We start from the raw sequence: 56,369 nt of genomic DNA, 5'->3' as shown, positions 1-56,369 counted from the left end.
CCTCGCGGAGGTCGCCGAGCTCGTGGAGGTGGTGCGCCCCCTCTACGTGCGGTTCAGCGGCGGTCCTGAGCAGGACGCCGAGAGCGTGAGCCGCGACCACGAGAGCGGGTGCCTGCTGCCCGGTCTCAGCGTCAACCCGCTGACGCCCGAGCCGTGGTGGGAGCGCCCGGTGGAGCACTGGGTGGCGCGCCAGCTCTGCCAGTACGCGCACCTCATGACGCCGGAGCGCTTCCCGTGGCTCCTCACGGGAGAGGTCGCGGGGCGCGGCCCGGACAGCGAGCCGCTCCTGGTGGACGTCGTCCCGGCCGCGTCGCTCGACCCGCGGGTCGTCGAGGAGGCGGGTCGGCTGTACCGGGAGGCGTTCGACCCGGGCGACGACGGGACGTGAGGAGCCGCCCGCCCACGGCCGGGCCCGCGCGCCCGCGTCGTCGAGCAGGCGTCGTCGAGCAGGCGCCGTCACGCGAGGCCGGGCCGCGGGCGGCCGCGCGCGACCGGGACCTCCCGGGGCCGCGTCGCCGCGTACCACCCGGCCACGAGGAGCACCATGAGCGCGACGTCGACGACGTCGCCCGCGTAGTACATGAGCTGCCCGCCGGTGCGCGCGTCGGCGGGGGAGACGCCCGCCGGCGGGTGGGCGTAGAGCCACTTCGCGAGCACGGAGTGGGCGGCGACGAAGGCGACGAGCACGCCCGCGCGCACCCGGAAGGACGCGCGGGACGGGTGCGGGTCCGGTCCGACGAGGGACGCGGTGAACAACCAGCCCGCGAGCAGGACGTGCGCGTGCACGACGACGCCCACGACCGGGGAGGTGTGGGCGAGGTGGAAGAGTCCCGTCGTGTACAGGAGCCAGAGCCCGCCCGCGTCGAGGAGGCCGGCGATCACCGGGTGCCCGACGACGCGCGGCACGGGGGAGCGCAGCACCGCGGCGACGCGCCGCGCCCGGGCGGGCGGCAGGGCACGCAGGAGCAGCGACACCGGCGCGGCGAGCACGAGGAGCAGCGGTGCGAGCATGCCCAGCAGGACGTGCCCGGCCATGTGGGCCGTGAAGCTCGACCGCGACGCGTCCGCGAGCGGCCCGACGACCGCCACGCCCGCGCTCACGAGCCCCGCGTACCAGGACAGCGTGCGCCGCACGGGCCAGGGGCTGCGCGACCGGGCCGCCCGCAGCCCGGCGGCGTACGCCGCAGCGCCCACGGCGAGGGCGACGACGGCGACGACCGTCAGCAGGGCGGGCCCGCCGCTCGCGACGTGGTCGTGCGGAGGCATCACGCGGTCCCGGCGGCGCCTGCACGAGCGGGCCGCGCGCGGCGCAGGACCACGAGCCCGACGGCGAGCGCGACGACCGCCGTCCCGATCCACACGACGTCGTACACCAGGAGGTCGACGCCGTACCGGATCTGGTGGATCCCGAGGATCTTGTGGTTGAGGACGCCGTCGAGGAGCTGGAAGCCCCCGACGCCGACGACCACGGACCCGACCCACCGTGACCACGACACCTCCGTGCGGCGGCGTACGTCGGCGAGCAGGAACAGACCCCAGACGGTGACGAACCAGCCCACCGCGTGGAAGACGCCGTCGGCGGCGAGCGCCACCTGGGTCGTCGACAGGTCGTAGAAGTGGTGCCACTGCAGGCCCAGGTGGAACACGAACAGGTCGATGATCGACGCCGCGATCCCGGCACCGAACAGGACGCCCGACAGCACGGTGCGGCGGTCGTGCGCGTGCGCCCCGTCGGCGTCGTGGGGGACGCTCACGGGAGGCCCGGGTCGTCGTCGGCGGGGTCCGGCGCGTCCTCCACGACGAGCGCGCGCAGGAGGGACTCCGCGACCTCGCGCGGGCTCACGTTCCGGTGCCGGGACGCCGAGTCGATGATGCGGCGGGCCTCGTCGGCGGAGCACCGGTTCGTCTGCATGATCGCCCCGACGGCGCGCTCGGTCGCCACGGCGTCGGACATGTCCCGGTAGAAGCCCGCGGTCGAGTCCTCGAGCACCGCGAGCTCGAGGCGGAGGCCGACCGCCGACGCGACGAGCTGCGCGAACGCGTCGGCCGCCGTCAGGAGCTCCGGCGTCCAGGGGTCGGGCGCGCGCGAGTACAGGTTGAGCGCGACGGCGACGTCGGCCGTGACGGCGGCGGGGACGGCGGCCGCCGTGACGAAGCCCTCCTCGACGCACTGGCGCGACCAGCGCTCCCACCCGGGGGCGTCCGCCACGGACGCGATGACGCGACGTCCTCCGTGGTCCATCGCGTCGATGCACGGGCCGCGGCCGTCGAGCGCCTCGGCCTGGTCGCAGCGCGCGGCGGCCTCGGTGCTGCTGCCCGCGCGCACGCTCACCCCGGCCTGGCGCATCGTCACGCTGACCTCGAGGCCGTGGCCGAGGATCGTCGCGGCCCGGTCCGCGAACTCCTGGGGAAAGCCGGCGATGCCCATCGCGCCCTCCCTTCCTGGACGTGGCCGCCCACGGTGTCGTGGGCAGGTCCCCCACGCTACGGGGGGTGCCTCGCGCTCGCGCGGAGTCGCGGTGGGCGCGAGCGGTTGCCAGTGCGGGGCGCGCGACTAGCGTCGCCTCATGGTGACCGTCACTCGGGCCGTGCGATGCCCCTCCGACGCGGTGCTCGGCGTCCTCGCGGACGGCTGGTCGTACTCGACGTGGGTCGTCGGGACGGCGCGGATCCGCGCCGTCGACGACTCCTGGCCCGCGCCGGGTTCGAGGATCCTCCACTCGGTCGGGCTGTGGCCCGCGCTGCTCGACGACGAGACGGTCGTGCGCGCCTGGGACCCGAACCGGGGGATCGACCTCCAGGCGCGCGGCTGGCCCGCGGGCGAGGCGCGCGTGCGGATCGAGGTGCGCCCGACGGAGCAGGGCTGCACTGTGCGCATCACCGAGGACGCCGAGAAGGGTCCGGGCACGCTCGTGCCCCGGCCGCTCCGGAGCGCGGTGATCGGCCCCCGGAACGTCGAGGCCCTGCGGCGGCTCGCGTACCTCGCGGAGCGCCGGAACCCGTAGCGCTCGCGGATCGTGCCGGCGGCGCGCCGGGTCAGGGGTCGCGCAGCAGCCGTGCCCACGCGGTGCGCACGAGCGCGCGGCGCAGCGACCCGCGCGGTCCGGCGGCGGCGAGCGCGGCGCGCGCCGCGTTCCACCCGCACGCCCCGTGGACGCCGCCGCCGGGGTGGGCGGACGCGCTCGCGAGGTAGAGCGACGCGACGGGCGTCTCCGGGCGGCCGAGTCCGGGCGTCGGGCGCAGGAACAGCTCCTGGTGCACGGCGGAGGTGCCGCCGTTGATCGCCCCGCCCGCGAGGTTCGCGTCGGCCGCCTCCAGGTCGGCCGGGGTCTGCACGAACCGGCCCACGACCGCGTCGGAGAAGCCGGGAGCGACGCGCTCGACCGCGTCCTCCACGCGACGCACCTCGTCCGCGACGCGCTCGCGCGTCCACGGCACGCCGTGCGGCACGTGCGTGTACGCCCACGCCGACTCGGTGCCCGCGGGCGACCGCGTGGGGTCCGAGGTCGTCATCTGCCCGAGGACGAGGAAGGGCCGCTCGGGGACGTGGCCGCGCGAGAGCGAGGCCGCGACGTCGACGAACCCCGCCCGGTCGACGCCGAGGTGCACCGTGCCCGCACCGCGCGCCCCGGGCGCGGTCCACGGGACCGGCCGGTCGAGCGCCCAGCTCACCTTCACGGTCGGGTGGTCCCACTGGAACCGGCCGAGGTCGCGCACGAGCCGTGCCGGGAGCCGGTCGGCGCCGACGAGGTCGAGGTAGAGCGCGGGCGCGCTGACGTCGGCGAGCACGGCGTGGCGGGCGCGCACGTGCCTCCCGTCGGCCGTGCTCACGCCGACCGCGCGGCCGCGCACCACGTGCACCCGCTCGACCCGCGCGCCCGTGACGACCTCACCGCCGCGGGCGCGGAGCCGCGAGACGAGCGCGTCGGGGAGCCGGCCGGCCCCGCCGGCGGGGACCGGGAAGCCGACGTCCTGGCCGAGCATGGCGAGCAGCCAGCCGAACACGCCGCTGCCCGCGGCGTCGGGCGGGACGTCGGCGTGCATCGCGTTGCCCGTGAGCAGCAGGCCGCCGCCCTCGCCGCGGAACGTCTCGTCGGCGAGGCGGCGCACGGGCAGGACGGCGAGCCGGGCGAGGTCGAGCGTGCCCGCCGCGCCGAGCCGGCGCAGCACGCGCAGCACCGGCCCGGCCGCCGGGAGCGGGCTGAAGAGCGCGTCGAGGAGCGGGTCGCGCACGCGGTCCCACCCGGCCACGAGCTCGAGCCACGCGTCGCCGTCACCGGGCGCGACCTCCTCGAGCCCGGCGGCGGTGTCCTCGGCACGGGCGCGCAGGACGGCGGCACCGCCGTCGTCCAGCGCGTGCGCGAGGACGTCCGGGGCGCGGGACCACGTGAGCCCGTGCTCCTCCAGGTGCAGGCCCCGGATCACCGGCGACCCCGCCGCGAGCGGGTAGAACGCGCTGAAGAGGTCCGTCTCGTACCCCGGTGCCGCGACCTCGGCGGAGCGGACCGCGCCGCCGTACGTGTCCTGCGCCTCGAGCACGAGCACGTCCCACCCCGCGTCGACGAGCGCGTTCGCGGCGACGAGGCCGTTGGGCCCCGCGCCGACCACGACCGCGTCGACGGTGGTCAGGCCCACGGGTCGAGCACGACCTTGATGCAGCCGTCCTCCTTGCGCTGGAACGTGCGGTACGCGTCCGGGGCCGACTCGAGCGGCAGCCGGTGCGTCCGGAGGTCCAGCACGCCGAGCGGGTCGGAGACGTCGGCGGCGAGGGGGAGGACGTCGTCGGTCCAGCGCCGCACGTTCGCCTGCCCCATGCGCAGCGTCACCTGCTTGTCGAAGAGCTGCATCATGGGCAGGGGGTCCTTCGCCCCGCCGTAGACGCCCGAGATCGAGATCGTGCCGCCGCGGCGGACGAGGTCGATCGCGGTGTAGAGGGCCGCGAGGCGGTCGGTCGCGGCGCGCTCCGTGAGGGGCGCGGCGAGGACGTCGGGCAGGACGCCGACGACCTTCTGGGTGGCCTCGGCGACGGGGGAGCCGTGCGCCTCCATCCCGACGGCGTCGATGACCGAGTCCGCGCCGCGGCCGGACGTGAGGTCGCGCACCGCGCCGACGAGGTCGTCGACCGCCGACGGGTCGAGGGTCTCGACGCCGTGGCGCTCGGCCATCGCCCGCCGCTCCGGGACTCGCTCGATCCCGACGACGCGGGACGCGCCGCGGTGCAGCGCGATCCGCGCGGACATCTGGCCGATCGGGCCGAGCCCCAGCACCACGACCGTGCCGCCGGGCGGCACGTCGGCGTACTCGACGGCCTGCCACGCGGTGGGCAGCACGTCGGACAGGTAGAGGTACCGCTCGTCCGGGGAGCCGTCGTCGGGCACGACGACCGGCCCGTACTGGGCCTGCGGCACGCGCAGGTACTGGGCCTGGCCGCCGGGCACCTGGCCGTAGAGCTTCGTGTACCCGAAGAGCGCGGCGCCCTTGTCCTGCGACCGGACCTGCGTCGTCTCGCACTGGGTCTGCAGGCCGCGCTCGCACATCCAGCAGTGCCCGCACGCGATGTTGAACGGGACGACGACGCGGTCGCCGACCCGGAGGTTCCCCGCCTCGGGCCCGACCTCCTCGACGACGCCCATGGTCTCGTGGCCCAGGACGTCGCCGGCGTCGAGGAACATCCCGAGCACCCCGTACAGGTGCAGGTCTGAGCCGCAGATCGCGGTCGACGTGACGCGCACGATCGCGTCCGTGGGCTGCTCGATCCGGGGGTCGGGCACGTCCTCGACGCTCACCTTCTCGCGTCCCTGCCAGGTCAGTGCTCGCATGGTGCTGCCGTCCTTCCGTGGGTGGTGCGTGAGGGGTGTGCCGCCGGCCGGGGCGACGGCCTTCCGTTGCGTCTCGCTCGCGGGGGCGGCGCGGGTCGACGGGTGTCGGAGCGTCGCGCTGGATCGCGTCCCCCGAGCTGTCCCGGAGGCGACCGAGCGAGAGGCCGTGGCGGTGACCACCGCTCGCGCGCGTCGGCGTCTGGCTGCACCGACGCCGCCAGTGAAGCACCGGCTCTGCCCGCTCACACGTCGAACCGTCGCTCGTGCCCGGTCGTCGAGCACCCGGGTGGGAGGGCGCGCGTGCGGGTGCCCGCCGGGCGGGGCACCCTCGTGCCGTGGCACGAGACGAGAGCAGCACGGGTCGGACCCCGCTCGCGGCCCGGGCGCCCCGGGTCGTGGAGGCCGGCACGCGGGCGCGCCGGGCGGTCGCGGCGGCGCAGCGGCAGTGGGTGCGCCACCCCCGGTGGTCGTTGGCCGTCAAGGGCGCGCTCGCGGCGGCGGTCGCGTGGTACGTCGGGGTGCTCGCCCCGGCCCCGTTCTCCGAGTACCCCTACTACGCCCCGCTCGGCGCGGTCGTCGCGACGACGAGCACGCTCGCGCGCTCCGTCCGCGAGTCGGCCCAGGCGATCCTCGCGATCCTCGTCGGCGCGGCGATCGCCCGCGGCGTCGACCTCGTCCTCGCCCCGAGCGCGCTGTCCGTGGCGCTCGTCGTGGGCCTCGCGCTCCTGTGCGCGGGCTGGCGGCGGTTCGGCGAGATGGGCACGTGGGCGGTCACGTCGGCCCTGTTCGTGCTCATCATCGGCAACGACGCGAAGGTCGAGTTCGTCGGCGCGTACGCCGGTCTCGTCGTCGTGGGTGCGGGCATCGGCGTCGTCATCAACCTGCTCGTGCCCCCGCTGCCCCTCACCCCGACCGAGGAGGCCCTCGACGGGCTGCGCGACATGCTCGTCGACCAGGTCGAGGCGCTCGGCGACGGTCTCGCGGGCGAGCGCCCGCCGTCGGCGGAGGAGTGGGAGGAGCGACGGCGCGAGGTGGAGCCGACGCTCACCCGCGCGCGCGACGCCGTCGCGCGGACGCGCGAGGCCGCGCGCGCCAACATCCGGCTGCGCCGGCACCGCGACTGGGCCGCGTCGCAGGTGCGGCGCGCGCAGGAGCTCGAGGGGTCGGCCGACGTCGTCGAGTCGCTCGTGCGCCTGCTCGTCGAGTGGGAGCGCGAGGACCGCGACGACCTCGCGCTCGGCGCCCGCCTGCGGCCGCTCGCGGCGCGCGCCCTGGACGCCTACGCCGGTGCGCTGCGGTCCGTCGGCACGGAGCCCGCCTCCGAGGAGGCGCTGCGCGAGCTCACCGAGCGGACGCAGGAGCTGCACGAGGGGGTGCGGGCGGCGCGCCGCGAGGACGACCAGGACTACTTCGTCGCGGGCGCGGTCGTGCTCGCGCTGCGGCGCGGCGTGGCGGCGCTCGCGGCCGCCTGACGACGGGCGCGCGGAACCGCCCCGGTCCCGCGGGCTGGTCGGACGCAGCCGTGCGGGGCCGGGGCGGTTCAGGCGGCCGGGGACGGCGTCAGCCGCAGGTGTGCGCCGCGTGCTCGACGACCTCCTCGCTCGACACCTCCTCGCCGTCGACCGTCGCCGTGGCCGCCACGGTGACGGAGCCCGCCTCGAGCACCGTCGCGCGCGCGGCGAACGACTGGTAGGCCGCCGCCCCGGGTGCGACGCCCGCGACCGCGCGCGACCCGAACGCCGTGGCGATCGTCACGTCCGCCGCGACGTCGGACGCGTTCGTCGCCGCGACCGCGAGGTACGCCTTGCCCGCGAGGCACCGCGGCGTCACGACGACGTCGAGCGCCACGCCGGCCGGCTCCTCGGCCGGCGTGACCACGAGGCCGCGCAGGCTGCCGGTGTTGTCGAACGAGCCGAACCCGACGCGTCCCGTGCCGAACGTCGTGTCGTTCGCGGTGAGGAGCGGCGTGTCGAGCCCGTCGACGTAGACGGCGACGTCGCCGCTGTCGGCGCAGCGCACGACGCGCACGTCGTGCCACTCCTCGTCGGTGACCGCCGGGGGAGCGCCGACGGCGCCGTCCCACTGGTCGTCGATCCGCTCCCGGTCCTTGCCGTCGACCTTGAAGATGCCGTTGTGGGCGTAGATCGTGTTGTCCTGCGACAGGTGCGCGTAGTAGTACTGCGTGTCCGACTGCCATCCGAACACCACGATCACGTCGCGGTTGTTCACGGACGCGGGGGCGTCGAGCCGCACCTCGGCGTCGAGCGCGAACGAGCCGAGCTCGGGACCCTCGGTGAGGACCGCGTACTCGAACGGACGGCGGATGCCGTCGTCCGGGTTGTCGCCCGCCTGCGCGAGCACGACGGCGTCGCCCGGGAACTGCCACTTGGCCGGCGTCCGAGGCGCCCAGTGCTCGGCACCGAGGACGTCGGTGATCGGCTCGCCCGCCGGTGCGCACGACGGCGGCGCCGGGGGCTCGACCGGCTCGGCGCCGAACAGCGCGTACTGCGCGGCGACCTGCTCGGGCGTCGGGACGACGTCGAGGAACATGAGGTCGTCCATGCGGCCGTGGAACGGGTTCGCCTCGCGCGTGTCCTGCGGGAAGCTGCCGCCGATCTTGATCCCCGCGGGGTCGGTGGGCGACGTCGCGCCCGCGCCCCACGGGTTCGAGGCCGTGTACCGGCCCTCGAGCTCCTCGCCGTTGCGGTAGAGCTTCATCTCGCCGCCCGCGAAGTCGAACGTCGCGGCGAGGTGCACCCACTGGTTGCGCTGGAGGATCTGGTCCCACGGCAGGTCGGCCGCGAACGTCCACGAGCCGCCGCCGTCGAGGCGGCGCCCGAGCGCGACGAGCCGCAGCTCGCCGTCGACCGTGATGACCTCGAGCAGTGCGCGCACCGCGTGCCCGTCCGACGTCCCCGTGAGGACGCCCGCGAGCCCGATCGCGTTGTAGCGGTCGTCGGGGTTCGTCGTGCCCGAGTTGAGGGCGGGGTGCTCGCCGGTCGGCTTGAACCAGCCCATTACGGAGATCTCGTCCGCCCCGGCGAACGCACCGAGCGAGTCGACGCCGTCGGGGTCGTAGAGGCCGGCTTTCCAGTCGTCGTTCGACGCCGTGCGGGGGCTCATCTGCTGCGTCTGGAGCGCCTCGCCCGCGCCGGGGTAGGCCCGGTCGGCCACGCGCATCTCGACGCCGCCGTTGACGAGCTCGATGTCGGTCCCCGACCAGCCCTGGTCCGCCTCCCACGTCGGCGCACCCTGGACGGGGTGGTCGAAGTCGTAGTGCGCGACGAGGTTCGGGGCGAGCTCGGGCAGCGCGACCGGGGAGGCGGCCGTCGCGCGCCGCGCGCCCGTCACCTGCCAGATCTTCCCGTTCGCCTTCGAGATGAGGTACAGCTCCCCGTCGGCGTCCGCGCCGAACCGCAGGTCGACCCGCTGGTCGCCGACGAGCTCCTGGAACGTCGTCTCCGCGCCGTCGGCGAACACGCGCAGGTGCTCGATCTCGGCGAGGTCCCCCGGGTCGCCGTCGTTCCGGACCATCTCGTCCGCCTCGGTGCCCAGGACCCACCCGCGCACGAGGTCGGTGAACAGGTAGCGGCCGCGCAGCTCGGGGATGTCGCCGCGGTACACGAAGCCGCCGTTGAGCGCGACGCCCGCGTCGCCGGTCTGGCCCGGGTCGCGGTTGTGGTCGTACGCGGCGACGGGGTAGGTGAAGCCGTGCTGCGCGTCGTCGGCGGGCAGGGGGAAGATCTGCCGGTTGTCCGCGAGGAACGGTCCCTCGCGCACGGACCAGCCGAAGTTGTCGCCCGGCTCGACGGCGTACACCGACTCGACCTGCCACTCGCCGATGTGCCCGAGGTACATCGTGTGGTCGCCCTCGGGGTCCCAGCTGATGCGGTGCGGGTCGCGCAGGCCGAGGGCATAGATCTCGGGCAGCGCGCCGGGGGTCCCGACGAACGGGTTGTCCGCCGGGATCCCGTACCTCCCGTTGGCGCTGTCGTCGCCGAGCGGGTCGATGCGGAAGACCTTGCCCTGCGGCGTCGCGAGGTCCTGCGGGTTGCCGTTGCCGACACCGTTGCCGCCGTCGCCCACGAGGACGTAGAGGTTGCCGTAGTCGGGGTCCCCCTCGGTCACCGTCGGGTTGAACGCGATCTGCTGCACGGTGTGCACGCGGCCCGCGAACGGCACGCGCAGCACCTCGCGGCTCGTGCCGGCGAAGACCGGTGCGGACGGGTCGGTCGCCCTCCACTCCGTGACGACGCTGTGGAACTGGGTGTTGCCGTACGCCGGGTAGTCCGGCGTGTCCTGCGTCAGCGCCGTGCCGCCCTCGGTGTGCACCGTGTAGAACAGGCCGTTCTCGGCGAAGTCGGGGTGGAACTCGGCCGAGCCGAGGCCCGTGCCGAGGCCCGCGCTGTTGTGGAAGTTGTCGAGGAACTGCTGGCGCACGTCGAGGTACGCCACGTGCGCGCCGGTGTCCTTGTCGACCGTGTAGAGCACCGCGTTGTTGTCCGGCACCATGAGGCGGCCGGAGCCGTCCGGGATCTCGTCGAGGTGCGTGATCCGGTTGTGCCGCACGAGGCGCTGGTCCTGCGTCGCCGGGGTCGTCGACGACTCGGGGAGCTGGGCGAGCTCGGTCACCTCGATGCCGAGGGTCGACGGCGTCGGGTCCGGCAGCGGGTTGAGCAGCGGCTCGCTGGGTGCGGTGCCGCCCCCGGCGCAGTCGGCCGGGTTGCCGGTCGGGACCGCGAGGTTCTGCCCGGTCGTGTCGACCGCGACGTCGTCGAGCAGGAGCCTGCCCGCGCTGCTCGCGCCGTTGATCCAGAAGAAGCGGTCGAGCGCGCCGCTCACGGCCTGCCGGAAGCCGAACTGCTGCTCGGTGCCCGCGGGCAGCCGCGTGACCTCCTCGTAGGGGCCGCCCTGGCTGTACACGCTGACCTTGTCCGTCGCGTTGTCCGCGACGATCCAGACGCACTGCCACGTGTCGCGCGACCACACGCCCGCGGGCTTGAAGGCGCCGCCGTCGCGTACGAGCATGACGTCGTTGTTCTGGTTGTTCACGTACGCGCGGCTGTGCGCGTAGTCGGACGGCGCGTCGAGGTCGGTGATCCCGAACGACGTGTCGACGCTCCCGGAGCGCAGGAAGCGGAAGAACACGGTGCCGGTCGTCCCGTCGGCGATGCCGGGGACGGCGCGGTGGGCCCGCTGGGTCCCCCCGACCATCTCGAGCACCTGGTTGTTGCCGTTGAGCGGGTCGGCGACGACCCGGGCGGCGGAGGAGGCGGACCAGCCGTCCTGGCCGTTCAGGGCGGTGCGCTGGTAGGACTCGAAGCTGAGGACCTCGCTGAACTCGTCCGCGGCCTCCTCCGCGGCCGCCGGGGGTCCGAGGAGGGTCCCTCCCAGGACGGCCGCGAGGGACAGGGCGAGCGCCGCCCTGCCTCGTCGGCTCGCATGCGTAGACGTCATCGTCTGCTCCACTTCGTCGGATGGTGCTGGCACGACGCTGGTTAGCGCTGTCATGCGACCGACCCGCCGGGCGTCCGCCGCCGGGCCGGCCCTCCTGCACGCCGTCGGTCCTCGTCCCCGCGTCGTTGCGGCGAGGGCCGTCCGGGCCGGGCGCACGGTCGGTGACCTCAGCGGTCGCCGCGTCCTGCTCTCCCGTCCTGCTCTCGAGCGGCACGTCCGTGTGCGCGACTCTCGCAGCGTAGGGAAGCGCTTTCCGAGTGTCAAGGGATCGGTCCGCGCGGCGCCCGGGAGGCCGCCCGGACGCCGACGGCGGGCGACCGGACGTGCCGGTCGCCCGCCGTCGGGGCGTCGCGCGGACGGGTCAGGACGCCTGCGCGAAGGTCTGGATGCGGTCGATCTGGAGCGGCGGCTTCTTCTCGCCCGCGGTCACCGCGACCGGGAGCCGGTTCTGCGCCGGGGCGAGCGGGCAGGTGACGAAGTTCGTGAACGCGCACGGGAAGGAGAAGGCGCGGTTGAAGTCGACCACGGTGTCACCGTCCCGCGCGGTGTCGGGGACGCGCACGAGCCGACCGTTGCCGTACGTCTCCTTGCCGCTCGTGGTGTCGGTGAAGTGCGCGTTGCCGCGCTCGATGCCCGTGTCGTCGTCCGGGCGCCCCGCGACGAGGAGCGTGTGCTCCGTCCCGTCCAGGGTGAACGTCACGGTGCCGATCACGCGCTGCTCCTCGAACACCCCGCGCTCGACCGTCGGGTAGTCCGACGCCTGCTCCGCCGTCCGCGTGAACCGCGCCGGGAGGACCCAGCGCTCGTCGAGCGGGAACGTCTCGATGTCGTCGAGGCGCTTGCGGGCCGCCTCGCGCGGGTCGCGGACGCGCACGCCGAAGATCTGGCGTCCGGTCGCGTCGGTGCGACGGATGGTCTCGACGCGCAGGTCGCCGTAGAACGCGGGCACGAGGGAGTACTTGTGACCGGTCGACACGGGCGTCGGTGCCGTCACGGGCGCGCCGTCGAGGGTCACGGTCTCGCCGCTGCCGTCGGGCGTGTACACGACCTCGTCGTCCTGGACCGACCACGTGCCGGGCACGCCCTCGACCTGGAGCGGCTCGGCACCCGTCAGCCAGTCCTGGCTGACCATGGACATCCACCCGTACGGGCTCGTCAGCTCGTCGATCCGGGCGCGGTGCCACCGCTCCCACTCCTGGCGGTACTCGGCGCTCACTGCGGACATGTCGGTCCTCTCGTCGATGGGTCGGGTCAGGATCGGGGTCGGAGGGTGCAGGTCAGGGCACGCGCGTCGCGCGCTCCACGAAGGCGCACACCTGCGCGAACGAGTCGGCGTCGGCGTACGCGTTGCCCGCGGGGGTCCCGCCGGCCGAGAGCTCGATGCCGGAGACGGGGTGGCGGGTCGGGCCCTGCGCGACGGGGAGGTGCGGCAGGGCGATCGAGTGGCCCGCGTCGGGGTAGTCGAGCAGCAGCGTCTCGTGCGCGTGGCCCGCGGCGCGCAGCGTCTCGACGACCTGGCGCGCGTACATGCTCGACGGCCACAGCCCGTCGGCCATGCCGGAGACGCACGCGACGGGGCCCGCGATGCGCTCGACGGGGATGCGCGACCGGGCGGCGAACCCGCGGTCGCGCAGCCCGTCGACGTAGACGTCGCGGTACCGGTCCGGGGGCGGCCCGCCGGTCCACGGCTGCCACGTCACGCCCGGGTTGTCCTGCCACAGGTGCGGGAGCGCCTCGCCGCCGAGCGTCCACGTGGGGGAGTCCCACCCCTGGGCGGGGTCCGCGGCGCCCTGGGCGCCGTGCACGTGGGCCCCGGGCACGTAGGCGACGACGGCGCCCACCAGGCCCGGGTAGGTGGCGCCCAGCAGGAGCGCGAGCTCGCCGCCCCGCGACTGGCCGCTCACCACGACGACGCCGGCGCGCGGCGCGAGCTCGCGGTGCACGTGGCGCAGCGCGGTCTCGAAGTACTCCAGCGGCGTGCGGGTGACGTGGTCGGGCAGCCCGGGCGCGCCGAAGTACCCGAGCGCGAGCGCCTGCACCCCGCGCGACGCGTAGAGCGCGCCGCGCTGCTCGTTGATGCCGCCGCCCGAGCCGTTGAGCACGACGATCGTCGGGTGCGGACCGTCGCCCGGCGGCACGAAGAGCGTGCCGACGAGGCCGTCCTCGCGAACCTCGCGCCGTCGCACCCCCGGCCCGGTCCAGCGCTGCACGAGGTCGGCCGTCGCGCGCTGTGCGGCGTCGGACTCGTCCCACGCCTCGAGGCGCGTGCGCAGCGGGCGCGCGACGTCGGTCGCGGCGGGCCGGCCGGGGGCCGTGCCGGGCGTCGGGCCGGGCCGCTGGGACGTGAGGAGCGCCATCCCGTCGACGCGGCCGTAGTCGCCGGTCATCGGCGGGTCGCGGTCGAGCCGGACCGTGCCGGCCCGGTCCGCGCGGTAGGTCGCGCGGGCGGACCAGGTGGTCCCGGCGCGGTCCGTCGTCGCGCGGACCGTGACGAGCGCGCCGGGTGCGGCGCCGCTCACCTCGATGCGGCGGGCGACGTCGAGCAGGTCGTCGGCGGGGCTGACGGTGAGCCGGAGCGTCACGACGTGCCTCCCGTCGCCGGGTCCAGCGCGTCCCAGACGTCGCGGTCGACGTCGAACGCCTCCGCGTCCGGCCGGGCGCCCGGGACGCGGCCGCCGGCGCGGGTCCAGTCGTCGCCGAGGCGGTCGGCCCGGTCGGCGAGGTCGTCGGCGCCGAACGCGCGGGGGTCGAGCGCGAGCACCCAGAGCCCGCGCCCCACGGCGTCGCCGCGTCCGCCCGTCACCAGCCCGGCGAGCGCCTCCACGGTGAGCCCGAGCAGGGACCCGAGCAGACCGGCCGGGAGCAGCGCACCGACGGCACTCGCGTCCCGGGTGGGCTCGCCGTCGGGGCCGAGGGCCGCGCCGTCGGGCAGGGGCGTGCCCTCCCGGGCGCGGCGCCGCGCGTCGGCGAGCGTGACGGCGCTCGTCGCGGCGTCGACGACGAGCGCGCGACCCCGCCCGGCCCGCGGCACCGCCACGGCGAGCGGGTTCGTGCCGACCACGGGAGCGGTCCCGCCGTACGGGGCGACGGTGGCCGGGGACTGCGCGAGCGCGACCCCGACCAGCCCGTCCTCGGCGAGCGCGCGGACGTACGCGCCGACGCGCCCCGTGCCGCCCGCGTGGCGCACGGCGACGACGCCGACGCCGAGCCCGCGCGCGAGCTCCGCGGCCTGGCGGACCGCGGCGGCGAGCGCGACCGGCCCGGGGAGGTCGTGCGCGTCCAGCGTCGCGGTCGCCCCGGTCACGACGACGGCCGGCCCCGCGGGCCGGGCCCGCCCCGTCGTCCGCGCGCTCGCGTCCCGCAGCTCGCGGACGAGGAGCGCCAGACCGAACTCGGGCCACCCCGACGCGTCCCCCGCCACGACGGCGCGGGCCGCGAGGTCGGCGTCGGCGGGGTCGTGGGCGGCGAGCGCCGCGCGGGCCCGGGCACGGGCGTCCGCGGCGTCGACGCGCACGGTGGGGGTGGCGGGCACGGCGGTCCTCTCGGGTGGTCGGGGTAGGTCGGGTCGTGCGGGTGGGGCGGGCGGGTCGTGCGGGTCGTCGCGCGTGGGCAGCCGGTCAGTCGTCGCCGAAGAACGCCCCGGAGTCGATCGCGAGGCCCATGACGACGCTGCGGCCGCGGCGGATGTGCTCGAGCTCGAGCCGGGCGGCGCGCTCTCCGTCGCCCGCACGGAGCGCCTCGATGAGGAGCCGGTGGTCGTCGAGCGGCGGCCCGGGCTCCAAGGGCTGGCGCCCGCAGAGCCGGAACGCCCGCTCCAGGTCCTCGAGCGCGAGCTCGGTGATCGCGTGCAGGCGCGGGTTGCGCGAGTACTTCGCGACCCGGCAGTGGAACAGGTGCGACGCCGACAGGATCGACTGCACGTCCTGCGCCTGCGGGTACGTGCCCTCGGCGATGGCCGCGAGCTCGTCGACCTCGGCCGGGCTCGCGTGGGCGGCCGCGAGACGCGTCGCCATCGGTCCCGTCGCCTCGCGGACGTCGAGCACGTCGACGAGCGTCTTGAGGGTGACCGGGGCGACGCGGCACAGGGCGCGCGGCCGCACGTCCACGAGGCCGTCGTGGTCGAGGCGGTGCAGCGCGTCGCGCACCGGCGTGCGCGACGTCCCGAACTCGGACGCCGTCTCGGTGACGTCGATCTCCTCGCCGGGGCGCAGCTCGGTGAAGATGATCCGGCGGCGCAGCTCGTGGTAGATCCGGTCCGCTGCCGGGACGACGCTCATGCGCCGACCCCGGGCACGCGGGACGGGTCGTGGTGGGGGTTCATGCTGCCTCCTACTGACGGGACCAGGGCACGAGTCGTCGTTCGAGCACCGTGACCAAAGTCGTGGAGAGGTAGCCCAGCACGGAGATGGTGACGATGCCCACGTACATCTTCGCGACGGCGAACGTCGTCCAGGAGCTCCAGATGAGATAGCCCAGGCCGTTGCGCGACCCGACGAACTCCGAGGCCGCGATGATGACGAACGCGCCGCCCACGGCGAGCTTGAGGCCGGTGAAGATGCTCGGCAGCGCGGCGGGCAGCGCGACCGTCCGCCAGCGCTGGAGCCGGCCCGCCCCGTTGGCGGTCGCCACGTCGAAGTAGATCTGCGGCGTCTGGAGCACGCCGCCCATCGCGTTGTAGAAGACGTAGAAGAACACGCCGATCGCGACGATCACGTACTTGCTCGCCTCGCCGAGGCCGAACACGAGGAGCAGCAGCGGGAAGATCGCGACCTTGGGCACGGGCAGCAGGCTCGCGAAGATCGGCCCGAGGAGCGTGCGCAGGGTCGTGACGGACCCGAGCGCGATGCCCAGGACCAGCCCGGGCACGGCGCCGAGCACGAACCCGATCGCGATGCGTGTGAGCGTGATGCCCGCGTGCTCGAAGAGCTCGCCGCTCCCGACGAGCTGCGCGAACGTCTCGGCGATCGACGACGGCGGCGGGAAGAACCGCGCGTCGAGCACGTTCGTCCGGCTCGCGAGCTCCCACACCGCGAGGAGCAGGAGCGGCGTGAACGGCCCGACGACGCGCACGAAGCGACCCGTGCGCCTGCGGCGCAGCTCCTCGGTCAGCTCGCGCGTGATCTCGGCGGTGCGGTCGGCGCCGACCAGGGTCTCGTCCGAGGTCCCGCCGCTCGCGGCCGGGCCGGTCGGGCGGGCGGGCGTGCGCTCGTCGGTCGGGGTCGTCATGCGACCGCCTCCCGGGCACCGGCGGCGGAGCGCTCGTCCGCCCCGGACGCGTCGTGAGACTCGGCGTCCTGCGCCTCGGCGTCCCGCAGCAGACGCCACAGCTCGTACGTGATCTCGCCGTGGCGCGGGTCGCGGCGCAGCTCGAGGATGTCGCGCGGGCGGTCGAAGGGGACCCGCACGTCGGCGAGGATGCGACCGGGCCGGGCCGACATGACGACGACGCGGTCCGCGAGCACGAGCGCCTCGTCGACGCTGTGCGTGATGAAGAGCACCGACCGCGAGGTCTGCGACCAGATCTTGAGCAGCTCCTGCTGCAGCACGACGCGCGTCTGCTCGTCGAGCGCGCCGAACGGCTCGTCCATGAGGAGGGTCGCGCCGTCGTCGGCCAGCGCCCGGGCGACCGACGTGCGCTGCCGCATGCCGCCCGAGAGCTGGTGCGGGTAGAAGCCCCGGAACTCCGTGAGGCCCACCATGTCCAGCAGCGGGGCGACGCGCTCGCGCCGGGCCGAGCGCCGCACGCCGCGCAGGCGCAGGGGGTACTCGACGTTCTGCTCGACCGTGAGCCACGGCAGCACGCCGTGGTCCTGGAAGACGACGGACGGTCGCGCCGCCATCGTCACCGTCCCGCGGTCGGCCTCCTCCAGGCCCGCGAGGATGCGCAGGAGCGTGCTCTTGCCGCACCCGGAGGGTCCGAGCACGCAGACGAACTCGTTGTCCTCGATGGTGAGGGACACGTCCTGGAGCGCGACGAGCACGTCGTCGCGGCGGCGGTCGTGGAACCCCTTCCAGAGGCCCTCGACGGAGACGGCCGTCATGAGCCGAGCTCCGCGGCCCGCTCGCGCGCCTGCTCGAGGAGGTCGGCGCGGAAGATGCTCTCGACGTCCGCCTCGCCCTCGTACTCGAGCGTCCCGCGCTCGCGGAAGAACTGCTCCTGGGCGTGCACGTCCTCCCAGTCGATCTCGCCCGTCGGGTCCTGCTCCGTGAGCGCGAGCGACGTGAGCGTCTCGACCGGGAGCTCGGTGTACCGCGCGATGATCTCCTGGTTCGCCGGGTCGTCCCAGCCGCCCGCCTCGAGCTCCGCGGCGGCACGCAGGTAGGCGGCCGTGAACGCGACGACCGCGTCGGGGTGCTCGTCGACGTACTCGGTGCTGAACACCAGGGCGCCGAGCTCGGTGCCCGCGTGGTAGTCGATCGGGAGGATCTCGGACGCGATGCCCTCGCTCTCCAGCGACGACGAGATGGGCTCGATCGACCAGGCGGCGTCGACGGAGCCGCCGACGAGCGCGGGGCCCGTCTCCGGCGGGCCGACGTTGACGAGCTCGACGTCGTCGAGCGTGAGGCCCCCGGCCTCCAGCGCCTTGGCCACCGAGTAGATGCCGAAGCCCCCGTCGCCCGGGATCCCGACGCGGCTCCCGGCGACCTGCTCGATCGACGTGATGCCGGAGTCGGCCGCGACGACGAACGGGGCCGGGTTCGGTCCGCTCTCCGGCACGCGCGAGACGCTCGCGATCACCGAGAGCGACGCGCCGGCCTCGGTGGCGTTGAACAGGCCCGCGCCCCACGTCGCGCCACCGGCCGTGACGTTGTTCGTGCTGACGAGCTGGTAGGTCTCGCCGGACGTCCCACCCTTGGCGAGGAGCTCGACGTCGACGCCCGCCTCCTCGAAGTACCCCTTGTCCTCCGCAAGGAAGAACGGCGCGTAGTCCGCGTAGGGGGAGTAGAGGAACGAGATCTGCGGCGCGGCGTCGTCCCCGCCGCCGGACGGGTCGCTCCCGCCCGCACAGCCCGCGAGGATCCCCGCCGCCGCGACGAGCGAGATGGTGACCGACGAGCGGCGTGAGATGGCCATGAGTCCTCCTGGGGTCTGACACACGAGCAAGCGCGCCGTGATGTGCTTGCCACTATGCGCTAGTGCATCAGTTGGCCCCAGCGTGGTCCTCATCGTCTCGCTTGGTGGGACGACGTAACGTGAAAGGAGGGTGAGCGGGGCATCGGCCTGCGGTGCGTGGCCCGCCTGCCCGGCCCGCCGTCGTCACGGCTCGAGGACGCGTGCCTTCTGCTCCGCGAGCTCGGCGTCGGTGAGGACGCCCCGGTCCCGCAGCGCGGCGAGGTCGCGCAGCTGCGCGATGCGCACGTCCATCGCGGACGCGCCCCCGGCGGCCGTCCCGCCCGGCCCGGGGTCGTGCGCCCCGCCCTGCGCCCCGCCCTGCGGCCCGACGTGCGCGCCGGACCGGTCGTCGGGGAGCCCGGTCACGGCGCCGAGCACGCCGACGAGGTCCGTGTCCCGCACGCGGTACGTCGTGCTGGTCGCCGGCTGCGCACGACCGACGTCGTCGAGCATCTGCTGCACGAGCGCGCCCACCGGGCCGCGGACGACGAGCTCGACGTCGGGCCGGCCGCCGGGCGCCGCCGTCCGCAGCTCGACGAGGTCGAGCCCCAGCGCCGCGAGCCGCTGGAGCAGCCCGTACAGCGCGGCCTGGTCGCGGACCCGGGCCTCGAGGCGCGTGCACTCCACGGACCGGCGCACACCGAGCTCGGCGAGGTCGGGCTCGGGCAGCGCCACCGGCCCCAGCACCGTCACCTCGACCAGCGTCGTGCGGTCCATGCGTCCTTCTCCCGGGTCGCCCACGTCGGTCCAGGATGCGGGGGTGCGGACCCGGGCCGGATCACCCGGTAGGGGTGGCCCGTGACCTCCGGCGGCCGACTACCCCCGACGGGTGAGCACGCGGGCACCCGCGCCGCTCCACAGTGGGAGCGTCACGGGACCGCCGTGACCCGACACGAGGGGTGCCCGATGGACGGATTCTGGGACTGGTTCTGGCTCATGGTGTGGTGGTTCTTCTTCATCGCCTACCTCGTCGTGCTGTTCCAGATCGTCGCGGACCTGTTCCGCGACAAGACGCTCAGCGGCTGGTGGAAGGCGCTGTGGATCGTCGCGCTGATCGTCGTCCCGTACCTGTCCGCGCTCGTCTACGTCATCGCGCGCGGGCGGGGCATGGCGGAGCGGCACGCGGAGGAGCAGCTGGCGCGCCGCCAGGTCATGGACGACTACGTGCGGGCCACGGCCGGCTCCGGCAGGTCGCCCGCGAGCGAGATCGCCGACGCCAAGGCCCTCTACGACGCCGGCACGATCGACGCCGACGAGTTCGCCCGGCTCAAGGCCCGAGCGCTCGCCTGAGGACGAGCGATGGCCGACGAGACCGCGCCAGGGCGCGACGCGTCCGACGCCCTGCGCCTCGCCGCGCTCGAGCGCGAGAACGCGGAGCTGCGCCGCCGGCTCGAGGAGCGCCCGCCCGCCGCACCGCCTGGGAGCTCGGACGGCGACGCCACCAGGCAGCAGGCGGGCCGGCGACCCCGGCGGGGGCTGCGGGCCGCGGCGTGCGCGGTCCTCATCACGCTCGGGGCGCTCCTCGCGCCGCTCGGCGCGGTCTCGGCGTGGGCGCAGCGCGAGCTGACGGACACCGACCGCTACGTCGCGACGGTCGGTCCGCTCGCGGGCGACCCCGTCGTCCAGTCCGCGGTGGCCGGGCGGCTCACCGAGGTCGTCATGTCGCGCGTCGACGTGGGGGCGCTCGTCGACGACCTCGTGGGCGGGCTCGAGGAGCGCGACGTCCCGCCGCGCGCGACCCAGGCCCTGGCCGCGCTCGAGGCACCGCTCACGAGCGGCGTGGAGTCGCTCGTGCACGAGACGGCGACGCGGCTCGTGGAGAGCGACGCGTTCGAGGGCGCCTGGCTCCAGGCGAACCGCGTGGCCCACGAGCAGCTCGTCGCCGTGATGCGCGGCGAGGACGGCGACGTCCTGCAGGTGAGCGACGACGGCCGCCTGTCCATCCAGCTCTCCGGCCTGATCGACCTGCTCAAGGAACGCCTCGTGGACCGCGGCCTGGACGTCGCGGCCCGCATCCCGTCGGTCGACGCGACGTTCACTGTCGCGCAGTCCGCCGAGCTCGTCATGCTCCAGAACCGGTACGCCCAGGTCGTCACGCTCACGACCTGGCTGCCGTGGGTCGTGCTCGGTCTCCTCGCCGCGGGGGTCCTCGTCGCGAACCACCGCTCGCGCGCGCTCGTCGTGGCCGGGCTCGCGCTCACGGGAGCGATGGTCGCGCTGGGCGTCGGGCTCGCCGTCGCGCGGGGCCTGTACCTCGGCGCGCTCTCGGGGCAGGTGGTGCGCCTCGACGCCGCGGAGGTCGTCTTCGACCAGGCCGTCGGCTACCTGCGCCTCACGCTGCGTACCGTCGGCGTGCTGGGCCTCGTGGTCGCGCTCGCCGCGTACGTGGGCGGGCCGAGCGCGTCGGCCCGCAGCCTGCGTGCAGGGCTGGGCCGTGCGGGTGCCGCCGTCCGCGGCTGGGGCGAGGGCCGGGGCGTCTCGACGGGGCCCGTCGGCGACTGGCTCGGGCGGCACAAGGCGTTCGTGCGCGTCGTCGTCGTGGCGGTCGCCGCGCTCGTCCTGCTCCTGGCGGGCACGCCGACGCCCGGCCTCGTCGTGGGGGTCGCGCTCGTCGCGGGCCTCGTGCTCGTCGTCGTCGAGTTCCTCGCCCGACCGACCGCCGTCGGCGCGCCGCCGCCCGGGCCCGGTCCGGCCTGAGGCGCGTCGGCGAGCTCGCGCTCGGCTCGCCCTGCGGTCCAGGGGGGCCGGGAATACGCTGCCCCCATGGCCTCGGTCGAGCCCCGTGCCGAGCCGGAGGACGTCGCGCACGTCACGGACGCCTCCGGGACCTCGCGCGCCCGCACCACCGTCCCGGAGCTGCCGCCGTCCACGGTGGGCCGCCCGGTGGTCGAGGCCCTGGTCGCGGCGGCGGCCACGCGCCGCCTCACCCTGGTGTCGGCCGGCCCGGGCTGGGGGAAGACGACCGTCGCGGCCCGGTGGGCGCACGGCGGCACCGGCCCGCGGGTCGCGTGGCTGACGCTCGAGCCGTTCGACGACAAGCCGGCGGCCTTCTGGGCCGACGTGCTCGCGGCGCTGCGGGCGGCCGGGGCGGTGCCTCCGGGGCACGCGCTCGAGACCCTCGTCGTGCCACCGCGCCTCACGCCCGCGCTCCTGCGCCGCGTCCTCGCGGCGATCGAGGCGCTGCCCGAGCCCGTGGTCCTCGTGCTCGACGACTTCCACCACGCCGCGTGCCCCGAGGTCGCGTCCACGGTGGACGACCTGCTGCGCTACCGGCTGCCCCTGCACCTCGTGGTCCTCACCCGTGTCGACCCGCTCCTGCGCCTGCAGCGTCTGCGCGCGCAGGGCGAGATGACGGAGGTCGGTGCCGCCGAGCTCGCGTTCGACGCCCCCGCGGTCGCGGCGCTGGCGACGGCGCAGGGCCGCGACCTGGCGGCGGACGACGCCGGGCGCGTCGTCGGCGAGACCGGCGGCTGGGCCGTCGGGGTGCGGCTGCGCGTCGAGGAGCACGACGCGACGAGCCGGGCGCGCGCCGCCCGCTCGGCGGCGGAGTTCCTCCTCGCCGAGGTCCTCGACAGCCAGGGGCCCCAGGCCCGGCGGTTCCTCCTGCGCACGAGCGTGGCGTCGGCGGTGTGCCCCGACCTCGCGGCCGTCCTCGACCCGGGGGCGCCGACGGACCGGCTGCTCCCCGGCCTCGCCGCGGCGGACGGTTTCGTCATGACGTCGGGCGGCCGGCGCACCTGGTACCGCTACCACCCCCTGCTGCGCGAGATGCTCCTGCACCAGCTGCGCACCGAGGACCCGGCGGGCCTGCGCGAGGCGCACCAGGCCGCGGCGCGCTGGTTCGCGCAGGACGGGCAGGCGCTGCGCGCCCTGGAGCACGCGGCGGCCGCGGAGGACTGGCCGCTGCTCGGCGAGGTGTTCGTCGAGGGCGCGGCGGCGGAGCTCGCGGGGCCGCACCGCGAGACCGTCGCCCAGGTCCTGCGGCGCGTGCCGTACGCGACCCTGCGGCCCGATGCCCGCCTGCACCTGTGCGCGGGCGCGCTCGCGACCGTCGACGAGCGGTTCGACGCCGTCCGGCTCCACGTCGCGCGGGCGCGCGACCTCCTCGCCCCGGCCGCGGACCCGGTGGCCGACCCCGCCGCCGCGGTGCTCCTCGAGCTGCTCGCCGCGTCCGCCGCGCGCTCGACCGGCGACGTGCAGGCCCTCGCGACGGCCGCGGGCGCCGCGCTCGCCGCGGCGGACGCGGTGCCGTACCCGTTCCCCGCCCTCGAGACGTACCGGGGCCTCGCGCGGGCGCACCGCGCGGCGGGCCTCGCGTGGTGCGCGGTCGGCCCCGAGCCGGCGGGGGAGACGACGTCGGGCACGCTCGCCGCCCCCGGTGGCCGGTCGTGGCGCGCCCCGCAGCTCTACGTCCTCGGGGCGCGCGCCGCCGCGGCGCTCCTCGCCGTCGCGGCCGGTCGGCTCGACGCGGGGGACGGCGCCGCGCGCGAGGTGCTCGTCGAGGCGGAGCGCCGCGGCTGGGACGGGTACGCGCACGTGCGTCCCGCGCACGCGGCGCGCGCGTGGGTGCGCTACCTCCGGGGGTCGGACGACGGGCTCGACCGCCACCTCGCGCACGCGCTCGCGGCGGACGCCGGTGGTCGCGAGCCCGCGTCCGAGGCCGCCGTCCGGCTGCTCCAGGCGCTCGTCGCCGCGGACCGTGGGCACGCGCGGGCCGCGCGGCAGGCGCTCGTCGCCGCGGACCGCGCCCTGGGGCGGTCCGCGACGCCCCCCGTGCTCGCGGACCTGTGGGTGCGCGCCACGGCGGCAGCCCGCCGGGTCGACGACGGCACGGGCCCGGCGCTCGGCGCGCGCGTCGGGCGGGAACGGCTGGGGAGCGCCGCGGTGGTCGCGGTGTGCGGCGCGCGCGAGCTCCTGGCCGCGGGGCGCACCGGGGCGGCCGAGCGCGCCGTGGCGGGTCTGCGGGACACGCCGGGGGAGGAGGCCGACGTCGTCGTGCGGGTGGAGGGGGCGCTCGTCCTGGCGTCCGCGCTCGCGCGGGCGGGCACGCGCCGCGTCGACGCCCCGCTCGGGCGCGCACTCGAGCTGGCCGCAGCGGAACGGGTCGTCCGGCCGTTCCTCGCGGTCCTGGGCACCGAGCTCGACGAGCCGCTCGCGCGCGCGGTCGGGCGCCGCGACGACGCGCTCGGCGAGCTGCTGCGCGCCCACCTCGACCCTCCGGGCCGGGCGCCGGAGCCGGTCCCGCTCGTCGAGCCGCTCACCGAGCGGGAGCTCGCGGTCCTCGCCGTCCTGCCGTCCATGGCGAGCAACGCCGAGGTGGCCGCCGACCTCTTCGTGTCGGTCAACACGGTCAAGGCGCACCTGAAGTCGGTCTACCGCAAGCTCGGCGTCGGCTCGCGGCGCGAGGCGGTGCGGCGCGGCCGCGAGCTCGGCGTCGTGCCCTGAGGGCCCTCTTCGGGAGACGTCCTCAGGAGCGGTGCCGGTCCACCGTGCGCAGCACGAGCTTCCCGAGCTCGACGAGGACGAGGAAGGCGAGCGCGACGAGCGCGCACACGCCCCACTGGCCGCCGTCGAGGTCGACGGTGCCGAAGATCCGCTGCAGCCCGTCGAGCGTCGTGACGAGGAACGTCAGCCCGAGCGACGCGAGCAGGAGCACGACGAACCGGCCGTTCGCGAGCGTCTCGGAGGACAGGATGCTCGCCCGCGGGTCGCGCCACTCGAGCGCGGCGACGACGTGCAGGAGCGACATCGCGGTGAGGCCCATCGTCGTCGCGACCGCGAGGTCGGCGTCGGCCTCGCCCCACGCGACGGCGACGAGCGTGCCGACGGCGATGAGCACGCCCCCGACGGCGAGCCGCACGCCGAGCGCGCGCCCGATGACCGGCTCCGTGGGCGGGCGGGGCCGGCGCCGCATGAGGCCGGGCGTCGCGGCGTCGAAGCCGAGGCCGATCGCGAGCAGCACGTCGATCGCGAAGTTGACCCACAGGATCTGCAGCGGCGTGAGCGGGGTGCCCCCGGCCACGGTGAAGATGCCCGCGCCGACGAACGTGAGGATGAACCCGACGAGGACGACCATCTGGAAGCGGATGTACTTCATGAGGTTGTCGTAGAGCCCGCGGCCGCCCTCGACCGCCGCCACGATCGTGGCGAAGTTGTCGTCGGTGAGGATCATCTCGGCGGCGTCCTTGGTCACCTCGGTGCCCGTGATCCCCATCGCGACGCCGATGTCCGCGCGCGTCAGGGCGGGGGCGTCGTTCACGCCGTCGCCCGTCATCGCGACCACGTCGCCCTTCCGCTTGAGCACGTCGACGAGCCGCACCTTGTCCTCCGGCGCCACGCGCGCGACCACACCGATCTCGCCGACCTCCGCCTCGAGCTGCGCGTCGGACATCGCGGCGAACTCGGCGCCCGTGAGCGCGCGCCCCTCGATGCCGAGCTGCCCGGCGATCGCCGCGGCCGTGGTGACGTGGTCGCCCGTGATCATTCGCACGCGGATGCCGGCGTCGCGGCACTCGGCGATGGCGTCGCGCGCCTCGCGGCGCGGGGGGTCCACGATCCCGACGAGCGCGAGGAGCTCGAGGTCGCGCACCGTGGCGAGCAGGTCGCCCCCGAGCTCGTCGCGCGCGACGGTGCGGCGCGCGACGGCCAGCACGCGCATGCCCTCGCCCGCGAGCGCGTCGTTCTCCGCGAGGACGCGCGCGCGGCCCTCGTCGTCGAGGGGCGCCGACCCGCCGTCGGCCGTGAGGTACCGGGCCGAGCGGGCGAGCAGCACGTCCGGGGCGCCCTTGACGAAGCACACGAGCTCGTCGTCGATCTCGTGGAACGTCGCCATGAGCTTGTACGCGGCGTCGAACGGGACCTCCGCGACGCGCGGGTGCTCGGCGCGCGTCTCCTCGACGTCGAGCCCGGCCTTGGCCGCGAGGACGACGACCGCGCCCTCCGTGGGGTCGCCGAGGCACTCGCCGTCGCGCACGACGGCGTCGCTCGCGAGCGCCAGCGGGAGCGCGACCGGTTCGAGCGGGACGTCGGTGGACCCGGCCGCCGCGAGGATGCGGCCGGTCGTGGAGTAGCCCTCGCCGTCGACGGAGAACCGGCGCCCGGCGAGCACGAGCCGGCGCGCCGTCATCTGGTTGAGCGTGAGCGTCCCGGTCTTGTCGGAGCAGATCGCCGACGTCGACCCGAGCGTCTCGACGGACTTGAGGCGCTTGACGATCGCGCCCTCCTCGGCGAGCCGGCGCGTGCCGAGCGACAGGAGCATCGTCACGACGGCGGGCAGCCCGGTCGGGATCGCGGCGATCGCCAGGCTGATCCCGACCACGAAGAGGCTGTCGAAGTCCTCGCCGCGCACGAGCCCCAGCACGACGACCACGACGAGGGCGACCGCCGCCATGACCGTGATGATCACCGTGATGCGGTCGAGCTGGCGCGTGAGCGGCGACCTGTCCTGCTCGACCCCGCTGAGCATCCCGGAGATGCGGCCCACCTCGGTCGTCATGCCCGTGGCGGTCACGACCATCTCGCCGCGCCCGCGCGTGACCTGGGAGTTCATGTACGCCATGTCGGTGCGGTCGCCGAGGGGGGCGTCGTCGGCCGTGACCGCCGCGACGCCCTTCGCGACGGGCGTGCTCTCGCCGGTGAGCCCGGCCTCCTCGATCTCGAGCGAGGCGGCGACGAGCAGCCGCCCGTCCGCGGGGATCTTGCCACCCGCCTCGAACCCGACGACGTCGCCCGGCACGAGCTCCTCGGCGGGCACCTGCTCCTGGCGCCCGTCGCGGCGCACGGTGGCCGTCATGACGAGCATCTGCTGGAGCGCGGCGACGCTCTGGGCCGCCTTGCCCTCCTGGTGCAGGCCCATGAGCGCGTTGAGGACGGTGAGGGCGAGCACGACGACGCCGGTCGTCACGTCCCCGAGCGCGATGATGCTCACGACGGCCGCGCCGACGAGGACGAGCTGCATGAGGTCGCGGTACTGGCGCAGGAAGGCCTGCCACGGCCGTTCCTTGCGCTCCTGCGCGAGCGCGTTCGGCCCGTAGCGCGCGCGCCGCTCGGCGACCTGCGCGGACGTCAGCCCGACGGCCGGATCGACGTCGAGCGCCGCGCACACCGCCTCGGGCGGTGCCGTGTGCCAGGGGCCCGTGGGGGCCGGTGCCTGCTGTCGGGGGATCGGTGCAGCCGTCATCCTCGGCTCCTCTCGGGCGCTCGTCCCACCGTCGCAGCGGGCCCGCGCGGGGTCCTCACCCGGCGGGGGTGAACGCCCCGCGGCGGCGCGGCACCGGTGCTCGACGTGCCGCCGACGCCGACGCCCGACGCGCGTGCCGCCCGGCCCTCAGCCCCGCGACCCCACGAGCCCGCTCTCGTACGCGACGATCACGGCCTGCACCCGGTCGCGCACGCCCAGCTTGGCCAGCAGGTTGCCGACGTGCGTCTTCACGGTCGTCGCGGACAGCACGAGGCGGTCGGCGATCTCGGCGTTCGACATCCCCTCGGCCACGCACCGCAGGACGTCGAGCTCGCGCGGCGTGAGGGAGCGCAGCCGGGGGTCGAGGCCGTCGTCGACGGCCGGTTGCTCGCCCGCGGGCAGGTGCGGCGCGAAGAGGTCGAGCATGCGGCGCAGCACGCGGGGCGCGACGACCGAGCTCCCTGCCGCGACGGTGCGGATCGCCTCGACGAGCTCGTGCGGGCGCGCGTTCTTCAGCAGGAACCCGCTCGCCCCGGCGCGCAGCGCCGCGAACGCGTACTCGTCCACGTCGAACGTCGTGAGCACGAGCACGCGCGTCCTGGGGTGCTCGGCGACGACGCGCCGGGTCGCCTCGATGCCGTCCGTGCCGGGCATCCGGACGTCCATGACGACGACGTCGGGGGCGAGGGCCGCGACCTGGTCGAGCGCGACGCGTCCGTCGGAGGCCTCGCCCACCACCTCGAGGTCGGGCTCGGACTCGATGACGAGCCGGAAGCCCATCCGCAGCAGCGCCTGGTCGTCGACGAGCAGCACGGTCGTCACGGTCGTCCTCCCTCGTCGTCGTGCACGTCACTGTGCGGGTGCTCCTGCTCGGGCGCGCTCCGGGCCCCGTCCTCGCCCGGGTCGCAGGGCAGGACCACCTGCACCGCCCAGCCGCCGCCCGGTCGCGGCCCCGCCTCGACGACGCCGCCGAGCAGCGCGGCGCGCTCGCGCATGCCCACGATCCCGCGCCCGGTCCCGCCGCCGGTCGCCGGACGCGTCCCGCCCTCGTCGCGGACGTCGATCTCGACCGCGCGCGCGGTGCGCCGCACCACGACCTCGGCCGAGGGCGTCCCGGGCGCGTGCCGCAGCACGTTGGTCAGGGCCTCCTGCACGATGCGCACGGCCCCGAGGCGCAGCGACGTGTCCGCGGGCAGCGCGACGTCGAGGCCGGTCGCCGCGACGGGCACGCCCGCAGCTTGGAACCGTGCGACGACGGCCGCGAGGTCCGTCCCGGTCGGCTCGACCGGGGTGCCGGGCCCGTCGCCGCCCTCCTCGGGGTCGAGCGCGCCGAGGACGTGCTGCATGTCGGCCAGCGCGTCCCGTCCCGTGCGGGACAGCTCGTGCAGGGCCTCGCGCGAGCGGTCCGGCGCCCGGTCGAGCGCCGCGCCCGCGCCGTCGGACAGCGCGACCATCACGGACACGCTGTGCGCGACGACGTCGTGCATCTCGCGCGCAATCCGCGCGCGCTCGGCGGCCCGGGCGAGCGCCGCGCTCTGGTCACGGTCGCGGGCCATGGCGCGGTAGCGCGCGACGAGGTCCTCGTCGTGCAGCCGTCGTGCCCGTGCCCCCGACCCCGTGGCCATCCCCAGCAGCAGGAGCGCGAGCAGGAGCAGGACCGACGCCGAGCGCCGGCCGGGGGAGAAGGGCGGCTGCGCGAGGTCGCGCACCGGGTCGCCGTCCGGCAGGACGATCGGGTCGCTCCACAGCAGCATCTCGGCGAGGCCGATGTCCTGCCACCACCACAGCGCGGCCACGACGACGGCGAGCACCGCCCCGCACGCGACCCACGCCGTGCGGGGCGCGCGCTCGGCGGCCACGGTGTGCACCGCGCACGCGAGGCACACGCCGAGCACGCCGAGCACGCCCGCCGTCGCGAGCGACGCGACGGCCAGCACGGTGAGGGCCGCCGTGACGGTCAGCGGGCGCGACCGCCGGAGCAGGAGCAGGCCCGCCCCGAGGACGGCGCCGACGAGCCAGGCCGCGACGACCACCTGGGCCACGGGCTCGTCGGGGCGGAACAGCCCCAGCCCGGTGGACCCCTCGACCGTCGTGAGCGCGACCGCTGCGGTGACGAGCCCGAGCAGCGCGACCGCGCTCGCGAGCGCGAGGTCCGTCGCCCACGGGTGCCGCGCGAGCACGCGGCCGACGGCGCCGCGCCGCCGCACGTCGGGCTCGGCGCGCGGGCCGCCGTCGTGCGCCCCGGACGCGGACGGGAGGGCGAGGGGCGACGAGGGCACGGGCCTACTCTCCCATCGGCCGTCGCGCGGCGCGTCAGACGACGTCATGGCGCCGCAGCCGGTACGCCGCCGCCGCGAGCAGCGCGGCGGCCCACGCCGCGAGGACGAGACCCCCGCCCCACGTGCCGAGGTGCGGTCCCAGGGCCGTCGCGTCGAGGGCGGCGAGCCGGGCGTCGTCCTGCAGCAGGCGCGCGCCCGCACCCGGCAGGAGGGCGCGCGCCGTGTCCGCGACGCGTCCCGGGTTCGTCGCGAGCACGTGGTCGAGCACGACGAGCAGCACGACCCCGCCGACGAGCGCCCCGTCCGGCCGCCGCACGAGCGCCCCCAGGCCCAGGCCCACGAGGGCGACCCCGGTCAGGTAGAGCACGAATCCCGCCAGCACGCGCAGCGTCTCGCCGTCCGCGAGGTCGAGCACGAGCGCGGCGTCCGCGCGCTGCCCGGCGGTCGCGGCGAGCGCCGCGCCCAGCGCGAGCACGGCGACGGCGAGCGCGGCCGCCGTCGTCACGAGCGCCTGCGCCGCGAGCACGGGCAGGCGGCGGGGGACCGCAGCGAACGTCACGCGCGCGGTGCCGGTCCGGAACTCGCCGGCGCCGACGCCCGCGCCGAGCACGAGGAAGCCGAGCTGGGCGAGCACGGACCCTGCGACGGCGAGCGGCGCCCCGGAGGACCCGGCGTCGGGCCGGGCGAACGCGCCCAGCGCCCACGCCGTCCCCGCCGCCGCGGCGACGGTCGCGAGCGCGAGCCAGGCCGTCGAGCGCAGGCTCGTCAGCTTGTCCCACTCCGCCGCGAGCACCCGGGGCAGGCTCACCTGCGGCCGGTCGGGCGCGGGCGCGGTGCGGGTCGGCGCCGGGGTCGTCGGGGGGATCGTCGCGGCCACGTCAGACCACGTCCCGCGTGCGCAGGCGGACGGCGGCCAGGGCGAGCGGGACGAGGACCCACGTCGCGAGGACGAGCCCGCCGCCGACGGCACCCAGGTCGGGCGCGCCCTCGACCGCGCCCTCGCCCGTGAGCAGGGACGCCGCCCCGGTGGGCAGGAACGTGACGACCGTGTTCACCGCCGCCTGCGCCGACGAGACGCCCGCGGGTGCCGCGAGCGGGTCGCCCGACAGGTCGGCCGCGAGCACGAGCGCGACCGGCAGCACGAGCACGACGAGCACCGCCGCGGTGAGCGCGGGGACGGGCCGCCGCACGAGCGCGCCGAGCGCGAGGCCGAGCAGCGCCATGCCGGCGAGCAGGAGCGCCATCCCGACGAGGACCTGCGGCGTGCCGTCCCGGCCGAGGTCGAGCGCGAGGCCGCGCGAGCGCGCCGACGGCAGCAGCGCGAGCACCGCCGCCCCGACCGCGGCCACCGCGGTGAGCAGCGCGAACCCGGCGGTCGCCGCCGTCTGGCCCACGAGCACGGGCCAGCGCCGCGGCTCGGCGACGAACGTCGTGCGGAACGTGCCCGTGCTGTACTCGCCCGTCCCGACGAGGACGCCCAGGACGAGCGGCGGCACCTGCGCCAGCAGGAGGCCCGACGTGAGGGAGCCGAGCGGGTCGAACCCCGGGTCCACGGACGACGCCTGGGCCGAGAGGTGCGTCAGAACGGCCGAGACGACGACGGTGAGCGCGGCCGCCCACCACGACGAGCGCAGGCTCTTCAGCCTCGTCCACTCCGCGGCGACGGCGCGGGGGAGCGTGGGGCCACCGGCGTTCGCGGGCCGGGGCGCCGGGTGCGCACGCCGCGACGACGCGGTCCGTGCGGTGGGGGCGGTCATCGGGCACCTCCGGCGGACGCGAGGCCGGTCTCGCCCCCGGCGCGGCCGCGGTACTGGACGGCGTCGGCGGTGAGCCGCAGGTACGCCTCCTCGAGCGAGCCCGCCGCGCCCGCGAGCTCCTGCACCGGCGCGTCGGCGAGCAGCCGGCCCTGGCCGATGACGACGACGCGGTCGGCGCACAGCGCGAGCTCGTGCATGAGGTGGGACGACAGCAGCACCGTGCGGCCCTCCGCCGCGAGGGCGCGCACGAGCCCGCGCACCCACAGCACGCCGTCGGGGTCGAGGCCGTTGACGGGCTCGTCGAGGATGAGCGTGCCGGGGTCGCCGAGGAGCGCGCCCGCGATGCCGAGGCGCTGGCCCATCCCGAGCGAGAACGTGCCCGCGCGTCGCCCCGCGACGCTCTCGAGGCCGGTCATCCCGATCACCTCGTCCACGCGTGCCCGCCCGATCCCGTGGGTGCGGGCGAGCGCCGTCAGGTGGCGGAACGCCGTGCGGCCCGGGTGCACGGAGCGCGCGTCGAGCATGACCCCGACGGCCCGCAGCGGCGCCGGCAGGTCCGCGTACCGGCGGCCGTCCACGGTCGCCGTGCCGGAGGTCGGGCGCTCCAGCCCGACGACGACGCGCATCGTCGTCGACTTCCCGGCGCCGTTCGGGCCGAGGAAGCCCGTCACGGTCCCGGGCCGCGCCGTGAACGTCAGCCCGTCCACCGCCGTCGTGGGTCCGTAGCGCTTCGTCAGCGCCTCCACCTGGATCATCGGTCCTCCCGTCGTCCGCGGGCCCGGTCGTCGGGCACCGCCGTCGTCGACGCTACGGACGCCTGCGGGGCCCCGGCTCGGGCGGTCGGCCGAGATCCGCGACCCTCCCGCCTCCTCCTCGGGGAGGAGGAGGTCGTGCCGGGGTGGGACGAGCGTGCCCGGGCGGACGGGGCGCGGCGCGGGCGGGCACGACGACGGTCAGGCGGTGGCCGTCCTCGCGGCCACCCGGACGCCCGCGTCCCATCCCGGTGCGCGCCCGCCGCCCGGGGGGACGTGGTCGGTCGCGAGCCCTGCCCGGGCCAGGGACCACGCGACGAGCGAGTTCGAGTTCCACATCTCGCCCCCGCCGGGCGGCCGCCGACCCCACGTGAGCGGCGGGACGCCGCGCACCGCCCGCAGGATCCGCACGACCGCGGCGGCGTCGCGCGTGACGACGACGGGTCGCCCGACGGCGTGCTTCCGGTCGGGGATGGCGCCGTGCGCCCAGCAGCGCACCTCGTACCGGAACCAGCGGGTGCGGCCCAGCGGTCGCAGACCCACGGGGCCGGTCACGACGACGCCCCGGTCGCACGCCGGGCCGCCCCACGCAGGGGTCATCTCGACGACGTACGGCACCCCGTCGCACCGCAGTCCCAGCGCCGCGTGGAACAGCGGGCGGGGACGCCGCCGCGCGAGCAGCGCGGCGGCGCGCTCCCACGCGGCGCTCGTGCGGCGGACGACGTGGCCCCCCGCCCCGACGGGCAGCCAGAGGAGCTCCGCCCGGTCGTCGCCGGGCGTGGTCGCGGTCACGCCCCGACGCTACGGCACCCGGGTCCGCGCGGGAGCGGTAGGCTCGGGGGCATGCTTCCGGCGCGAGAGCGCCGGCGGGATCCGAATGAGACAGCGGATCGAGAGGCCCCGTCGCTCCACACGACGGGGCCTCTCGCTGTCCCGGCGCGTCCTGCCGCCCGGCCGGGTGCCGTGCCTCACCGGACAGGGGAGGGCGCGGCGTCCGCTCCCGGCAGGAACGGGCCGAAGATGGCGGCGACCGCTGCGGCGGCCCCGGCGGCGTCCTGCCGCGCGACGGCCTCGACCAGCTCGTGGTGGTGGCGGTGCGCCGCCTCGTCGTCCTCGTTCTCCTCGTCGCGCATGTGCACGGTGAAGACGTCGAGCATGCTCGAGTAGAGGGTGACGTAGAGCGGGTTGTGCGTCGCGGCGACGATCGCGCGGTGCAGGTCGAGGTCGGCGCGCGCGCGGGCGTCGCGGTCGTCGGCGTCCCAGGCCGCCTCCCGCCGGTCGCGCAGCTCGTGCAGGTGCTCGACGTCGTCGTCCGAGCGGCTCGCCGCGGCGAGCGAGGCGGCGGTGCTGTCGAGGGCGAGCCGCAGCTCGAGGTAGTGCCGGCGGCTGCCGCCCGCGAGCTGGCGCTCCAGGGTGCCGGTCAGCTCGGAGCGGGAGATGACGAACGTGCCGCGGCCCTGCTCGCGGCGCAGCAGCCCGGCGTGCACGAGCGACTGCAGCGCCTCGCGCACGGTGTTGCGCCCGACGCCGAACTCCGCCACGAGGGCGGCCTCGGTGGGGATCCGCTCGCCGACGGCCCACCGGCCGGAGACGATCTGGTCCCGGAAGCGCGCGGCGGCCTGGTCGATGAGGCCTACTCGACGCATCGGTCCGCCTGTGCCAGACTGCTCCAGATTCATCCCATGATCCCATCATCCGCCGACCTCAGTGTGGAGTCTAGCGTGGCGACCCTCTCTCCCTCCCGGCCGCGGCTGCGCCCCGGACGCCTGACCCTCTGGGCGGGCGTCGCCGTCGCGCTGACGGCGGTGAACCTCCGGACGGCCGTCACCGGGTTCACCCCGCTCCTCGAGATCGTCGGCGCCGACCTCGGCTTCGGTGTGACCGTCGCGGGCCTGCTCGGCACGGTGCCCGCGGCGTCGTTCGCCGTGTTCGGCTTCCTCGCGCCCGCGGTCACGCGGCGGTTCGGGCTCGAGCGCACGGCCACCGTGGCGCTGGGCCTCACCGCGCTGTCCCTCGTGCTGCGCGCGGCCTCCCCGACGACGACCGTGCTCGTCCTGTCGACGGTGCTCGCGCTCGCGGGCATCGGGGCGGCCAACGTCGTCATCGTGCCGCTGGTGAAGGCGTGGTTCTCCGACCGGCTCGCGCTGTGGACCTCGCTCTACCTCCTCCTCCTGCAGACGGGGCAGTTCGTCGCCCCGCTGCTCGCGGTCCCGGTCGCCGAGGCGAGCAGCTGGCGCCTGTCCGTGGGGCTCTGGGCCGGGCCCGCCGCCGTGGCCGCCGTCGTCTGGCTCCTGCTCGCGCTCCGGCTGCCCGCCGCCCACCACGCGCCCGCACCCGTCGCGGCGGCCGGCGCGCGCCTCCGGGTGGGCCGGTCGTCCACCGCGTGGGGCCTCGTCGGCCTCTTCGCCATGATGTCGCTGTCGAACTACGCGATCATCACGTGGGTGCCGGCGGTCCTCACCGACGCCGGGGGCAGCGCGGCGCTCGGCGGTTCCATGGTCGCGCTGTACTCGGCGTGGGGCGTGCTCGCGGCGCTGGTGGTGCCCCAGGTCGCCACCCGGCTGACCAACCCGTTCGTCGTCGTGGTCGCGTGCTCGGTGGTCCTCGTCGCCGGGTACCTGGGCCTCCTGCTCTCCCCGCTCGACGGCACGGTGGTGTGGGTGTGCGCGCTCGGGATCGGGGTGAGCACCTTCCCCCTGTGCATGACGCTCATCAACCGGCGCACGCGGACGGCCCAGGCGGCGTCGGCCGTGTCCGGCTTCGTCCAGGGCATCGGGTACGGGATCGCCTGCTTCGGGCCCCTCGGGCTCGGCCTGCTGCGCGAGGCGACCGGCTCGTGGTCCGTCCCGCTCGTCGTGCTCGCCGCGACCGCCGTCCCCGGGGTCGTGGCCGGCTGGTTCGCCTGCCGACCCCGCTTCGTCGACGACGCCGTCGTGGTCGCCGACCGTCCGGCGGACGACGTGGAGGACCGCGCGGCCGGCGCGTGACGCCGCACGCGGGCTCGGGGCGGCGCCCGCCGACGCGCCGCGGCAGGTCCCGGCCCGTACGGTCGGACGATGACCGACCCGCGCGACCGGCCGTACGTGGCCGGCCTGCTCGTCCTGACCGTGGCGACGGGCGTCGTCGACGCGGTGAGCTACCTCGCGCTGGACCAGGTGTTCACCGGCAACATGACGGGCAACGTGCTCTTCGTCGGGTTCGCCGCCGCCGGTGCGGGCGGGATCCCGCTGCTCAACAACGTCGTCGCGCTCGTCGCCTTCGTCCTCGGCGCCGCCCTGTGCGGGGTGCTGCTCCGCGGGCGCGCCGACGACGCGCGGATGCCGCGGCGCGCGCTCGGCGTGCTCGCCGGGGGAGCGGTGCTCGTGGTCGGGGGCGGCGCGCTGTGGCTCGCCGTCGGGCGCCTGCCCACGCCCGGGGTCCTGGCCCTCACCGCCGCCCTCGCGCTCGTGATGGGCGCCCAGGCGGTCGCCGCGCGGGGCGCCCACGTCCAGGACGTCTCGACCGTCGTCGTCACCACGACGCTCGTGAACCTCGCCCTTAGCAGCCCGCTCGCGGGCGGGTCCGGAGAGGGCGCGGCCCGACGTGCGGGGGCCGTGCTCGCGATGGGCACGGGCGCGGCCGTCGGCGCCGTCGTCGTGCGGTCGTGGTCCGGTGCGGCCGGCCTGCTGCTGGCGGGCCTCCTCGTCGCGGTCGGCACGACGACGCTCGCCCTGGCCCGCCGCCACGACGCCGTGGCGCCGCGCTGACGCGCCCGACGGGCTCGCCGGGCGCCTCAGCCGCGCTCCGGCTGCCAGCCCTCGGTCCCGCGGCTAGCCTCGCGGGACGGCACCCTCGGAGGGAGAGCGGGATGAGCCAGGGACGAGTGGTCGTGGTCACCGGCGCGGCGCGCGGGATCGGGCGCGCGACGGCGGTCGCGTTCGCGCGGGCGGGCTACCGGGTCGCCGGCCTCGACGTCGCGGCCGTCGCGAGCCGCGCGCTCGAGTACGAGCCCGCGAGCCCGGCCGACCTCGCGCGGACCGGCGACCTCGTGGAGGAGGCTGGGGCGTCGTGGCTGCCGCTGGTCGCCGACCAGCGCGACCTCGCTGCCGTGCGCGCGGCGCTCGGGGAGGTCGTCGAGCGGTTCGGCGGCCTCGACGTCGTGTTCGCCAACGCCGGGATCCAAGGCTTCGCCTCGGTCCTCGACATGAGCGACGAGCTCTGGCACGACACGATCGACGTCAACCTCACCGGCACCGCGAACGTGCTGCGCGCCGCAGCGCCGCTGCTCGTCGAGCGCGGCGGCGGGCGGATCATCCTCACCTCGTCGACCCAGGGGCAGCACGGCACGCTCGAGGGCAGCGCGTACTCGGCCTCCAAGTGGGGGCTCATCGGCCTGATGAAGTCCGCGGCGCTCGACCTCGGCCCCCACGGGATCACCGTGAACGCCGTGATCCCCGGCCTGATCGACACCGCCCTGACGCGCCACGAGGAGCGGTACGCCCAGGCCCTGGAGTCGTCGGGGAAGGCGCCCACCGGCGACGTCGCCCGCGACGAGCAGGCGGCCGCCGCCGGGCTGGCGAGCAAGCTCCCCCTCGGGGTGCCGTGGCTCGCGCCGGACGACGTCGCCCCGGCCGTCGTCTTCCTCGCCTCGCCGGAGGCGTCCATGATCAGCGGCACGAGCCTCGCCGTCACCGGTGGCGACAGCGCCAACGTCACGGCGTGAGCCGACGCGCGGGGCGCGGCGCCTCCGGTGCTCAGGCACCTCAGGGCCGGAGCACCCGGGCCTGAGGAGGTGCGGCGCGCGCTGAGGCCCCGGGGCGGGTCGGGACGGCGCGTTCGACCGATCCGGGACGGGGCGCCTCAGGACGAGCGTGAGCACCATGCCCGCCATCGACCCGCAGCTGTCCGTCGTCGTCCGCACGGCCCGTCTCGTCGGCGCCTCGGTGCTGAGCATCGGCGTGGCGGTCGCCCTCGTCGCGTGCGCGGCGGCCACCGACCCCATCGACCCGTCCGTCGCGGACCGCACGTATCTCGGGCTGCCCGCCGAGGGCGGCGAGGTGCACCCGTGGTCCGACGCCGAGACCCCGGCCGTCGGCTACGCGCGCGGCGGCGAGCCGCAGACCGTGAACGTCGTGACGTTCGGGTCGAGCTCGTGCCCGCTCGTCCCGGTCGACTACACGTGGGACGCCGAGGAGCGCGCGCTGAGCTTCCGCCTCGGTCGCCGGGCGGGCACCGACGAGCGCCCCTGCACCCTCGACACCGCGCCGTCGACGAGCGTCGTCGTCGTGCCCGGCCTGCCCGCGGACGAGGCCGTGACGATCCTCACCTCGGGCGACGACGTCGTCCTCCCGCCGGGGCGCTGACACCACGTGCGCGCCAGGAGACTGGTGTGTGCCCCGGGGACGACGAAGGCCCCTGGTCTGCGTCTCCGCAGGCCAGGGGCCTCGATCATGGTGTCCGGAGGGGGACTTGAACCCCCACGCCCGATAAAGGGCACTAGCACCTCAAGCTAGCGCGTCTGCCATTCCGCCACCCGGACGAGTGGACCTTCCCGGCGTTTCCGCCGTTCGGGTGCGGGGAAAAACATAGCACGGTTCGGGGGTGGTCCTCACATCGCCGTCACGGCCCGGACCAGGGCCGCGACGTCGACCGCGACCTCGACGTGACCTCGGCCGAGGCCGTGCGCGGCGCCCGGCGTGCGGGGACGACCTGGGGCAGACTGGGCGGATGGTGGCCACGACGCGACGGAGGCACGCGTGACGGACGAGCAGCGACCCGCAGCAGGCCCGGCACCGACACCTCGGCCGGGCTCCGGCTCCGACCGCTCGGCGGCGTCGGTCAAGCACCTCGCCGGGGCGTCGAGCGCGGCGCGCAAGGTCGCCGGGGCGCGTCGCAACCCGTCGGTGGTGGGGTACGACGAGACGGTCCCCGCCTGGCTGCGCACGACGGCCGGCTGGTCGTGGCGCCTGCTCATGATCGTCGCGGCCGTCGCGCTCGTCTTCTTCGCGACCGCGCAGGTGCAGCTCGTGTTCGTGGCGGTCTTCCTCGCGCTCGTCATCACGTCCGTGCTGCGACCGGTGACCGACTTCTACAGCAGGATCATGCCGCGCGGCCTGGCCACGGGGCTCGCGATCCTCACGGCCCTGCTCTTCTTCGCCGGCCTGCTGACGTACGTCATCACGTCGGTCGCGGGCCAGTGGCAGAGCCTCGCGGAGCAGTTCGACCAGGGCATCGAGCAGATCTTCGACTTCCTCGAGAACGGCCCGCTGCCGGTCACGATCACCGCGGACGACGTCAACGGCTGGATCGACAACGGGCGCCAGTGGCTCACGGAGCACGGCGGCGACATCGCGAGCCAGGCCGCGGCGAGCGCGGGCTCGGTCTTCGAGGCGTTCGCGGCGATCGCGCTCGCGATCTTCTGCACGGTGTTCTTCCTCGCCCGCGGCAAGGACATGTGGACGTGGTTCCTCAACCAGCTCCCGTCGCGCTCGCGCGACAGCTGGAAGATCGCGGGCGGCGCCGGCTGGTACACCTTCTCCGGCTACGCGCGCGGCACGGTGATCATCGCGCTCGTCGACGGCATCCTCGCGGGGATCTTCCTCGCGATCCTCGGCGTCCCGCTCGCGGCCCCGCTCGCCGTCCTCGTGTTCATCGGGGCGTTCATCCCGATCATCGGCGCCCCGCTCGCGATGATCATCGCCGCGATCGTCGCGCTCGCGGCCAAGGGCTTCCTCATCGCGCTGATCGTGACGATCGGCATCGCGCTCATCGGGCAGTTCGAGGGCCACGTGCTGCAGCCGCTCGTCATGGGCAAGCAGGTGTCGCTCCACCCGGTGGTGGTCGCGATCGCCGTGACGGCGGGCACGCTGCTGGCCGGGATCCTCGGCGCGGTCGTGTCGGTGCCGCTCGTCGCGGTCGCGTGGTCGGTGTTCTCGCACCTGCGGCACAAGGACCCACCGATGGAGGACGAGCTGCCGACGGCGAAGGAGATCGCCCTCGGGGACGTCGGCCCGGGCGTGACGCCGCCCCCGGAGGGCGCGACGAGCTGACCTCGCGCCGTCCTTGCCCGGGCGGCAGGGACCGGGATCACCGCGGGACGGCGGAGACCCCCGCGTCGAGCCGGACCGAGACGTGCACGGTGTCCCCGACGTCCTTGCCGGTCGCGGCTCGCACGGACCGCAGCACGGCGAGCAGGTGCGGGCCGCCGTAGGCGACGAGGGACGCGTGGTACGCCACGTCGTCGACCGCCGCGAGCACGGGGACCCGGCCGCGCGTCCCGAACAGGTCGAGGACGTCGACGGGGAGCGCGACGAACGCTCCCGACCGTGTCCCGGCGGCGACCACCACGGCGTCGAACTCCACCGGGCCGGGGTCCGTCCACGTGGGCATGGCGTCGACCGTAGCGGAGAGCGCGGACGCGGGGAACGGGCCGCCCGGGCGATTTCCGCGCGGCCCGGTCAGCCGGCCTCGGGCCCGGCCGACCGGCCGTCGGCTCGTGCGCGCCCGGCGCCGCGGCGGACGAGCGTCACCACGACCGCGGCCGCGGCGAGCAGCGCCGGTGCGACGAGCGACGCCCCCGCGAGGAGCAGCAGCACCGCCGTCAGGGCCGTCGCGACCGCGGCGAGCCACCAGCCGGGAGAGCGTCGGGGGAGCAGGCGCAGCGCCGCCACCATGCCCAGCGCGTAGACGGCCACCATGCTGCTCGTGTGGACCCGGACGAACGGCTCGAGGTCGAGCCCCGTGGCGACGAGCACCGCGAGGTAGCCCGTCGCGAGCGCGAGCGTGACGGCCAGCGCGCGGCGCGGGACCCCCGCACGGCCCGAGAGCGCGGCGAGCGGGCGCGGGAGGTCGCCGTCCCGGGCGAGCGCCTGCCCGAGGTTCGCGAACGCGGCGAGGTAGGCGGTGAGCACCCCGGACGTGACGACCGCGGCGACGACGCCCACGAGCACCGGGCCCGCGGCGGGCGCGCCCACGCGCGCGAGGTCGAGGAGCGCGACCGTCCCCGTCCCCGCGCCGGTCCCGAGCACTCCGACGGTCGTGACCTGGAGTGCGAGGTACGCGACGCCCACCACCACGAGCGCCACGCCCGTCGCGGCGGGGATCGTGCGCCGGGGGTCGCGGAAGTCGGCCGAGACGTGCGTACCGACCTCCCACCCGGCGAACGCCCACACGAACAGGCTCACGGCCGCGCCCACGCCGGACCACCCCTCGCTGAGGAACGGCGTGAAGCGCTCGGCGCTCGCCGCCGGCGCCGCCGCTGCGACGACCACGAAGACGGCCGCGAGCAGGAGCGTCGTCAGGCCGAGCTGGACGGCGCCGGCCACACGCACGCCGAGCGCGACGGCGAGCGCCGGCACGACGACCAGCGCGACCGCCACGACCGGGACGACGTCGCGGTCCGCCCCGACGACGGCGACGACGTACTCGGCCCCGAGCACCGCGACGACGGGGACGCCCGCGCACACGCCGAGGAAGAACCAGTACCCGGTGGCGCGGGCCGCCGTCGGGCCGAGCGCCGCGCGCACGGCGCTCGCGACCCCGCCCCGGTCCGGGTGCCGTGCGGCGAGCGCGGCGAACGTCCCCGCGAGCGGCACGCTCGCCACGAGGACGAGCGCGACGGCGAGCACGGACGCAGGCCCGGCGACGCGCGTCGCGAGGCCCGGCAGGGCGAGGACGCCGGTCCCGAGGACGCTCGCGACGTACAGCGCGCTGCCGCGCGCGAGGCCCAGCGTGCCCGCCGGGGTCGGGGCCGGGGCCGGGGCGGAGTCGAGCGGGCTGGTGAGCAGATCCCGTCCGGAGCGGGAGGGCGGGCCGCCCGTCGGGGCGGGGCGGGTCGTCGTGCGGGAGGTCGTCGGGTCCACCCGCCCACCCTGGCAACGACGGCGGGGCCGGACGAGTGGCAGTCAGGACACGCAGGCACAAGATCCTGCCACCCTGCGCACGACGGCCGCCTGCGGCCACACTGGACCATGAGGATCGGGATACCCACCGAGGTCAAGAACCACGAGGACCGCGTCGCGCTCACCCCCGCCGGCGCGCACCACCTCGTGCGGGCCGGGCACGACGTGCTCGTCCAGTCCGGGGCCGGGACCGGCTCCCACCTGCCCGACGCGGAGTTCGAGAGCGCGGGAGCGCGCATCGTGCCGACCGCCGAGGAGGTCTGGGGCGAGGCGGAGCTCGTCTGCAAGGTCAAGGAGCCGGTCGCGAGCGAGCACCGCTTCCTGCGCGACGACCTGCTGCTCTTCGCCTACCTCCACCTCGCCGCCGACGCGGCGTGCACGCGCGCCCTGCTCGACGCCGGCACCACCGCCGTCGCCTACGAGACCGCCCAGGCCCCGGACGGCACCCTCCCGCTCCTGGCGCCCATGAGCGAGGTCGCCGGACGCATGGCGACCCAGGTCGGCGCGTGGCTCCTCCAGCGCCCGGCAGGCGGCCGCGGCGTCCTGCTCGGCGGCGTGCCCGGGACGCGACCCGGCCGGGTCGTCGTGCTCGGGGGCGGCACCGCGGGGCGCCACGCCGCCGAGATCGCCGTGGGCATGCGCGCCGAGGTCACGGTGGTCGACCTCGCGCTGCCCGTGCTGCGCGCCGTCGACCGAGAGTTCTCCGGGCACGTGCGCACCGTGGTGTCGAGCGCGTACGCGATCGAGCGCGAGGTGCTGGAGGCCGACCTCGTCGTCGGCGCCGTGCTCGTCGCCGGGGCGCGCGCCCCGCGCCTCGTCACCGACGACCTCGTCGCGCGGATGCGGCCCGGCGCCGTGCTCGTGGACGTCGCCGTGGACCAGGGCGGGTGCTTCGAGGGGTCGCGGCCCACGACCCACGACGACCCGACCTTCGCCGTCCACGGCACCACGTTCTACTGCGTCGCGAACATGCCCGGCGCGGTCCCCGTGACGAGCACGCTCGCGCTGACCAGCGCGACGCTCCCGTACCTCGCGGCGCTCGCGGACGGCGGGGTCGACGCGCTGCGGGAGGTCCCACTCCTGCGGTCGGGGGCGTCCACCCACCGCGGCGCGCTGCTCAACGCGGCCGTGGCCGCCGCGCACGACCTGCCGTGGACGCCCGTGGAGGACGCCCTGCGCCGGTGACCCACGCGGGTCCGGGCACGGTCGAGAGCGGCCGTCGCTGCGATCACCCGGGCGGCGAGTCCGGGTGACGCCGCGCGGCACCGCGTGCCAGGCTCGGGCGGGTGCACCCCTTCGCCCTCGACGACGGCCGCGTCCACCTGTCCACCCCGACCCTCGACGACGTCGACGCGATCACGGCCGCGTGCCAGGACCCGGACGTCGCCGCGTGGACGGTGGTGCCGTCGCCGTACACGCGCGCGGACGCGGTGCAGTTCGTGCAGGAGTACGTCGGTCCCGGGTGGGAGCGCGGGGACGTCCTCACGTGGGGCGTGCGCGAGAGCGCGGGCCGCTCGGGCATCCCCGGCCCCGACGGCGTGAGCCCGCTCCTCGGCATGATCGGCCTCAGCCTCGACGACGCGCCCGAGGGCCGGCGGTCGGCCGAGATCGGCTACTGGACCGCCCCCGGCGCCCGGGGCCGCGGTCTCATGACGACCGCGGGCCGCCTCGTCGTCGACTGGGCGTTCGACCCCGAGGGGGCGGGTCTCGCGCGGCTCTTCTGGCAGGCGTACGTCGGCAACTGGCCCTCGCGCCGGACCGCGTGGCGCCTGGGCTTCCGGGTCGAGGGCACGGTGCGCGGCTTCGCGCTGCAGCGCGGCGAGCGACGCGACGCGTGGCTCGGCACGCTCCTGCCCGACGACCCGCGCGAGCCGGCGGAGCCGTGGCCGGCGGACGCGCCGTCGTCGGGCCGCGCGGCCTGACGCCGTACCGCACCGTGCTCCCGGGCGGCGGGGTGTCCGTTTCCGTCGTACCCGTACGCGGGGTCAAGATGGGCACCATGACCTCCGAGCCCACGACGCGCGCCGACGCGCCCGCGCCCACCACCGCGCCGGCCCTCCTCGACCTCGACCCCGCCAACCCGTTCGCGGCGCCGTCGGTGCTGCCGTACGAGCTGCCCGACTACGACGCGATCCGTGAGGAGCACTACCTCCCGGCGCTGCGGGCCGCGACGGCCGCGCAGCGCGCGGCGATCGAGGCGATCGCGACCGACGACGCGCCGCCCACCGCCGCGAGCGTGCTCGAGGCGCTCGAGCGGTCGGGCCGCGACCTCGCGCGCGTGCTCAACGCGTTCTACAACCAGCTCTCGGCCGACGCGACGCCGGGCCTGGAGCAGATCGAGGAGGAGTTCGCGCCCGAGCTCGCGGCGCACCACGACGCGATCTACATGGACGCGCGCCTCTACGCCCGCGCCCGCGCGCTCCAGGACGCGGTGGACGCCGGCGAGCAGACCCTCGAGCCCGACGCCGCGTGGCTGCTCCGCACGCTGCTCGTCCGGTTCCGCCGCTCGGGCGTGGAGCTCGACGCCGAGCAGCAGGAGCGCCTGCGTGCGCTCAACGGCCGCCTGACCACGCTCGAGGCCGCGTTCGGCCGCAAGCTGCTCGCGGGCGCGAACGCCGCGAGCGTGCTCGTCACCGACCGTGCGGAGCTCGACGGCCTGGCCGAGGACGCCGTCGCGGGCGCGGCGGCGGCCGCCGCCGCGCGCGGGCACGAGGGCGCGTGGCTGCTGGAGATGCAGCTCCCCACCCAGCAGGGCGTCCTCGCCTCGCTCGCGCGCCGCGACGTGCGCGAGCGCGTGCAGCAGGCGTCGGAGTCGCGCGGTGCGACCGGCGACGACCACGACACGCGCGAGATCGTGCTGGAGACCGTGCGCCTGCGCGCCGAGCGGGCGCGCCTGCTCGGCTACGAGCACCACGCCGCGTACGTCGCGGAGGACGCGACCGCCAAGACGACCGAGGCCGTGAACGCGATGCTCGCGCGGCTCGCTCCCGCCGCCGTCGCGAACGCGCGCCGCGAGGCGGCCGACCTCGAGACGGCGCTGCGGGCCGACGAGCCGGGCGCGACGCTGCGCGCGTCCGACTGGTCGTTCTACGCCGAGCGCGTGCGCAAGGACCGCTACGCGCTCGACGACGCGCTGCTGCGCCCGTACCTCGAGCTCGAGCGCGTCGTGCACGACGGCGTGTTCCTGGCCGCGAACCGCCTGTTCGGCATCTCCTTCGCCGAGCGCCGCGACCTCGTCGGGTACCACCCGGACGTGCGCATCTTCGAGGTGTTCGACGCCGAGACGCCGGGGGAGCCGGGCCAGGGCCTGGGGCTGTTCCTCGCCGACTGGTACACGCGCGAGTCCAAGCGCGGCGGCGCCTGGATGAACAACCTCGTCGACCAGAACCACCTGCTCGGGCAGAAGCCGGTCGTCGTCAACAACCTCAACATCGTCAAGCCGCCGGCAGGCCAGCCCACGCTGCTCGTGTGGGACGAGGTCATCACGCTCTTCCACGAGTTCGGGCACGCGCTGCACGGCCTGTTCTCCGACGTGCGCTACCCGTCGCAGTCCGGCACCGAGGTGCCGCGCGACTTCGTCGAGTACCCCTCGCAGGTCAACGAGATGTGGGCGTGGGAGCCGTCGGTCCTGCGCTCCTACGCGGTGCACCACGTCACGGGCGAGCCGATGCCCGCCGAGTGGGTCGACACGATGCTCGCCTCGCGCCAGTTCAACGAGGGCTTCGGCACGACCGAGTACCTCGCCGCGGCGCTGCTCGACCAGGCCTGGCACCAGGTCGGGCCCGACCGCGTCCCGGCGTCGGAGGCCGACGTCGTGCCGTTCGAGGCCGCCGCGCTCGAGGCCGCGGGCGTCGCGTTCGCGCCCGTCCCGCCGCGCTACCGCACGACGTACTACAACCACGTGTTCGGGGGCGGGTACGCGGCGGGGTACTACTCCTACATCTGGTCCGAGGTCCTCGACGCCGACACGGTCGAGTGGTACCGCGAGAACGGCGGCCTGTCGCGCGAGAACGGCGAGCGCTTCCGCCGCGTGCTGCTCGCGCGCGGCGGCTCGCAGGACCCGCTGCAGTCGTTCCGTGAGCTCCGCGGCCGCGACGCCGACATCGCGCCGCTCCTCGCGCGCCGCGGCCTCGACGCCTGACCCGGGACGCGGGAGAGAGCCCGGTACCGCGAGGTGGAGGCGTGGTCCTGACGCCGCCTCCACCTCGCGGACCTCGCGGCTACGTCGGCGAGGTGCCCGGGCGGACCAGGCCGGTCTCGTAGGCGACGACGACGAGACCCGCCCGGTCCCGCACGCCCAGCTTGGCGAGCACGCGGCCCACGTGCGTGCGGGCGGTCGCCGGGCTCATCGACAGCGCCGCACCGATCTCGTCGTTGGTCAGCCCCCGCCCGACGTGTGCGAGCACCTCGCGCTCGCGGTCCGTGAGACGGGCGGCGACCGCGGCGACGAGAGCGTCGTCTCGTCGCCCGGCGTCGACGGCCTGCGCGACGACCCGTGCCGTCACCGTGGGGGAGAGCAGAGCGTCGCCCGCGGCGGCCGTGCGCACGGCCGCGCGCAGCTCGTCCGGGCTCGCGTCCTTGAGCAGGAAGCCCGAGGCCCCGGCCCGCAGCGCGGCGAAGAGGTTCGCGTCGTCGTCGAACGTCGTGAGGACGACGACGCGCGGCCGGGTCGGGCGGTCGTCCGTGCCCGTCGCACCGCCCGGGAGCACCGGGTGGACGGTGGCTCCGGCGATCTGGCGCGTGGCCGCGATCCCGTCGAGCACGGGCATCTGGAGGTCCATGAGGACGACGTCGGGCCGGGTGCGGCGGACGATCGCGACGCCCTCCCGGCCGTCCGCGGCCTCGCTGACGACCTCGACGTCGTCCGCGCGCTCGAGGAGCGCGCGGATGCCCGTCCGCACGAGGGGCTGGTCGTCGACCAGCACGACACGGATCACGGGGCGCCCCCGCCCGGGAGCCGAGGGCTCGACGTGGCGCCCGTAGCGTGCGCCGGAGCGCCCGGTGCCACGGGGACGCGCGCGCGCAGACGGAAACCGCCGCCGTCGGGCGAGGAGGTCTCGACCGTGCCGCCCAGCACCGCGACGCGCTCGCGCAGGCCCCGGAGCCCGAACCCGCCGCGGACCGGAGCGCCCGCCGCCCCCCGCACGCCGTGGCCGTCGTCGCGCACCTCGGCGACGAGCACGTCGCCCGACGCGCCGGTGGAAGGCTCCAGCGCCACGCGCACGACCGCGACCCGCGCGCCCGCGTGGCGCAGCACGTTGGTGAGCCCTTCCTGGACGACGCGGTACACCGCCGCGCCCGCGGCCGTCCCGTCCACCGCCCCGTCGGGCAGGTCGACGTCGAGCGTCACGTCCAGACCCGCGGCGCGGGCCGTGTGCGCGAGGTCACCGAGCCGGTCGAGCCGCGCCTGCTCGGCGACGCCCTCGGACCCGGGCGTCGCGCGCAGCGCGCGGACCGTGGCCCGCAGGTCCGTGAGCGCGGCCGAGGTCGCGGTGCGGACGAGGCCGAGCTCCGCCCGTGCGGTGACGAGCGCGGCTCCGTGGCCGTCGTCGGGGCAGGCAGAGGCGAGATCGTCCAGCGCCTCGCCCGCGACGTGCGCGTGCAGGGACACGACGGCGAGGTGGTGCCCGACGACGTCGTGCAGGTCGCGCGCGACGTCCTCGCGGTCCCGCGCGAGGCGGTCCGCCGCCTCGAGCCGGAGCGTCTGCTCGCGCAACGCGTCGGCGTGCCGTCGCTGCTCGTCGCGCCCGCGCCGCGCGAAGGACCCGTGCCCGAGCGCGATCGCCGCGGCCATGAGCGCCACGGTGGTCGCGAGCTCGTAGCCGACCACGTACCGGACGTCGTCGCCCTCGGCGAGCCGGAAGGACGTCGAGACGACGACGAGCGCGGACGCGACCCCGACCGCCCACCCGAGGCGACCTGCGGCGGCGGCCGAGTAGAGCGCGACGGACACCGGCAGCGCCAGGCCGATCGCGGGCAGGTCGAGCGTGTAGTAGGCGCAGATGACGAGCGCCGTCGCGACGAGGACGCCGACCGGGAAACGGCGCCGGCCGAGCACGAGCGACCCGAGCAGCAGGGCGAGCGGGTACGCGGCCCACGGGTCCGCGCCCGTGCCGCCGACGTCGGCCGCGATGGCGAACGCGACGACGTCGAACACCGCGAACCCCAGCAGCGCGTCGACGAGCCACGAGGGCGGCGCCGACCGTGACGCGCGCGGCCGGGCCGGGTCGTCGTCGGTCCGCTCCCGCGGCGGTTCGAGGGGTGCCACGTCCACCGAGTCTAGGAAGGACCCTTCGTGGCCGCGTCCGCCGAGGGGCGGGGACGTCTCGGGGTCGGCTACGTCGAGACGCGTACGCCAGGGCCGCGCGACGGCGCACCAGGTCGGGCGCCAGGGCGGACGCGGCGGACCTGCCGCGCTCCGTAGCGTCGGGGACATGAACACGTCTCCTGGTCCCGCACCGGACCGCCGGCGCCCGCCCGTCCCGCCCGTCCCGCCCGACCCGGCTCCTCGTCCGACTCTCGGTGAGACCGTCCGCTCGTTGAGCTGGCCGCTCGTCCTCGGGCTCGGTGCGCTCGCGCTCGTGCGCCCGCTCCTCATGGTCCTCGGCGTCGACGGCGCGATCGGTCGTCCCGCCGCGCCGCTCCTGGTGACGCTCGTCCTCACCGTCGTGTGGGTCGCCGCGATCGTCGTCGCCCGCCCGGCGCACCCGCTCGCGACCGGCGTCGCGGTCGGTCTGGTCTACGGGATGCTGGCGATCGTCCTCAGCGCCGTGCTGTCGCCCGTGCTCACGGGGGAGCTCCAGGGCCCCGTCGCCCGTCCCGTGGCGATCGTCCCCGTGCTGCTGACCAACGCGCTCTGGGGCGCGTTCGCTGGTGCCGTGGCGCTCGGCGTCCTCGCGGTCCGGCGGCGCTGAGAGGCCGGGCCACGCGCTCCCGGTCCCTCGGACCCGTCGCCGACCGTCGCCCCCCACCCCACCCCACCGCACCGCACCGCACCGCACCACCCCGCCGACCGCCCCCCGGGAGAGACCGATGACGGCCACGAACACCCACCCGCGTCCCGCCGTCCCACCGGTGCCCGCCGGTCCGCCGGGCGGTCTCCCTCGTCGGCGCCGTGGTCCGCTCGCCCGTGCCCTGCTGGTGCTCGGGTTCCTCGCGGTCCTGCTCGTCGGGGCGGTCGTCGCCGTCCTCGGCGTCGCGTGGGCGCGCGCGGCGACCAGCACGGTCGGCGCCGTGGAGTTCACGCGTCCCCTCGCCGTCCCGCCGCTCGCGGAATCGCGCATGGAGGACGGCGTGCGCGTCTTCGCGCTGGAGGCGCGAGCGGGCGTCGCGGACCTCGGCGCGTCCGCGCCCACGCCGACGATCGGCCTGAACGGCGACCACCTCGGGCCGACGCTGCGAGCCGTGCGCGGGGAGCGGGTGCGCGTCGACGTGACGAACGGGCTCGACGAGACGACGACGCTGCACTGGCACGGGATGCACCTGCCGCCCGTGATGGACGGCGGCCCGCACCAGATGGTCGAGCCCGGCGAGACGTGGTCGCCCACGTGGACGGTCGACCAGCCCGCCGCGACGCTCTGGTACCACCCGCACCTGCACGGCCGGACGGCGGACCAGGTGTACCGCGGCCTCGCCGGGATGTTCCTCCTCGACGAACCTGCCGGAGCCGAGGGCCCGGCCGCCGACCTGCCCCACGAGTACGGCGTCGACGACGTCCCGGTGATCCTTCAGGACAAGCGCTTTGGTGCCGACGGCCGGCTCGACGACGCGGTGTCGTTCCTGTCGCCCGTCGGCACGCTCGGCGACACGATCCTCGTCAACGGCACCCCGGGCCCCTACCTCGACGTCACGACCGAGCGCGTCCGGCTCCGCCTGCTCAACGGCTCCGACTCGCGCGTCTACGACGTCGGCCTCGCCGACGGCGGGACGGTCCAGCTCGTCGGCACCGACGGCGGCCTGCTCCCGGCACCGCGGACCGTCGAGCGGGTGCGGCTCTCTCCGGGCGACCGCGCCGAGGTCGTCGTGACGATGACGCCCGGGCAGCGCGCCGTCCTGCGCAGCTTCCCGCCCGAGCTCGGCGTGAACCCGCTGTTCGAGCGGTTCTCGGGCGGCGACGACACCTTCGACCTGCTGGAGCTGCGCGCCGCCGTCGCACTCGCGCCGAGCCCGGCCGTCCCCGAGGCGCTCGGGGCCACCGACCCCGCAGACGTGCTCCACGAGCCCGACGCCGTCCGCACGCGCCGCTTCCAGCTCGCCGGGACCGCGATCAACGGGCGGTCGATGGACATGTCCCGCATCGACGAGGTCGTCACCGTCGGCGAGACCGAGATCTGGGAGGTCACCGGTCTCGACGACACCCCTCACAACTTCCACGTGCACGACGTCCGGTTCCGCGTCCTCGACGTCGCCGGCGAACCGCCGGGGCCGGACCTCGCCGGCTGGCAGGACACGGTCTACGTCCAGCCGGGCCGCGTGACGCGCCTCCTCGTGCGGTTCGACGCCGCCGAGGGCACGACCGACCCGACGACCCCCTTCATGTTCCACTGCCACCTGCTCACGCACGAGGACCGCGGCATGATGGGCCAGCTCGTCGTCGTCGCCCCGGGCGAGCAGGCGCCCTCGCGCATCGCCGCCCCCGGCGGTGGCGTCCACCCCGAGCACGACCGCGACGCGCTCCCCGGCGACGGCACGGGACCCCGCCGCCTCGACCCCGACCCGCACGGCGGTCACTGACCCACCTGGGTCGCGCAGGGGTCGCCGTCCGCCCCGGGGCGCGAGCCGTGACCGTGTGGCCGGCGGGCGACGGCGCGTCCGGGATGCGGGACGTCGGGCGGGGCGGTCCGCGCGCCCGACGGCGGCGGGTAGCGTGTCGCTCATGACCGCCCCGCACCCGGACTCCCTGGCCAGCGCCCCCGCGGCGACCGACGCGACCCCCGGCCCGGTGCCCCGCGCCGAGGACGAGGTCGTGCGGATCTGCCGCGAGCTGCTGCGCATCGACACGTCGAACTTCGGCGACGGGTCGGGCCCGGGGGAGCGGGCCGCCGCGGAGTACGTCATGGGGCTGCTGCACGAGGTCGGGCTCGAGCCGGAGCTGTTCGAGTCGGAGCCCGGCCGGGCGAGCGTCGTCGTGCGGCTCGAGGGCGCGGATCCCACGCGCCCGGCGCTCGTGCTCCACGGTCACCTCGACGTCGTCCCCGCGCAGGCGGACGACTGGTCGGTGGACCCGTTCGCGGGCGAGGAGATCGACGGCCTGCTGTGGGGGCGCGGCGCCGTCGACATGAAGGACATGGACGCGATGATCCTCGCGGTCGTGCGCCAGATGGTGCGCGAGGGCCGCAAGCCCGCGCGCGACGTCGTCGTCGCGTTCTTCGCGGACGAGGAGGCGGGCGGCGCCTACGGGGCGCGCTACGCCGTCGACCACCGGCCCGAGCTGTTCGAGGGCGCGACCGAGGCGATCAGCGAGGTCGGCGGGTTCTCGGTGGAGGTCGGGGGTCGGCGCGCCTACCTGCTCCAGACGGCGGAGAAGGGCATCGCCTGGCTGCGCCTCGTCGCGGAGGGTCGCGCCGGGCACGGGTCGCAGGTGAACGACGACAACGCGGTGACGCGGCTCGCCGAGGCGGTCGCGCGCATCGGGACGCACCACTGGCCGAACACGCTCACGCCGACGGTCGACAAGCTGCTGCGCGGCGTCGCGGACCTCACGGGCCTGCGCTACGACCCCGAGGACTCCCGGTCGATCGAGGCCCTCGTGGCCGCGCTGGGACCGGCGTCGCGGTTCGTCGGCGCCACGGTGCGGCACACGTCGAACCCGACGCAGCTCTCCGCGGGCTACAAGGCGAACGTCATCCCCGGACGTGCCGAGGCGGCGATCGACGCGCGCCTCCTGCCGGGCCACGAGGACGACGGCTTCGCGACGCTCCGCGCGCTCGCGGGCGAGCACGTGCGGGTCGAGGAGATCCACCGCGACATCGCGCTCGAGGTGCCGTTCGAGGGCGACCTCGTGGACGCGATGGTCGACTCGCTGCTCGCGGAGGACCCGGAGGCGACGGTGCTGCCGTACACGCTGTCCGGCGGCACGGACAACAAGTCGCTGGCCCGGCTCGGGATCACGGGCTACGGCTTCGCCCCGCTGCGCCTGCCCGCGGACCTCGACTTCGCCGGCATGTTCCACGGCGTCGACGAGCGCGTGCCCGTGGACTCGCTGCGGTTCGGCGTGCGCGTCCTGGACCGGCTGCTGCGCACCTGCTGACCGGCGGGCGTCGCGCGGTCAGGTCTCGCCGAGCAGCGCCCGGACGGAGGAGCGCAGCTGCGCGCGGTAGCCGCCGCCGAACAGCACGGCGTGCACCGCGACCGGGTACACCTGGTGCAGGGCGACGCGGTGGCGCCACCCGCGCGCGAGCGGGTGCGCGGCGTCGTACCCGGCGAGGACCTCGTCGAGGAACGGCGTGCCGAACAGCGCGAGCATCGCGAGGTCGGCCTCGCGGTGCCCGCCGTGCGCGGCCGGGTCGATGAGCACCGCCTCGACGGCGCCGGACGTGCCGTGGTCGGGCCCACCCCCGGGACCGGGACGGCGGGGTGCCCACAGCACGTTGCCCGACCACAGGTCACCGTGCACGCGCGCGGGCGCGTCGTCGAGCGCGGGGCGGGCGAGGTCGGGCAGGCGCTCGGCGAGGCGCTCGAGCAGCCGCGCGTCCTCGGCGTCGAGCACGCCCCGGTCGCGGCCCTGCCGCGCGACCGGGAGGAGGCGCGCCTCGGCGTAGAACGTCGGCCAGTCCGGCCACGCACCCGTGGGCAGCGGCAGCGGGTCGTCGAGCGGGCCGAAGAACGCCTCGCCCGACCACCCGGGTGGGGCCGCGCCCCAGGTCGGCGCCCCGGCGTCGTGCACGACGGCGAGCGCCCGCCCGAACGACCGGGCCGCCTCGCGGGTCGGCGCCGTCGTCGGGACGCGCTCCAGGTCCAGGTGGTCGGGGCCGACGTCGAGCACCCGGGCGACGCGGGGGCCGCCGGGGACGTCGAGCCACGCCAGCCCGGCGGCCTCGCACCGGAAGAACCCCGCCGGGGCCTCGGCGCGCGACTTCGTGAAGACGTCCCGCGCCTCCTCGTTCTCGCCGCTCACCCGGCTGTGCCCACCGGATCGTGCTCACGGGATCCCGTGCTCACAGGGTGGAGCTGACCCGGATGATCTTGCGCCGCAGCCAGACGCGGCGCTCGCCCCCGACGTACAGCCGCGTGCGGGCCAGCTCCCAGCGCCCGTACTCCGCCTCGTCGGTGAGGAGCCTGCTCGCGTCCGACCGGCTCGTGGAGCGGTCGATCGTCAGGACGCGGTACTCGTACTGCCCGCCGTGCGCGGCCCATCCGGACCTCCGGCGTGACGTCGGCCTCTCCTCCACGTGCCACCGTCCTCTCTCGCCTGACTCGGTCGCGGGCCGGGTCGTGGGACCGACCCGGCCAACGAGTGCCATTGTGCCCCTCTCGGCGCTACGGTCAGGGTATGACCGCTGACCCGCGTGCCGCGCTCGACCGGTTCATCGCCGCGCTCGAAGCCCACTACAACGCCGTCGCCGCACGTCGCGGGGAGGACGACCCCGCGGTCGACGACGCCTACTACGTCCTCGGGGACGCCTTCGAGGTGTACGACGAGGCGCTGGGGCAGGTGCACGGGGAGGCGACGCCGTTCTACCTCGCGGAGGAGGACGACGACGAGGACGACGAGGACGACGACGCGGAGGAGGACGAGGACGCGCTCGACGACGACCTCGACGACACGCTCGAGGACGACGTCCTGTCCGGCGAGCTCGAGACCGACGGCGCGCGCTGAGCGGCCCTAGACCTTCGAGAGCCGGGCGGGGTCACCACCGCTCGGGGTAGCCGACGTCGAGCGCGCTCACGTCGTCGAGCGCCGCACGCACCGCGTCGGGCAGCACGAGGTCGGTCGCGGCGAGCGACGTGCGCAGCTGCGCCGGGGTGCGCGCACCGACCACCGCGCTCGCGACGGCGGGGCGCCCCAGGAGCCAGGACAGCGCGACGTCGAGCGGCGCTCGGCCCAGGCCCTCCGCGGCGGTGACGACGGCCTCGACGATCCCCGACGACGCCTGGTCGAGGTAGGGCTCGACGAACCCGGCGAGGTGCGGCGACGCGCCGCGCGAGTCGGCGGGGAGCGAGCGCCGGTACTTGCCGGTGAGGACGCCGCGCCCGAGCGGCGACCACGCGAGCAGGCCGAGGCCGAGCGACTCGGCGGCCGGGACGACCTCGCGCTCGGCGCCGCGCTGGAGCAGCGAGTACTCGAGCTGGACGGCGGCGAGGCCGACGTCGTCGGTCCCGCCGAGCAGGGTCGCGGCACGCGCGGTCGCCCACGCCGGGTGGTTCGACAGCCCGACGTAGCGCGCGCGCCCGGACGTCACCGCGTGGCGCAGCGCGGACAGCGTCTCGGTGAACGGCGTGCGCGGGTCGGGGGCGTGCACGAGGAACAGGTCGACGTGGTCGGTGCCCAGGCGCGCGAGCGAGTCGTCGAGCGAGTCGAGGAGCGCGCCGCGGGACGCGTCGACGACCGGGCCGGAGGGCGTGTGGCGCACCCCCGCCTTGGTGCACAGCAGGACGTCGCGCCGGTCGACCTTCGCGCCGAGGAGCGACCCGAGGAGCGACTCGGCGTCGCCGTCGGCGTAGGAGGCGGCCGTGTCGACGAGGGTGCCGCCGGCGTCGACGAAGTCCCGCAGCTGCTCGGCCGCGTCGAGCTCGTCCGTGTCCCGGGCCCACGTCATGGTGCCGAGCCCGAGCTCGGACACGCGCAGGCCGGTGCTGCCGAGGTGGCGGTTCTCCATGGTTGCCGAGGGTACCGGCGGGGGACTGCGGGCGACCGTCGGGGCGCGCGGTCGGGGACCGGGTCGGCCCAGGTTCACCCGCTCGGCGGCGGGGCGTCACGCGCGCGCCCCGCCGCGCGCCCGAGCGGGTATCGTGACCGCTCGTGAACGCGTGGGAAGCCGTCCTCCTCGGCCTCGTCCAGGGCCTGACCGAGTTCCTCCCGATCTCGTCGAGCGCCCACCTGCGCATCGTCGGCGAGCTGATCGGGTCGCAGGACCCGGGCGCCGCCTTCACGGCGATCACGCAGATCGGGACCGAGACGGCGGTGCTGCTCTACTTCCGTCGGGACATCGCGCGCATCTGCGCCGCCTGGTGGCGATCCGTGCGCGGCGACCACGGCACGGACTGGCGGGCGCGGCTCGGCCGGCACGACCACGACGCGGCGATGGCCTGGTACATCGCGCTCGGCTCCGTGCCCATCGTGCTGCTCGGCCTGCTGTTCCAGGACGCGATCGAGAACACGTTCCGCAACCTCTACCTCACGGCCCTCATGCTCGCCGTGTTCGCGCTGCTGCTCGGCTGGGCCGACCGGGTCGGCGCCAAGCGCCGCACGCTGCGCGAGCTCTCGGCCGGGCAGGCGGTCGCGTTCGGGTTCGCCCAGGCGCTCGCGCTCGTCCCGGGCGTCTCGCGCTCGGGCGGCACGATCACCGCGGGCCTGCTCATGGGCTTCACGCGCGAGGCGGCGGCACGCTACTCGTTCCTCCTCGCGATCCCCGCCGTCATGGGCTCGGGCTTCTACCAGCTCTTCAAGTCCGCGGACGAGCCGGCGCCCGGGGCCCCCGGCGCCGGGGCGACCCTCATCGCGACGCTCGTCGCGTTCGTCGTCGGGTACTTCGTCATCATCGCGTTCCTCAAGATCGTCTCGACCTTCAGCTACACGCCGTTCGTGGTCTACCGTCTCGCGCTCGCGGCGCTCGTCGTGCTGCTCCTGCTCGTCGGCGTGCTGGAGCCGGGCGGGACGACCGTCTCGACCCCGTGAGCCGCGCCGGCAGACGACCTGGCCGTCGCGGCGGCGCGCCCCGTGCCGCCGACCGGTTCAGAGCCAGCCGGCGCGCTTGAAGACGCGGTAGAGCACGACGCAGCCGCCCGCCATGAGGGCGAGCGCGAAGGGGTAGCCGAACGCCCAGTGCAGCTCCGGCATGGTGCGGAAGTTCATCCCGTACACGCCCGCGACGATCGTCGGGTACACGAGGATCGCCGCCCACGCCGAGATCTTGCGCATGTCCTCGTTCTGACGCACCGAGACCTGGGTCATGTGGACCTGGAGCATGTCCGAGAGCAGGTCGTCGTGCGCGTCGAGGTGCCGGTCGATCCGCTCCACCGTCGTCACGACGCGCTCGAGGATGCGCCGGTTCACCCCGAGGTGGTCGGGGACGTCGGGGTCGAGGAGCTCGGGCAGCTCCGCCGTGACGGGCATGAGGGCGCGCCTTGCCTCGGTGATCTCGCGCTTGAGGTCGTAGATGCGCTCGACCGGGTCCTCGCGCTGCTGGTCGAACACCACGCGCTCGGTGTCGGCGACGGCGTCGCCCAGGCCCAGCTCGACGTCCGAGGCGCCGCCGACGATCGCCAGCACGGCGGCCGAGACGATCCGCTGGACGGGCGAGCCGTGGGGGTCGCCGGGCGCGCCGAGCTTGTCGAGCATGAGCGCGTGCACGTCCGCGTCGCCCTCCTCGGCCGTGAGGACGAGCCCCGGACCGAGGAGCGCGGCGAACTGGCCCGTGTGCACCTGGCGGTCCGCCTCGGTGAACCACGCCGTCGGCGTCACCAGGAGGAGCCAGTCCGCCGCGACGCGGTGCACGTGAGCCAGGGGGTGACCGTCGCGCCGCGCGAGGCCCCGCCACGTCGGGCCGGACCCGGACGCGACCTGCGCGGCGGCGTCGAGCACCGCGTCGAGGTCCTCCAGGCGCGCCCACGTCACCGTGGCACGGGCCGCGCGCCGGTCGTCCTGGCCGCCCGCGGCGGTGTCGTCGCCCGGGCGGGCGTCCGTCGTGGGGGAGCCGGGGGCCGGGGCGCCGGCCGCCGCCAGGGCGGCAGGGTCGGCCGGGTGCACGCCGTCCGCCCCGGGCGCGACCGTCCACGCCGCGACGGCGCGCACGGTCGGTCGTCGGGACGCCGGTGCGGGTGCGCCGTCGGGCGGCGCGCTCGTCCGCGGCTCGGTGGGGTTCGTCACGTCCGCATTGTCCCGCGCCTCGCACGGACCTGCCCGGTCGCCGTCCGGCACGGCCTCGCGCGCGGCCCGCGTGCCGGACGGCGGTCCGACGCCCGCGCCCCGACGGCTAAGGTTGACGCGTGCACAGCTGGCCCGCCCCGCAGATCCCCGAGCTCCCCGGACGAGGCCTCCCGGTCCGGGTGCACGACTCGTCGACCCGTGAGCTCGTCGTCGCCGCCGCGGGCGAGGACGCCACCCTGTACGTGTGCGGCATCACGCCCTACGACGCGACGCACATCGGTCACGCCGCGACCTACGTCGCGTTCGACCTGCTCGTGCGCGCGTGGACGGACGCGGGGCACCGCGTGCGGTACGCGTCGAACGTCACCGACGTCGACGACCCCCTGCTGGAGCGCGCCGCCGCGACCGGCGTCGACTGGCGCGCGCTCGCCGTCGAGCAGACCGCGCTGTTCGCCGAGGACATGACGGCGCTCGGCGTCGTCCCGCCCGACGTCTACGAGGGCGCGGTGGAGACGATCCCCGCCGTCGTCGACGCGGTGACCCAGCTCCTCGACGCGGGCCTCGCGTACCGCGTCCCGGTCGAGCCCGGTGCGGGCGGTACCGACCCCGGCCTGGGCGACGTGTACGCCGACCTCTCGGCCGACCGCGCGTTCGGGTCGGTCTCGCGCCTCGCGCGCGACGTCATGGAGCACCTCTTCGCCGAGCGCGGCGGCGACCCCGACCGCGAGGGCAAGAAGGACGTGCTCGACCCGCTGCTGTGGCGCCGCGAGCGGCCGGGCGAGCCCGCGTGGGACGGCGGCGCGCTCGGCACCGGCCGGCCCGGCTGGCACGTGGAGTGCGCGGTCATCTCGCGCGACGGGCTCGGCCTGCCGTTCGACGTGCAGGGCGGGGGAGCGGACCTGCTGTTCCCGCACCACGAGATGTCGTCGTCGCACGACCGCATGCTCACCGGCGGCGGTGCGCCCCGCGCGCACGTGCACGCCGGCCTCGTCGCGTACGAGGGCGAGAAGATGAGCAAGTCGCGCGGCAACCTCGTGCTCGTGTCGAACCTGCGGGCCACGGGCGTCGACCCGATGGCGATCCGTCTCGCGCTGCTCGCCCACCA

50 protein-coding genes and 1 tRNA gene (2 of these 51 cut by a window edge) are annotated in these 56,369 nt (G+C 76.0%); 20 read left to right on the top strand and 31 right to left on the bottom strand.

Annotated features, from left to right (window positions below; translation table 11 throughout):
* Positions 1 to 388: the 3' portion of a DUF6098 family protein gene (locus ACZ4MO_RS17015; RefSeq protein WP_175009814.1), read on the top strand. It extends 47 nt beyond the left edge of the window; the window shows 388 of its 435 coding nt (coding positions 48–435); the start codon falls outside the window, past its left edge; its stop codon occupies positions 386 to 388.
* A gap of 68 nt (positions 389 to 456) precedes the next feature.
* Here the strand turns inward: ACZ4MO_RS17015 and ACZ4MO_RS17010 are convergent, their stop codons facing one another.
* The 3 genes from ACZ4MO_RS17010 to ACZ4MO_RS17000 are packed head-to-tail and all read right to left on the bottom strand — an operon-like array spanning position 457 to position 2,428.
* Positions 457 to 1,266: a cytochrome c oxidase assembly protein gene (locus ACZ4MO_RS17010; RefSeq protein WP_175009813.1), complete on the bottom strand. Its 810-nt coding sequence runs from the start codon at positions 1,264 to 1,266 to the stop codon at positions 457 to 459.
* On the bottom strand, positions 1,266 to 1,754 hold the full coding sequence (locus tag ACZ4MO_RS17005; protein WP_175009812.1) for a DUF2243 domain-containing protein: 489 nt from the start codon (positions 1,752 to 1,754) through the stop codon (positions 1,266 to 1,268). Before ACZ4MO_RS17005 ends, ACZ4MO_RS17010 begins: the two co-directional genes overlap by 1 nt.
* The gene (locus tag ACZ4MO_RS17000) at positions 1,751 to 2,428 is read right to left on the bottom strand and encodes an ANTAR domain-containing protein (protein ID WP_175009811.1); all 678 of its coding nucleotides are present in this window, start codon (positions 2,426 to 2,428) and stop codon (positions 1,751 to 1,753) included. Before ACZ4MO_RS17000 ends, ACZ4MO_RS17005 begins: the two co-directional genes overlap by 4 nt.
* 139 nt (positions 2,429 to 2,567) lie before the next feature.
* Between ACZ4MO_RS17000 and ACZ4MO_RS16995 the strand changes: the two genes are divergently transcribed.
* Positions 2,568 to 3,005, top strand: a complete 438-nt coding sequence (locus tag ACZ4MO_RS16995) for an SRPBCC family protein (protein ID WP_175009810.1) — start codon at positions 2,568 to 2,570, stop codon at positions 3,003 to 3,005.
* 31 nt (positions 3,006 to 3,036) lie between these two features.
* Here the strand turns inward: ACZ4MO_RS16995 and ACZ4MO_RS16990 are convergent, their stop codons facing one another.
* Positions 3,037 to 4,635 (bottom strand): phytoene desaturase family protein, encoded by a 1,599-nt coding sequence (locus ACZ4MO_RS16990; RefSeq protein ID WP_255437356.1) that lies wholly within the window; start codon positions 4,633 to 4,635, stop codon positions 3,037 to 3,039.
* Complete coding sequence (locus ACZ4MO_RS16985) at positions 4,626 to 5,819, bottom strand: alcohol dehydrogenase catalytic domain-containing protein (protein WP_175009809.1); 1,194 nt, start codon at positions 5,817 to 5,819, stop codon at positions 4,626 to 4,628. The genes ACZ4MO_RS16990 and ACZ4MO_RS16985 overlap by 10 nt, the downstream gene beginning before the upstream one ends.
* A gap of 335 nt (positions 5,820 to 6,154) precedes the next feature.
* Here ACZ4MO_RS16985 and ACZ4MO_RS16980 point away from each other — a divergent pair, with 335 nt between their 5' ends.
* Positions 6,155 to 7,291 (top strand): aromatic acid exporter family protein, encoded by a 1,137-nt coding sequence (locus ACZ4MO_RS16980; RefSeq protein WP_186810491.1) that lies wholly within the window; start codon positions 6,155 to 6,157, stop codon positions 7,289 to 7,291.
* An 88-nt stretch (positions 7,292 to 7,379) separates the two neighbouring features.
* Here the strand turns inward: ACZ4MO_RS16980 and ACZ4MO_RS16975 are convergent, their stop codons facing one another.
* From ACZ4MO_RS16975 to ACZ4MO_RS16935, 9 genes are all read right to left on the bottom strand, one after another.
* Entirely contained in the window at positions 7,380 to 11,276 is a 3,897-nt protein-coding gene (locus tag ACZ4MO_RS16975; protein ID WP_255437355.1) for a PQQ-dependent sugar dehydrogenase, read from the bottom strand.
* A gap of 361 nt (positions 11,277 to 11,637) precedes the next feature.
* The gene (locus ACZ4MO_RS16970; RefSeq protein WP_175009807.1) at positions 11,638 to 12,501 is read right to left on the bottom strand and encodes a DUF1684 domain-containing protein; all 864 of its coding nucleotides are present in this window, start codon (positions 12,499 to 12,501) and stop codon (positions 11,638 to 11,640) included.
* 52 nt (positions 12,502 to 12,553) lie between these two features.
* On the bottom strand, positions 12,554 to 13,858 hold the full coding sequence (locus ACZ4MO_RS16965) for an acyl-CoA thioesterase/BAAT N-terminal domain-containing protein (protein WP_186810490.1): 1,305 nt from the start codon (positions 13,856 to 13,858) through the stop codon (positions 12,554 to 12,556).
* Entirely contained in the window at positions 13,855 to 14,808 is a 954-nt protein-coding gene (locus tag ACZ4MO_RS16960) for an Ldh family oxidoreductase (RefSeq protein ID WP_186810489.1), read from the bottom strand. The genes ACZ4MO_RS16965 and ACZ4MO_RS16960 overlap by 4 nt, the downstream gene beginning before the upstream one ends.
* Before the next feature lie 85 nt (positions 14,809 to 14,893).
* Positions 14,894 to 15,553 carry a GntR family transcriptional regulator gene (locus tag ACZ4MO_RS16955; protein ID WP_021483335.1) on the bottom strand — a complete coding sequence of 220 codons (660 nt, stop codon included), beginning with the start codon at positions 15,551 to 15,553 and terminating at the stop codon, positions 14,894 to 14,896.
* A gap of 52 nt (positions 15,554 to 15,605) precedes the next feature.
* Entirely contained in the window at positions 15,606 to 16,502 is an 897-nt protein-coding gene (locus ACZ4MO_RS16950; RefSeq protein ID WP_175009805.1) for an ABC transporter permease subunit, read from the bottom strand.
* Positions 16,499 to 17,317 (bottom strand): ABC transporter ATP-binding protein, encoded by an 819-nt coding sequence (locus ACZ4MO_RS16945; RefSeq protein WP_074806857.1) that lies wholly within the window; start codon positions 17,315 to 17,317, stop codon positions 16,499 to 16,501. Before ACZ4MO_RS16945 ends, ACZ4MO_RS16950 begins: the two co-directional genes overlap by 4 nt.
* Positions 17,314 to 18,351, bottom strand: a complete 1,038-nt coding sequence (locus ACZ4MO_RS16940) for an ABC transporter substrate-binding protein (protein ID WP_175009804.1) — start codon at positions 18,349 to 18,351, stop codon at positions 17,314 to 17,316. The genes ACZ4MO_RS16945 and ACZ4MO_RS16940 overlap by 4 nt, the downstream gene beginning before the upstream one ends.
* Before the next feature lie 183 nt (positions 18,352 to 18,534).
* On the bottom strand, positions 18,535 to 19,107 hold the full coding sequence (locus tag ACZ4MO_RS16935; RefSeq protein WP_255437354.1) for a DUF8691 family protein: 573 nt from the start codon (positions 19,105 to 19,107) through the stop codon (positions 18,535 to 18,537).
* A gap of 189 nt (positions 19,108 to 19,296) precedes the next feature.
* Between ACZ4MO_RS16935 and ACZ4MO_RS16930 the strand changes: the two genes are divergently transcribed.
* From ACZ4MO_RS16930 to ACZ4MO_RS16920, 3 genes are all read left to right on the top strand, one after another.
* A complete protein-coding gene (locus ACZ4MO_RS16930) occupies positions 19,297 to 19,680 on the top strand; it encodes an SHOCT domain-containing protein (protein WP_074806851.1) in 384 nt (127 codons plus the stop codon).
* Positions 19,681 to 19,689: 9 nt separating this feature from the next.
* A complete protein-coding gene (locus ACZ4MO_RS16925) occupies positions 19,690 to 21,087 on the top strand; it encodes a hypothetical protein (protein WP_175009803.1) in 1,398 nt (465 codons plus the stop codon).
* Between the two features lie 66 nt (positions 21,088 to 21,153).
* Positions 21,154 to 23,835, top strand: coding sequence for a winged helix-turn-helix domain-containing protein (locus tag ACZ4MO_RS16920; RefSeq protein WP_175009802.1), 2,682 nt, complete (start codon positions 21,154 to 21,156; stop codon positions 23,833 to 23,835).
* Positions 23,836 to 23,857: 22 nt separating this feature from the next.
* Here ACZ4MO_RS16920 and ACZ4MO_RS16915 read toward each other — a convergent pair whose 3' ends face one another.
* From ACZ4MO_RS16915 to ACZ4MO_RS16880, 8 genes are all read right to left on the bottom strand, one after another.
* Positions 23,858 to 26,569: an HAD-IC family P-type ATPase gene (locus ACZ4MO_RS16915; RefSeq protein WP_175009801.1), complete on the bottom strand. Its 2,712-nt coding sequence runs from the start codon at positions 26,567 to 26,569 to the stop codon at positions 23,858 to 23,860.
* 147 nt (positions 26,570 to 26,716) lie between these two features.
* On the bottom strand, positions 26,717 to 27,382 hold the full coding sequence (locus ACZ4MO_RS16910) for a response regulator transcription factor (protein ID WP_499279291.1): 666 nt from the start codon (positions 27,380 to 27,382) through the stop codon (positions 26,717 to 26,719).
* Positions 27,383 to 27,387: 5 nt separating this feature from the next.
* A complete protein-coding gene (locus ACZ4MO_RS16905; RefSeq protein WP_255437353.1) occupies positions 27,388 to 28,848 on the bottom strand; it encodes a sensor histidine kinase in 1,461 nt (486 codons plus the stop codon).
* 34 nt (positions 28,849 to 28,882) lie between these two features.
* Entirely contained in the window at positions 28,883 to 29,725 is an 843-nt protein-coding gene (locus ACZ4MO_RS16900; RefSeq protein ID WP_255437352.1) for a hypothetical protein, read from the bottom strand.
* 1 nt (position 29,726) lies between these two features.
* Positions 29,727 to 30,605 (bottom strand): hypothetical protein, encoded by an 879-nt coding sequence (locus ACZ4MO_RS16895; RefSeq protein ID WP_175009798.1) that lies wholly within the window; start codon positions 30,603 to 30,605, stop codon positions 29,727 to 29,729.
* Positions 30,602 to 31,360: an ATP-binding cassette domain-containing protein gene (locus ACZ4MO_RS16890; protein ID WP_175009797.1), complete on the bottom strand. Its 759-nt coding sequence runs from the start codon at positions 31,358 to 31,360 to the stop codon at positions 30,602 to 30,604. The genes ACZ4MO_RS16895 and ACZ4MO_RS16890 overlap by 4 nt, the downstream gene beginning before the upstream one ends.
* A gap of 198 nt (positions 31,361 to 31,558) precedes the next feature.
* Positions 31,559 to 32,149 (bottom strand): hypothetical protein, encoded by a 591-nt coding sequence (locus ACZ4MO_RS16885; RefSeq protein ID WP_175009796.1) that lies wholly within the window; start codon positions 32,147 to 32,149, stop codon positions 31,559 to 31,561.
* Positions 32,150 to 32,325: 176 nt separating this feature from the next.
* Positions 32,326 to 33,003 carry a GntR family transcriptional regulator gene (locus tag ACZ4MO_RS16880; RefSeq protein WP_175009795.1) on the bottom strand — a complete coding sequence of 226 codons (678 nt, stop codon included), beginning with the start codon at positions 33,001 to 33,003 and terminating at the stop codon, positions 32,326 to 32,328.
* 75 nt (positions 33,004 to 33,078) lie between these two features.
* On the opposite strand from ACZ4MO_RS16880, the gene ACZ4MO_RS16875 reads away from it, so the two are divergent.
* The 4 genes from ACZ4MO_RS16875 to ACZ4MO_RS16860 all read left to right on the top strand — a co-directional run bounded on the left by ACZ4MO_RS16875 (position 33,079) and on the right by ACZ4MO_RS16860 (position 36,699).
* A complete protein-coding gene (locus tag ACZ4MO_RS16875) occupies positions 33,079 to 34,344 on the top strand; it encodes an MFS transporter (RefSeq protein WP_186810488.1) in 1,266 nt (421 codons plus the stop codon).
* Between the two features lie 69 nt (positions 34,345 to 34,413).
* Positions 34,414 to 35,103 carry a DUF1275 family protein gene (locus tag ACZ4MO_RS16870; RefSeq protein ID WP_175009793.1) on the top strand — a complete coding sequence of 230 codons (690 nt, stop codon included), beginning with the start codon at positions 34,414 to 34,416 and terminating at the stop codon, positions 35,101 to 35,103.
* A gap of 101 nt (positions 35,104 to 35,204) precedes the next feature.
* On the top strand, positions 35,205 to 36,059 hold the full coding sequence (locus tag ACZ4MO_RS16865; RefSeq protein ID WP_175009792.1) for an SDR family NAD(P)-dependent oxidoreductase: 855 nt from the start codon (positions 35,205 to 35,207) through the stop codon (positions 36,057 to 36,059).
* 148 nt (positions 36,060 to 36,207) lie between these two features.
* Complete coding sequence (locus ACZ4MO_RS16860) at positions 36,208 to 36,699, top strand: hypothetical protein (RefSeq protein WP_186810487.1); 492 nt, start codon at positions 36,208 to 36,210, stop codon at positions 36,697 to 36,699.
* Between the two features lie 88 nt (positions 36,700 to 36,787).
* Here the strand turns inward: ACZ4MO_RS16860 and ACZ4MO_RS16855 are convergent.
* A tRNA-Leu gene (locus tag ACZ4MO_RS16855) sits at positions 36,788 to 36,875 on the bottom strand.
* A 217-nt stretch (positions 36,876 to 37,092) separates the two neighbouring features.
* On the opposite strand from ACZ4MO_RS16855, the gene ACZ4MO_RS16850 reads away from it, so the two are divergent.
* Positions 37,093 to 38,385: an AI-2E family transporter gene (locus ACZ4MO_RS16850; RefSeq protein WP_021482491.1), complete on the top strand. Its 1,293-nt coding sequence runs from the start codon at positions 37,093 to 37,095 to the stop codon at positions 38,383 to 38,385.
* Positions 38,386 to 38,422: 37 nt separating this feature from the next.
* Here ACZ4MO_RS16850 and ACZ4MO_RS16845 read toward each other — a convergent pair whose 3' ends face one another.
* Complete coding sequence (locus tag ACZ4MO_RS16845; RefSeq protein ID WP_081896040.1) at positions 38,423 to 38,725, bottom strand: DUF1905 domain-containing protein; 303 nt, start codon at positions 38,723 to 38,725, stop codon at positions 38,423 to 38,425.
* 68 nt (positions 38,726 to 38,793) lie between these two features.
* On the bottom strand, positions 38,794 to 40,197 hold the full coding sequence (locus tag ACZ4MO_RS16840) for an amino acid permease (protein WP_175009791.1): 1,404 nt from the start codon (positions 40,195 to 40,197) through the stop codon (positions 38,794 to 38,796).
* 108 nt (positions 40,198 to 40,305) lie between these two features.
* On the opposite strand from ACZ4MO_RS16840, the gene ald reads away from it, so the two are divergent.
* From ald to ACZ4MO_RS16825, 3 genes are all read left to right on the top strand, one after another.
* The gene (gene ald, locus ACZ4MO_RS16835; RefSeq protein WP_175009790.1) at positions 40,306 to 41,421 is read left to right on the top strand and encodes an alanine dehydrogenase; all 1,116 of its coding nucleotides are present in this window, start codon (positions 40,306 to 40,308) and stop codon (positions 41,419 to 41,421) included.
* Positions 41,422 to 41,522: 101 nt separating this feature from the next.
* On the top strand, positions 41,523 to 42,158 hold the full coding sequence (locus tag ACZ4MO_RS16830) for a GNAT family N-acetyltransferase (protein ID WP_175009789.1): 636 nt from the start codon (positions 41,523 to 41,525) through the stop codon (positions 42,156 to 42,158).
* Positions 42,159 to 42,235: 77 nt separating this feature from the next.
* A complete protein-coding gene (locus tag ACZ4MO_RS16825) occupies positions 42,236 to 44,377 on the top strand; it encodes a M3 family metallopeptidase (protein WP_209829819.1) in 2,142 nt (713 codons plus the stop codon).
* A 79-nt stretch (positions 44,378 to 44,456) separates the two neighbouring features.
* Here ACZ4MO_RS16825 and ACZ4MO_RS16820 read toward each other — a convergent pair whose 3' ends face one another.
* The gene (locus ACZ4MO_RS16820; protein ID WP_175009787.1) at positions 44,457 to 45,173 is read right to left on the bottom strand and encodes a response regulator; all 717 of its coding nucleotides are present in this window, start codon (positions 45,171 to 45,173) and stop codon (positions 44,457 to 44,459) included.
* Positions 45,170 to 46,504, bottom strand: coding sequence for a sensor histidine kinase (locus ACZ4MO_RS16815; RefSeq protein ID WP_209829820.1), 1,335 nt, complete (start codon positions 46,502 to 46,504; stop codon positions 45,170 to 45,172). The genes ACZ4MO_RS16820 and ACZ4MO_RS16815 overlap by 4 nt, the downstream gene beginning before the upstream one ends.
* Positions 46,505 to 46,775: 271 nt before the next feature.
* Between ACZ4MO_RS16815 and ACZ4MO_RS16810 the strand changes: the two genes are divergently transcribed.
* From ACZ4MO_RS16810 to ACZ4MO_RS16800, 3 genes are all read left to right on the top strand, one after another.
* Positions 46,776 to 47,150, top strand: coding sequence for a hypothetical protein (locus tag ACZ4MO_RS16810; RefSeq protein WP_175009785.1), 375 nt, complete (start codon positions 46,776 to 46,778; stop codon positions 47,148 to 47,150).
* 118 nt (positions 47,151 to 47,268) lie between these two features.
* Positions 47,269 to 48,969 (top strand): multicopper oxidase domain-containing protein, encoded by a 1,701-nt coding sequence (locus ACZ4MO_RS16805; RefSeq protein WP_175009784.1) that lies wholly within the window; start codon positions 47,269 to 47,271, stop codon positions 48,967 to 48,969.
* A 142-nt stretch (positions 48,970 to 49,111) separates the two neighbouring features.
* Complete coding sequence (locus tag ACZ4MO_RS16800; RefSeq protein WP_175009783.1) at positions 49,112 to 50,485, top strand: M20/M25/M40 family metallo-hydrolase; 1,374 nt, start codon at positions 49,112 to 49,114, stop codon at positions 50,483 to 50,485.
* 18 nt (positions 50,486 to 50,503) lie between these two features.
* Here the strand turns inward: ACZ4MO_RS16800 and ACZ4MO_RS16795 are convergent, their stop codons facing one another.
* Both ACZ4MO_RS16795 and ACZ4MO_RS16790 read right to left on the bottom strand, forming a co-directional pair.
* The gene (locus tag ACZ4MO_RS16795; protein ID WP_175009782.1) at positions 50,504 to 51,352 is read right to left on the bottom strand and encodes a fructosamine kinase family protein; all 849 of its coding nucleotides are present in this window, start codon (positions 51,350 to 51,352) and stop codon (positions 50,504 to 50,506) included.
* A 40-nt stretch (positions 51,353 to 51,392) separates the two neighbouring features.
* Positions 51,393 to 51,626 carry a DUF5703 family protein gene (locus ACZ4MO_RS16790; protein WP_009861400.1) on the bottom strand — a complete coding sequence of 78 codons (234 nt, stop codon included), beginning with the start codon at positions 51,624 to 51,626 and terminating at the stop codon, positions 51,393 to 51,395.
* 101 nt (positions 51,627 to 51,727) lie between these two features.
* Between ACZ4MO_RS16790 and ACZ4MO_RS16785 the strand changes: the two genes are divergently transcribed.
* Positions 51,728 to 52,054, top strand: coding sequence for a primosomal protein (locus ACZ4MO_RS16785; protein ID WP_175009781.1), 327 nt, complete (start codon positions 51,728 to 51,730; stop codon positions 52,052 to 52,054).
* Positions 52,055 to 52,085: 31 nt separating this feature from the next.
* Here ACZ4MO_RS16785 and ACZ4MO_RS16780 read toward each other — a convergent pair whose 3' ends face one another.
* Positions 52,086 to 53,054, bottom strand: a complete 969-nt coding sequence (locus tag ACZ4MO_RS16780; protein WP_175009780.1) for an aldo/keto reductase — start codon at positions 53,052 to 53,054, stop codon at positions 52,086 to 52,088.
* 143 nt (positions 53,055 to 53,197) lie between these two features.
* Between ACZ4MO_RS16780 and ACZ4MO_RS16775 the strand changes: the two genes are divergently transcribed.
* A complete protein-coding gene (locus ACZ4MO_RS16775) occupies positions 53,198 to 54,073 on the top strand; it encodes an undecaprenyl-diphosphate phosphatase (protein ID WP_175009779.1) in 876 nt (291 codons plus the stop codon).
* 57 nt (positions 54,074 to 54,130) lie between these two features.
* On the opposite strand, the gene ACZ4MO_RS16770 is transcribed toward ACZ4MO_RS16775, so the two are convergent.
* Positions 54,131 to 55,264 (bottom strand): CorA family divalent cation transporter, encoded by a 1,134-nt coding sequence (locus tag ACZ4MO_RS16770; RefSeq protein ID WP_175009778.1) that lies wholly within the window; start codon positions 55,262 to 55,264, stop codon positions 54,131 to 54,133.
* 119 nt (positions 55,265 to 55,383) lie between these two features.
* Here ACZ4MO_RS16770 and mshC point away from each other — a divergent pair, with 119 nt between their 5' ends.
* A protein-coding gene (gene mshC, locus ACZ4MO_RS16765; protein ID WP_175009777.1) for a cysteine--1-D-myo-inosityl 2-amino-2-deoxy-alpha-D-glucopyranoside ligase crosses the window boundary here: on the top strand, positions 55,384 to 56,369 show its 5' portion. It continues 289 nt past the right edge of the window; only the first 986 of its 1,275 coding nucleotides appear in the window; it begins with the start codon at positions 55,384 to 55,386; its stop codon lies off the right edge, out of view.

The sequence above is a fragment of the Sphaerisporangium cinnabarinum genome (assembly GCF_055567015.1).
This window is presented reverse-complemented; position numbering and strand designations above follow the sequence as displayed.

Excerpts from the sequence above, each read along its gene's own strand:
- ACZ4MO_RS16880 (WP_175009795.1), bottom strand. The coding sequence starts at position 33,003 with ATGCGTCGAGTAGGCCTCATCGACCAGGCCGCCGCGCGCTTCCGGGAC.
- ACZ4MO_RS16930 (WP_074806851.1), top strand. The coding sequence starts at position 19,297 with ATGGACGGATTCTGGGACTGGTTCTGGCTCATGGTGTGGTGGTTCTTC.
- ACZ4MO_RS16890 (WP_175009797.1), bottom strand. The coding sequence starts at position 31,360 with ATGATCCAGGTGGAGGCGCTGACGAAGCGCTACGGACCCACGACGGCG.
- ACZ4MO_RS16895 (WP_175009798.1), bottom strand. The coding sequence starts at position 30,605 with ATGACCGCCCCCACCGCACGGACCGCGTCGTCGCGGCGTGCGCACCCG.
- ald (WP_175009790.1), top strand. The coding sequence starts at position 40,306 with ATGAGGATCGGGATACCCACCGAGGTCAAGAACCACGAGGACCGCGTC.
- ACZ4MO_RS16865 (WP_175009792.1), top strand. The coding sequence starts at position 35,205 with ATGAGCCAGGGACGAGTGGTCGTGGTCACCGGCGCGGCGCGCGGGATC.
- ACZ4MO_RS17010 (WP_175009813.1), bottom strand. The coding sequence starts at position 1,266 with ATGCCTCCGCACGACCACGTCGCGAGCGGCGGGCCCGCCCTGCTGACG.
- ACZ4MO_RS16945 (WP_074806857.1), bottom strand. The coding sequence starts at position 17,317 with ATGACGGCCGTCTCCGTCGAGGGCCTCTGGAAGGGGTTCCACGACCGC.
- ACZ4MO_RS16805 (WP_175009784.1), top strand. The coding sequence starts at position 47,269 with ATGACGGCCACGAACACCCACCCGCGTCCCGCCGTCCCACCGGTGCCC.
- ACZ4MO_RS16785 (WP_175009781.1), top strand. The coding sequence starts at position 51,728 with ATGACCGCTGACCCGCGTGCCGCGCTCGACCGGTTCATCGCCGCGCTC.
- ACZ4MO_RS16780 (WP_175009780.1), bottom strand. The coding sequence starts at position 53,054 with ATGGAGAACCGCCACCTCGGCAGCACCGGCCTGCGCGTGTCCGAGCTC.
- ACZ4MO_RS16870 (WP_175009793.1), top strand. The coding sequence starts at position 34,414 with ATGACCGACCCGCGCGACCGGCCGTACGTGGCCGGCCTGCTCGTCCTG.
- ACZ4MO_RS16925 (WP_175009803.1), top strand. The coding sequence starts at position 19,690 with ATGGCCGACGAGACCGCGCCAGGGCGCGACGCGTCCGACGCCCTGCGC.
- ACZ4MO_RS16955 (WP_021483335.1), bottom strand. The coding sequence starts at position 15,553 with ATGAGCGTCGTCCCGGCAGCGGACCGGATCTACCACGAGCTGCGCCGC.
- ACZ4MO_RS16940 (WP_175009804.1), bottom strand. The coding sequence starts at position 18,351 with ATGGCCATCTCACGCCGCTCGTCGGTCACCATCTCGCTCGTCGCGGCG.
- ACZ4MO_RS16845 (WP_081896040.1), bottom strand. The coding sequence starts at position 38,725 with ATGCCCACGTGGACGGACCCCGGCCCGGTGGAGTTCGACGCCGTGGTG.
- ACZ4MO_RS16975 (WP_255437355.1), bottom strand. The coding sequence starts at position 11,276 with ATGACGTCTACGCATGCGAGCCGACGAGGCAGGGCGGCGCTCGCCCTG.
- ACZ4MO_RS16995 (WP_175009810.1), top strand. The coding sequence starts at position 2,568 with ATGGTGACCGTCACTCGGGCCGTGCGATGCCCCTCCGACGCGGTGCTC.
- ACZ4MO_RS16915 (WP_175009801.1), bottom strand. The coding sequence starts at position 26,569 with ATGACGGCTGCACCGATCCCCCGACAGCAGGCACCGGCCCCCACGGGC.
- ACZ4MO_RS17000 (WP_175009811.1), bottom strand. The coding sequence starts at position 2,428 with ATGGGCATCGCCGGCTTTCCCCAGGAGTTCGCGGACCGGGCCGCGACG.
- ACZ4MO_RS16950 (WP_175009805.1), bottom strand. The coding sequence starts at position 16,502 with ATGACGACCCCGACCGACGAGCGCACGCCCGCCCGCCCGACCGGCCCG.
- ACZ4MO_RS16970 (WP_175009807.1), bottom strand. The coding sequence starts at position 12,501 with ATGTCCGCAGTGAGCGCCGAGTACCGCCAGGAGTGGGAGCGGTGGCAC.
- ACZ4MO_RS16800 (WP_175009783.1), top strand. The coding sequence starts at position 49,112 with ATGACCGCCCCGCACCCGGACTCCCTGGCCAGCGCCCCCGCGGCGACC.
- ACZ4MO_RS16985 (WP_175009809.1), bottom strand. The coding sequence starts at position 5,819 with ATGCGAGCACTGACCTGGCAGGGACGCGAGAAGGTGAGCGTCGAGGAC.
- ACZ4MO_RS16920 (WP_175009802.1), top strand. The coding sequence starts at position 21,154 with ATGGCCTCGGTCGAGCCCCGTGCCGAGCCGGAGGACGTCGCGCACGTC.
- ACZ4MO_RS16825 (WP_209829819.1), top strand. The coding sequence starts at position 42,236 with ATGACCTCCGAGCCCACGACGCGCGCCGACGCGCCCGCGCCCACCACC.
- ACZ4MO_RS16935 (WP_255437354.1), bottom strand. The coding sequence starts at position 19,107 with ATGGACCGCACGACGCTGGTCGAGGTGACGGTGCTGGGGCCGGTGGCG.